At 70.0% G+C, this 56839-nt stretch carries 48 protein-coding genes and 1 pseudogene (2 of these 49 only partly in view); 27 read left to right on the forward strand and 22 right to left on the reverse strand.

Annotated features, from left to right (window positions below; translation table 11 throughout):
• Window positions 1-754: the 3' portion of a sensor histidine kinase gene (locus ACFV6H_RS07995; RefSeq protein ID WP_385539656.1), read on the forward strand. 722 nt of this gene lie to the left of the window's left edge; only the last 754 of its 1476 coding nucleotides appear in the window; the start codon falls outside the window, past its left edge; its stop codon occupies window positions 752-754.
• Between the two features lie 93 nt (window positions 755-847).
• On the opposite strand, the gene ACFV6H_RS08000 is transcribed toward ACFV6H_RS07995, so the two are convergent.
• Window positions 848-2368, reverse strand: coding sequence for an MFS transporter (locus ACFV6H_RS08000; protein ID WP_385539658.1), 1521 nt, complete (start codon window positions 2366-2368; stop codon window positions 848-850).
• Between the two features lie 228 nt (window positions 2369-2596).
• On the opposite strand from ACFV6H_RS08000, the gene ACFV6H_RS08005 reads away from it, so the two are divergent.
• Window positions 2597-3394, forward strand: a complete 798-nt coding sequence (locus tag ACFV6H_RS08005) for an SDR family NAD(P)-dependent oxidoreductase (RefSeq protein WP_384790728.1) — start codon at window positions 2597-2599, stop codon at window positions 3392-3394.
• 82 nt (window positions 3395-3476) lie between these two features.
• Here ACFV6H_RS08005 and ACFV6H_RS08010 read toward each other — a convergent pair whose 3' ends face one another.
• Complete coding sequence (locus ACFV6H_RS08010) at window positions 3477-3890, reverse strand: arsenate reductase ArsC (RefSeq protein WP_385539661.1); 414 nt, start codon at window positions 3888-3890, stop codon at window positions 3477-3479.
• A gap of 102 nt (window positions 3891-3992) precedes the next feature.
• Between ACFV6H_RS08010 and ACFV6H_RS08015 the strand changes: the two genes are divergently transcribed.
• Both ACFV6H_RS08015 and arsB read left to right on the forward strand, forming a co-directional pair.
• A complete protein-coding gene (locus tag ACFV6H_RS08015; protein ID WP_385539664.1) occupies window positions 3993-4307 on the forward strand; it encodes an ArsR/SmtB family transcription factor in 315 nt (104 codons plus the stop codon).
• Window positions 4304-5431: an ACR3 family arsenite efflux transporter gene (arsB, locus tag ACFV6H_RS08020; RefSeq protein WP_385539666.1), complete on the forward strand. Its 1128-nt coding sequence runs from the start codon at window positions 4304-4306 to the stop codon at window positions 5429-5431. Before ACFV6H_RS08015 ends, arsB begins: the two co-directional genes overlap by 4 nt.
• A 66-nt stretch (window positions 5432-5497) precedes the next feature.
• On the opposite strand, the gene ACFV6H_RS08025 is transcribed toward arsB, so the two are convergent.
• Window positions 5498-7228, reverse strand: coding sequence for an alpha-keto acid decarboxylase family protein (locus tag ACFV6H_RS08025; protein ID WP_385539668.1), 1731 nt, complete (start codon window positions 7226-7228; stop codon window positions 5498-5500).
• Between the two features lie 300 nt (window positions 7229-7528).
• Between ACFV6H_RS08025 and ACFV6H_RS08030 the strand changes: the two genes are divergently transcribed.
• Window positions 7529-8695 carry a PucR family transcriptional regulator gene (locus ACFV6H_RS08030; RefSeq protein WP_385539670.1) on the forward strand — a complete coding sequence of 389 codons (1167 nt, stop codon included), beginning with the start codon at window positions 7529-7531 and terminating at the stop codon, window positions 8693-8695.
• Between the two features lie 130 nt (window positions 8696-8825).
• Here ACFV6H_RS08030 and ACFV6H_RS08035 read toward each other — a convergent pair whose 3' ends face one another.
• The 3 genes from ACFV6H_RS08035 to ACFV6H_RS08045 form a co-directional block, all read right to left on the reverse strand.
• Window positions 8826-9341: an SRPBCC family protein gene (locus tag ACFV6H_RS08035; RefSeq protein WP_385539673.1), complete on the reverse strand. Its 516-nt coding sequence runs from the start codon at window positions 9339-9341 to the stop codon at window positions 8826-8828.
• 6 nt (window positions 9342-9347) lie between these two features.
• A complete protein-coding gene (locus ACFV6H_RS08040; RefSeq protein WP_093591262.1) occupies window positions 9348-9593 on the reverse strand; it encodes a hypothetical protein in 246 nt (81 codons plus the stop codon).
• A gap of 166 nt (window positions 9594-9759) precedes the next feature.
• Entirely contained in the window at window positions 9760-10485 is a 726-nt protein-coding gene (locus tag ACFV6H_RS08045; RefSeq protein WP_385539675.1) for an ABC transporter ATP-binding protein, read from the reverse strand.
• 171 nt (window positions 10486-10656) lie between these two features.
• Here ACFV6H_RS08045 and ACFV6H_RS08050 point away from each other — a divergent pair, with 171 nt between their 5' ends.
• Genes ACFV6H_RS08050 through ACFV6H_RS08060 form a run of 3 tightly spaced genes read left to right on the forward strand, consistent with a single transcriptional unit; the run spans window position 10657 to window position 18177 of the window.
• Window positions 10657-14196 (forward strand): FtsX-like permease family protein, encoded by a 3540-nt coding sequence (locus ACFV6H_RS08050; RefSeq protein WP_385539678.1) that lies wholly within the window; start codon window positions 10657-10659, stop codon window positions 14194-14196.
• 1 nt (window position 14197) lies between these two features.
• The gene (locus ACFV6H_RS08055; protein ID WP_385539680.1) at window positions 14198-17143 is read left to right on the forward strand and encodes an ABC transporter permease; all 2946 of its coding nucleotides are present in this window, start codon (window positions 14198-14200) and stop codon (window positions 17141-17143) included.
• The gene (locus ACFV6H_RS08060) at window positions 17140-18177 is read left to right on the forward strand and encodes an ATP-binding cassette domain-containing protein (protein WP_385539682.1); all 1038 of its coding nucleotides are present in this window, start codon (window positions 17140-17142) and stop codon (window positions 18175-18177) included. The genes ACFV6H_RS08055 and ACFV6H_RS08060 overlap by 4 nt, the downstream gene beginning before the upstream one ends.
• Before the next feature lie 134 nt (window positions 18178-18311).
• On the opposite strand, the gene ACFV6H_RS08065 is transcribed toward ACFV6H_RS08060, so the two are convergent.
• Entirely contained in the window at window positions 18312-19523 is a 1212-nt protein-coding gene (locus ACFV6H_RS08065) for a site-2 protease family protein (protein WP_385539684.1), read from the reverse strand.
• Window positions 19524-19889: 366 nt separating this feature from the next.
• Between ACFV6H_RS08065 and ACFV6H_RS08070 the strand changes: the two genes are divergently transcribed.
• Together ACFV6H_RS08070 and ACFV6H_RS08075 are read left to right on the forward strand one after the other, a co-directional pair.
• Complete coding sequence (locus ACFV6H_RS08070) at window positions 19890-21041, forward strand: magnesium and cobalt transport protein CorA (RefSeq protein WP_385539686.1); 1152 nt, start codon at window positions 19890-19892, stop codon at window positions 21039-21041.
• A gap of 249 nt (window positions 21042-21290) precedes the next feature.
• Window positions 21291-21842 (forward strand): hypothetical protein, encoded by a 552-nt coding sequence (locus ACFV6H_RS08075; RefSeq protein WP_385539688.1) that lies wholly within the window; start codon window positions 21291-21293, stop codon window positions 21840-21842.
• A gap of 172 nt (window positions 21843-22014) precedes the next feature.
• Here ACFV6H_RS08075 and ACFV6H_RS08080 read toward each other — a convergent pair whose 3' ends face one another.
• The 4 genes from ACFV6H_RS08080 to ACFV6H_RS08095 form a co-directional block, all read right to left on the reverse strand.
• Window positions 22015-22209, reverse strand: coding sequence for a ferredoxin (locus ACFV6H_RS08080; RefSeq protein ID WP_093590809.1), 195 nt, complete (start codon window positions 22207-22209; stop codon window positions 22015-22017).
• A gap of 28 nt (window positions 22210-22237) precedes the next feature.
• The gene (locus tag ACFV6H_RS08085) at window positions 22238-23476 is read right to left on the reverse strand and encodes a cytochrome P450 (protein WP_385539690.1); all 1239 of its coding nucleotides are present in this window, start codon (window positions 23474-23476) and stop codon (window positions 22238-22240) included.
• Window positions 23477-23548: 72 nt separating this feature from the next.
• A complete protein-coding gene (locus ACFV6H_RS08090) occupies window positions 23549-24742 on the reverse strand; it encodes an NAD(P)/FAD-dependent oxidoreductase (protein WP_385539692.1) in 1194 nt (397 codons plus the stop codon).
• A 155-nt stretch (window positions 24743-24897) separates the two neighbouring features.
• Window positions 24898-25554 (reverse strand): TetR/AcrR family transcriptional regulator, encoded by a 657-nt coding sequence (locus tag ACFV6H_RS08095; RefSeq protein WP_385539809.1) that lies wholly within the window; start codon window positions 25552-25554, stop codon window positions 24898-24900.
• Between the two features lie 203 nt (window positions 25555-25757).
• Here ACFV6H_RS08095 and ACFV6H_RS08100 point away from each other — a divergent pair, with 203 nt between their 5' ends.
• Both ACFV6H_RS08100 and ACFV6H_RS08105 read left to right on the forward strand, forming a co-directional pair.
• Window positions 25758-26375 (forward strand): TetR/AcrR family transcriptional regulator, encoded by a 618-nt coding sequence (locus ACFV6H_RS08100; RefSeq protein WP_385539694.1) that lies wholly within the window; start codon window positions 25758-25760, stop codon window positions 26373-26375.
• 140 nt (window positions 26376-26515) lie between these two features.
• Window positions 26516-27157, forward strand: a complete 642-nt coding sequence (locus tag ACFV6H_RS08105; protein ID WP_385539696.1) for an NADPH-dependent F420 reductase — start codon at window positions 26516-26518, stop codon at window positions 27155-27157.
• 92 nt (window positions 27158-27249) lie between these two features.
• Here ACFV6H_RS08105 and ACFV6H_RS08110 read toward each other — a convergent pair whose 3' ends face one another.
• From ACFV6H_RS08110 to ACFV6H_RS08125, 4 genes are all read right to left on the reverse strand, one after another.
• Window positions 27250-28146, reverse strand: a complete 897-nt coding sequence (locus tag ACFV6H_RS08110; RefSeq protein WP_385539698.1) for an ATP-grasp domain-containing protein — start codon at window positions 28144-28146, stop codon at window positions 27250-27252.
• Between the two features lie 91 nt (window positions 28147-28237).
• A complete protein-coding gene (locus tag ACFV6H_RS08115) occupies window positions 28238-28657 on the reverse strand; it encodes an SRPBCC family protein (RefSeq protein ID WP_384975296.1) in 420 nt (139 codons plus the stop codon).
• Between the two features lie 62 nt (window positions 28658-28719).
• A complete protein-coding gene (locus tag ACFV6H_RS08120) occupies window positions 28720-29730 on the reverse strand; it encodes an aldo/keto reductase (protein WP_385539701.1) in 1011 nt (336 codons plus the stop codon).
• Window positions 29731-29974: 244 nt separating this feature from the next.
• A complete protein-coding gene (locus ACFV6H_RS08125; protein WP_384975298.1) occupies window positions 29975-31228 on the reverse strand; it encodes an ROK family protein in 1254 nt (417 codons plus the stop codon).
• 203 nt (window positions 31229-31431) lie between these two features.
• On the opposite strand from ACFV6H_RS08125, the gene ACFV6H_RS08130 reads away from it, so the two are divergent.
• The 6 genes from ACFV6H_RS08130 to tkt all read left to right on the forward strand — a co-directional run bounded on the left by ACFV6H_RS08130 (window position 31432) and on the right by tkt (window position 38159).
• On the forward strand, window positions 31432-32484 hold the full coding sequence (locus ACFV6H_RS08130) for a substrate-binding domain-containing protein (RefSeq protein ID WP_385539703.1): 1053 nt from the start codon (window positions 31432-31434) through the stop codon (window positions 32482-32484).
• Entirely contained in the window at window positions 32481-33494 is a 1014-nt protein-coding gene (locus ACFV6H_RS08135; RefSeq protein WP_385539705.1) for an ABC transporter permease, read from the forward strand. The genes ACFV6H_RS08130 and ACFV6H_RS08135 overlap by 4 nt, the downstream gene beginning before the upstream one ends.
• Window positions 33491-34354 carry an ATP-binding cassette domain-containing protein gene (locus tag ACFV6H_RS08140; protein ID WP_385539708.1) on the forward strand — a complete coding sequence of 288 codons (864 nt, stop codon included), beginning with the start codon at window positions 33491-33493 and terminating at the stop codon, window positions 34352-34354. The genes ACFV6H_RS08135 and ACFV6H_RS08140 overlap by 4 nt, the downstream gene beginning before the upstream one ends.
• A gap of 107 nt (window positions 34355-34461) precedes the next feature.
• On the forward strand, window positions 34462-35136 hold the full coding sequence (locus tag ACFV6H_RS08145; RefSeq protein ID WP_385539811.1) for a nucleoside/nucleotide kinase family protein: 675 nt from the start codon (window positions 34462-34464) through the stop codon (window positions 35134-35136).
• Window positions 35133-35900 carry an SDR family NAD(P)-dependent oxidoreductase gene (locus ACFV6H_RS08150; RefSeq protein WP_385539711.1) on the forward strand — a complete coding sequence of 256 codons (768 nt, stop codon included), beginning with the start codon at window positions 35133-35135 and terminating at the stop codon, window positions 35898-35900. Before ACFV6H_RS08145 ends, ACFV6H_RS08150 begins: the two co-directional genes overlap by 4 nt.
• Window positions 35901-36017: 117 nt before the next feature.
• Window positions 36018-38159, forward strand: a complete 2142-nt coding sequence (gene tkt / locus ACFV6H_RS08155; protein WP_385539713.1) for a transketolase — start codon at window positions 36018-36020, stop codon at window positions 38157-38159.
• Between the two features lie 110 nt (window positions 38160-38269).
• Here the strand turns inward: tkt and ACFV6H_RS08160 are convergent.
• Together ACFV6H_RS08160 and ACFV6H_RS08165 are read right to left on the reverse strand one after the other, a co-directional pair.
• Window positions 38270-38392, reverse strand: a pseudogene (locus tag ACFV6H_RS08160) (4Fe-4S domain-containing protein); the annotation flags it as partial.
• A gap of 18 nt (window positions 38393-38410) precedes the next feature.
• A complete protein-coding gene (locus ACFV6H_RS08165) occupies window positions 38411-39640 on the reverse strand; it encodes an NAD(P)/FAD-dependent oxidoreductase (protein WP_385539715.1) in 1230 nt (409 codons plus the stop codon).
• Window positions 39641-40066: 426 nt separating this feature from the next.
• Here ACFV6H_RS08165 and ACFV6H_RS08170 point away from each other — a divergent pair, with 426 nt between their 5' ends.
• From ACFV6H_RS08170 to ACFV6H_RS08185, 4 genes are all read left to right on the forward strand, one after another.
• Window positions 40067-40456, forward strand: coding sequence for a hypothetical protein (locus tag ACFV6H_RS08170; protein ID WP_385539717.1), 390 nt, complete (start codon window positions 40067-40069; stop codon window positions 40454-40456).
• A gap of 159 nt (window positions 40457-40615) precedes the next feature.
• On the forward strand, window positions 40616-41716 hold the full coding sequence (locus tag ACFV6H_RS08175) for a PLP-dependent cysteine synthase family protein (RefSeq protein ID WP_385539719.1): 1101 nt from the start codon (window positions 40616-40618) through the stop codon (window positions 41714-41716).
• Window positions 41713-42987 carry an MFS transporter gene (locus ACFV6H_RS08180; protein ID WP_385539721.1) on the forward strand — a complete coding sequence of 425 codons (1275 nt, stop codon included), beginning with the start codon at window positions 41713-41715 and terminating at the stop codon, window positions 42985-42987. Before ACFV6H_RS08175 ends, ACFV6H_RS08180 begins: the two co-directional genes overlap by 4 nt.
• Before the next feature lie 76 nt (window positions 42988-43063).
• Window positions 43064-43780 (forward strand): sulfite exporter TauE/SafE family protein, encoded by a 717-nt coding sequence (locus ACFV6H_RS08185; RefSeq protein WP_385539723.1) that lies wholly within the window; start codon window positions 43064-43066, stop codon window positions 43778-43780.
• Between the two features lie 30 nt (window positions 43781-43810).
• Here ACFV6H_RS08185 and ACFV6H_RS08190 read toward each other — a convergent pair whose 3' ends face one another.
• Complete coding sequence (locus ACFV6H_RS08190) at window positions 43811-48421, reverse strand: HAD-IC family P-type ATPase (protein WP_385539725.1); 4611 nt, start codon at window positions 48419-48421, stop codon at window positions 43811-43813.
• A gap of 217 nt (window positions 48422-48638) precedes the next feature.
• On the opposite strand from ACFV6H_RS08190, the gene ACFV6H_RS08195 reads away from it, so the two are divergent.
• The 3 genes from ACFV6H_RS08195 to ACFV6H_RS08205 all read left to right on the forward strand — a co-directional run bounded on the left by ACFV6H_RS08195 (window position 48639) and on the right by ACFV6H_RS08205 (window position 51340).
• A complete protein-coding gene (locus ACFV6H_RS08195) occupies window positions 48639-49613 on the forward strand; it encodes a helix-turn-helix domain-containing protein (protein WP_385539727.1) in 975 nt (324 codons plus the stop codon).
• A 96-nt stretch (window positions 49614-49709) separates the two neighbouring features.
• Entirely contained in the window at window positions 49710-50906 is a 1197-nt protein-coding gene (locus tag ACFV6H_RS08200; RefSeq protein WP_385539729.1) for a molybdopterin-dependent oxidoreductase, read from the forward strand.
• Window positions 50903-51340, forward strand: a complete 438-nt coding sequence (locus tag ACFV6H_RS08205) for a hypothetical protein (protein ID WP_385539731.1) — start codon at window positions 50903-50905, stop codon at window positions 51338-51340. The genes ACFV6H_RS08200 and ACFV6H_RS08205 overlap by 4 nt, the downstream gene beginning before the upstream one ends.
• On the opposite strand, the gene ACFV6H_RS08210 is transcribed toward ACFV6H_RS08205, so the two are convergent.
• The 4 genes from ACFV6H_RS08210 to ACFV6H_RS08225 all read right to left on the reverse strand — a co-directional run bounded on the left by ACFV6H_RS08210 (window position 51332) and on the right by ACFV6H_RS08225 (window position 54990).
• Window positions 51332-52717, reverse strand: coding sequence for a glycosyltransferase 87 family protein (locus ACFV6H_RS08210; RefSeq protein WP_385539733.1), 1386 nt, complete (start codon window positions 52715-52717; stop codon window positions 51332-51334). The two genes, ACFV6H_RS08205 and ACFV6H_RS08210, sit on opposite strands and share 9 nt — an antisense overlap.
• 70 nt (window positions 52718-52787) lie before the next feature.
• The gene (locus ACFV6H_RS08215; RefSeq protein WP_385539735.1) at window positions 52788-53585 is read right to left on the reverse strand and encodes a class I SAM-dependent methyltransferase; all 798 of its coding nucleotides are present in this window, start codon (window positions 53583-53585) and stop codon (window positions 52788-52790) included.
• Window positions 53582-54262 (reverse strand): DUF2064 domain-containing protein, encoded by a 681-nt coding sequence (locus tag ACFV6H_RS08220; protein WP_385539737.1) that lies wholly within the window; start codon window positions 54260-54262, stop codon window positions 53582-53584. Before ACFV6H_RS08220 ends, ACFV6H_RS08215 begins: the two co-directional genes overlap by 4 nt.
• On the reverse strand, window positions 54259-54990 hold the full coding sequence (locus tag ACFV6H_RS08225; protein WP_385539739.1) for a glycosyltransferase family 2 protein: 732 nt from the start codon (window positions 54988-54990) through the stop codon (window positions 54259-54261). The genes ACFV6H_RS08220 and ACFV6H_RS08225 overlap by 4 nt, the downstream gene beginning before the upstream one ends.
• Before the next feature lie 115 nt (window positions 54991-55105).
• Here ACFV6H_RS08225 and ACFV6H_RS08230 point away from each other — a divergent pair, with 115 nt between their 5' ends.
• Complete coding sequence (locus tag ACFV6H_RS08230; RefSeq protein ID WP_385539741.1) at window positions 55106-55861, forward strand: response regulator transcription factor; 756 nt, start codon at window positions 55106-55108, stop codon at window positions 55859-55861.
• Window positions 55858-56839 carry the 5' portion of a sensor histidine kinase gene (locus tag ACFV6H_RS08235; RefSeq protein WP_385539743.1) on the forward strand. It continues 137 nt past the right edge of the window, so the window shows 982 of its 1119 coding nt (coding positions 1-982); it begins with the start codon at window positions 55858-55860; the stop codon falls past the right edge of the window. Before ACFV6H_RS08230 ends, ACFV6H_RS08235 begins: the two co-directional genes overlap by 4 nt.

Genomic DNA, 56839 nt, shown 5'->3' on the forward strand with positions numbered 1-56839 from the left:
TATGCTCGGGCATGTCGGCAATGCCCTGGAGCGACGGCAGGCCGGCGAGGAACGTCTGCGCCGCTTCGCCGCCGACGCCAGCCATGAACTGCGCACACCGGTGGCCAACGTACGCGGCCACGCGGAACTGGCGCTCCGCCACAGGAGCCCTGTACCGGCCGAGGTCCGGCGCGCGCTCGACCGCATCCAGTCCGAGTCCGAGCGGATGAGCCGTCTCGTGGACGATCTGCTGCTGCTCGCCCGTATCGACGCGGGCCGGGCCCTCGATCGCGGTCCGGTGGATCTGACACGGCTCGTCCTCGACGCCACGGACGACGCGCGGGCGGCGGGGCCCGGTCACCGGTGGCTGCTGGACCTGCCGGAGGAGGCGGTGACCATGACGGGTGACGAGCACCGGCTGCACCAGGTGATCGGCAACCTCCTCGCCAACGCCCGCTCGCACACTCCGGACGGCACCGAGGTCTCCGTACGCCTGTCGGCCGGTCCCGGCGCCATCCGGCTGACCGTGGCGGACAACGGCCCGGGCATCCCGGCACGGCTCCTGCCGGAGGTCTTCGACCGTTTCGTACGGGCCGACGGCAGCCGCTCGCGCAAGGGCGGCAGCACCGGACTCGGTCTGGCGATCGTCCACGCGGTGGTCACGGCACACGGCGGCACGGTCGACGCGATGAGCGGAGACGGGCCGACGGAATTCACCGTCACCTTCCCGGCGCCGCCACCGAACCCACCGGACGGCGAGGACGCCACGGCCTGAGGGCCGCGCGTACGGTCACGAATGTAGGCGGTTCACGTGCGTACGCGGGAGCGGTCAGGACCGTACACGGGAACGGTCATGTACGTACGTGAGTCACTTACGTACGCCGCCCGTACCTTGGCCGCCGCCCGTGCCCGGCACCGACGACAGCGGTGTCGCGATGTCCTCCAGCGCCCGGCCCTCGGCCGGTACGGCCAGGAAAGCCGCCACCAGACCGGCCGCGCACATGAGACTCGCGCCGATCTGGAAGGCGACCACCGTGTCACCGACCACTCCGGACGCCGTGAGCTCCGCGAAGACCAGCGGGCCGCTGATCCCGCCCGCCGCCGTACCGAGCGCGTAGAAGAACGCGATCGCCATGGCGCGCGTCTCCATCGGGAAGATCTCGGAGACCGTGAGATACGCGCTGCTGGCGCCCGCCGACGCGAAGAAGAGCACCACGCACCAGCACGCCGTGAGTGTCGTGGCGGTCAGCGAGCCGTTGCCGAAGAGCCAGGCGGTACCGAAGAGCAGCACACCCGCCAGCAGATAGGTGGAGGAGATCATGATCCGGCGGCCGACGGTGTCGAAGAGCCGGCCGAGCAGCAGCGGACCGACGAAGTTGCCCGCGGCGATCACCGCGAAGTAGTAGCCCGTATGCCCTGTGTGTACGCCGAAGAAGGTGGTCAGGATCGTGCCGAAACCGAAGGTGATCGCGTTGTAGAGAAACGCCTGCCCGATGAAGAGCGACAGCCCGAGCACCGCGCGCCTGGGATAACGGCGGAAGATCGTCCGGGCGATACGGCGGAAGCTGACGCTTTCGTGTTCACGGATGGTGATCTCACCGGCCGGCGGCGGAAGTTTCCGCTGTTTCTCCTCCTCGATACGCCGTTCGACGGAGCCGACCAGCTTCTCCGCCTCCGCGCTGTGGCCATGGATGAGCTGCCAGCGCGGACTCTCCGGTACCTGCCGTCGTACGAGAAGGATGACCAGCCCGAGGACGACGCCGAGCCCGAAGGCGAGGCGCCAGCCCAGGTTCTTGGGGAGGAGCGCGGTGTTCAGCATCAGGATGGAGAGCAGCGAACCGCCGACGGCGCCCAGCCAGAAGCTGCCGTTGATGATCAGATCGATCCGTCCCCGGTATGTGGAAGGGATCAGCTCGTCGATGGCGGAATTGATGGCCGCGTATTCGCCGCCGATACCGAATCCGGTGAAGAAGCGGAAGACGAAGAACCACCAGGCCTCGAAGGAGAGCGCGGTCATCGCGGTCGCTCCGAGGTAGACGGCGAGAGTGACCATGAAGAGCTTCTTGCGGCCGTAACGGTCGGTGAGCCTGCCGAAGAACAGCGCGCCCACACACGCGCCCGCCACATACAGCGCGGCGGCAACGCCGGTGACCTGCGCCGATGTGATCGACAGTCCACTGCCGTCCTCGGACAGACGGCCCGCGATATTGCCGACGATCGTCACTTCGAGACCGTCGAGGATCCATACCGTGCCGAGACCGACGACGATCATCCAGTGCCAGCGCGACCAGGGAAGCCGGTCGAGCCGGGCCGGTACGGCCGTGGTGACGGTCCCTGTCGTACCGGTCGGCGGTGTGGTTCCCGGCCCGGGCCGGGCAGGCGTCGCCATCGCTTCCCTCCTCGTCGCTCGTCACTCGTCACTCGTCGGTCATCACTCGTCAGCGTCCTGGCACCGCACCAATATCCGCCAGGAGCCCTCACCAGGCGGGAATAGACGCGGCTGGGCGGGCGGGGTGACCAATCCGCGCCCGCCAGTTCGCGAGTACGCGGGTACGTTGGAGGAGAAGGCCGAACGCAAGCGCGGAGGGGACGAGCAACGAGCAAGGGGAAGACAGCGATGTCGAAGACTGCTGAGGCCGGGCACGGCCACGAGGGCCACACGTACGGCGACAAGCACGGCACCGTCATCGTGACGGGCGCGAGCCGGGGCATCGGCGCCGCCATCGCCACAGAGCTGGGCGAGGCCGGATACGGCGTCGCCGTCAACTACTCCTCGCACGAGGAACCCGCCGAGGAAGTGGCCGCCGCCATCCGTGCGCACGGTGGCCGCGCGAGCGCCATCCACGCGGATGTGTCGGTGCCGGACGAGGTGGCGGAGCTGTTCGAACGTGCGGAGCGCGAGCTCGGCCCGGTGACCGCGCTGGTCAACAACGCGGGAACCACGGGCGCGCCCACTCCCTTCGACCTCCAGGAGCCGGCCAAGCTGTCCCAGTTGCTGGCGATCAATGTCCTCGGCCCGATGGTGTGCGCACGGCACGCCGTCGAGAAGATGGCCACCAGCCATGGCGGCCGAGGCGGATCCATCGTCAACATCGCCTCGGTGGCCGCCCGTACCGGCGGTCTGCCGGGCCTGGTGCCGTACGCGGCCACGAAGGGCGCCATGGTCTCCTTCAGCCGGGCCCTGTCCAACGAAGTCGCCTCGGAGGGCATCCGGGTCAACAGCGTGTCGCCCGGCATCATCGACACCGAGATGTCGGCGGATCTGGACAGCCCGGAGACCAAGGAGGCCGTGGCGCACAGCCCGATCGGCCGGCTCGGCCGTCCGGAGGAGATCGCGGACACCGTGACCTGGCTGATCTCGCCCGCCGCTTCGTTCGTCACCGGCAGCGACATCACCGTGTCCGGCGGTCGCTGACCACGAGGACCACGAGAGCCTCGTTCTCCGTCCTCGCTCTCGCCCTCGTCCGAAGAACTCGCCCTCGTCAGAGAGCAGGCACTCAGCGCGCGGGCTCCGGCGCGATCTCGGCGATCAGGTCCGTCACCCGCTTCCTGATCTCGTCACGGATCGGGCGTACGGCTTCGACGCCCTGCCCGGCCGGGTCGTCCAGTGTCCAGTCGAGGTAGCGCTTGCCCGGGAAGACCGGGCAGGTGTCTCCGCAGCCCATCGTGACGCAGACGTCCGACTCCTTGACCGCGTCCACGGTGAGGACCTTCGGGATCTCGGCGGAGATGTCGATGCCGACCTCCGCCATGGCCTCGACGGCGGCCGGGTTCACGGCGTCACCCGGGTCCGAGCCCGCCGAGCGGACCTCGACGCGGTCTCCGGCGAGATGGGCCAGCCAGGCGGCGGCCATCTGGGAGCGGCCGGCGTTGTGGACACAGACGAACAGCACAGAAGGCTTCTCGGACATCGGGAGGACTCTTTCGCTTCAGCGCACATCAGGCGGATATCAGGCGCACTTGATATCAGCACCCGATGGCGTCACCAGCCAGTGATGTGACAGTATCAGCCCATGATGACGTCAGTCGACACTGACCTGATCCGGGTGCTCGCCGACCCGCTCAGGCTCCACATCGTGACGCTGCTCGCCCATGAGACGCTCTGCACCACCCATCTGGTGGCGGAGACCGGCGCCAAGCAGACGAACCTCTCCAACCATCTGCGCGTGCTGCGCGAGGCGGGAGTGGTGGACACCGAGCCTTGCGGCCGGTTCACGTACTACAAGCTACGGCCCGAGGTACTGGAAACGTTGGCGGGCGCCTTCGGTGAACTCGCCGCCACCGCCCGTGCCACGCGAGCCGCCGACACGAAGAGAGCCTGTCCGTGACGGGCACCGAACCACCGTCCACCACCACCATCACGCCCACCGGGCCCGGCCCCAGCGAGGGCGCCCGGCCCGGCGAGGGCTCAATCGTCGCGAAGCTCTCGACACTTGACCGCTTCCTGGCCGTCTGGATCCTGATCGCCATGGCCCTCGGTCTGGGCCTCGGACGGCTGATCCCCGGGCTGAACGACGCGCTGGCCGAGGTCGAGATCGGCGGGATCTCCCTGCCCATCGCCGTCGGCCTGCTCGTCATGATGTATCCGGTGCTGGCCAAGGTGCGTTACGACAAGCTCGACGCGGTCACCGGCGACCGGAAGCTGATGGTGTCGTCACTGGCCGTCAACTGGATCGTCGGGCCGGCCGTGATGTTCGCGCTGGCCTGGATCTTTCTGCCGGACCTGCCCGAGTACCGCACCGGCCTGATCATCGTCGGTCTTGCCCGCTGTATCGCCATGGTCATCATCTGGAACGATCTGGCCTGTGGCGACCGCGAGGCCGCCGCCGTCCTCGTCGCGCTCAACTCCGTATTCCAGGTCGTCGCGTTCGGCCTGCTCGGCTGGCTCTACCTCGATCTCCTGCCGAACTGGCTGGACCTCGGCGACGGACAGAGCCTCGACATCTCCATGGGGAAGATCGCGCTGAACGTGGTCGTCTTCCTCGGCGTACCGCTGCTGGCCGGCTTCCTCACGCGGCGGATCGGCGAGAAGACCATGGACCGGCAGCGCTACGAGACGGCGTTCCTGCCGAGGATCGGTCCCTGGGCGCTGTACGGGCTCCTCTTCACCATCGTCATCCTGTTCGCCCTCCAGGGAAGGACCATCACCTCACAGCCGCTGGACGTCGCCCGGATCGCGCTGCCGCTGCTCGTGTACTTCGCGGTGATGTGGTTCGGCACGTTTCTGCTCGGCAAGGCGCTCGGTCTCGCGTACGACCGTACGGCGACACTCGCCTTCACCGCGGCGGGCAACAACTTCGAGCTGGCGATCGCGGTCGCCATCGCCACCTTCGGCGTCACCAGCGGCCAGGCACTCTCCGGCGTGGTCGGCCCGCTCATCGAAGTGCCGGTGCTGATCGCGCTGGTCCATGTATCACTGGCCTGGCGCAAGAGGTTCGCCGCCCTGGCCTGAAACCTGGCCCGAGAGGGAGACGGCGTTCACGCCCGGACGTACACGGTCAGCTCTGGTCAGCTCTGGTCAGCTCTCGCCGTTCCGGCTGCTCATTCCCGCAGCGACGTCACGGAGCAGGTCGGGCACATCGTGCGTACCGGTGTGGACTTCGAGCAGTACCAGCCGGTCCGTGGCCTCGTCGGCCGCCGCCAGGGCCCGGTCCAGTTCGGCCGGCGTGGCCGCGCTCAGACAGAGCGCGTCCCGGACGCCGAGGGCGGCGGGCAGCCGCTGCCAGTCCCAGCGGGCGATGTCGTTGTACGCCGCCTCGGGACCGTGGATGGCGCGTTCCACCGTATAACCGCCGTTGTTGACCAGGACGATGACCGGCGTGAGACCGTAACGGCCGATGGTCCCGAGTTCCTGCGCCGTCATCTGTGCCGAGCCGTCACCGATGACAAGCAGACAGCGCCGGCCGGGAGACGCGAGCTGCGCGCCGAGCAGCGCCGGCAGGCTGTATCCGATGGAGCCCCACAACGGCTGTCCGATGAACCGCGAGCCGGTCGGGAAGCGCTGGGTGCACAGACCGAAATAGGACGTGCCCTGCTCGGCGACCACCGTCTGTCCTTCCCGGACCGTCCTGGCCAGCCGTGGCCAGAGATACGACTGGGTCAGCGGCTCGTCGGGATGTGGGCTCCACTCGTCGGTCGAAGCTCGGCCGGCCGAAGATCCCTCGGTCGTAGATCCATCGGCTGAAGGTCCGTCGGCCGAAGATCCGCTGAACGCGTCGACAAGCGGTTTCCCCGCGACCACTCCCGTCAGCGCCGACAGCGCAACAGCCAGCGGCACGCCCGGGTACTCGATGCCGTCGACGAAGGCGGACTCCGGCTGGAGGTCGATCCCGCGCCCGGGATCGATACGGTGGCTGAAACCGCCGCTCGTCGTGTCCGCCAGCCGCACACCCGCACGGATGAGGACGTCCGCGTCCTCGACGGTCCTCCGGGTACGGGCGTCACCGAAGGCTCCCGAGTACACACCCAGAGAGGTGGCGCGGCTCTCGTCGGCGACCGTCTTGCCCATGCAGAGCGTGGCGAACGGCAGTCCGCCCGTATCCAGCAGCTCGGCCAGTTCCTCGCGCGCGCCGAAGCGGTCCACCAGGAAATCGGCCAGCACGGCGGCGCTCCGCGCACCGGCCACCGCACGGCCCGCGGCGGCGGCGAACCGCTCCAGGGAAGCGGCGTCGACCGGGAAGGAGCGTCCCTCGCTCGGCAGCGGACGCGTGGGCGCGGCCATCGGGGCGAGCGCGACATCGGAGGCCATCCGCAGATACACGGGCCGCTTCTCCCGGAGGACCGCCAGCAGGACACGGTCGATCTGCTCGGTGGCGTTGGCGCGGGTGACGGTGGCCATGGCGGCGTTGACGCTTCGCTGCGCACGCGCGAAACGTTCGAAGTCACCGTCCCCGGCGGTGTGATGGACCAGCGCGCCGGTGCGTTCCGCCGCCGTGGAGGGACCGATGACGAGATGGACGACGGGCACATATTCGGCGTAGCTGCCCGCCACTCCGTTGATCGCGCTCAGCTCGCCCACTCCGAAGGTCGTGAGCAGGGCGCCGATCCCCTGGACACGCGCATAACCGTCCGCCGCGTATGCCGCACCCAGTTCATTGGCGTTTCCCACCCACCGGATCCGAGGGTGCTCCATCACCTTGTCGAGAAAAGCGAGATTGTAATCGCCGGGAACTCCGAACATATGGTCCACACCGAGCGAGGCGAGACGGTCGAGAATATATTCGGCGATCGTGATGTCACATGAAGTCATAGGTTCCATAGGTTCCACTCCAAGATTTCACTCCAAGGTTTCACCCGGCCCGCGGTAGCGACCTCAGGATCAACCATCCAGGACCACACCCGTTCCCGGTAAGGGAGGAAGTGAGAATTCGCGCGCCGGTTTCCTGTAGAAACCTCAAGGTGAGGGCGGTGGAGTCGGCATGGAGTCAGCACAGACGCGGGCCCGTGGCGGGAGATGTACGGTGATTCCACAGGCGGATTCCACAGGCGCGCGGAGGGCCGGGCCGTGGCCGGTAACGCCGCTGATCACCACTCGAACACGAGGCGACTCATGATCGATTCATTGTGCCGGGAGATGATCGATGAATTGCCGTCCTTCGCGCCGAGAGTCACGGAAATGATCCGTACGGAGATGCCCCGGTACGCGGTCGTACCGGAGCAGGAGCACATTCACGATGTGACGGTCCAGCTCCACGGCCTGCTGGGCGGACTGGAACGCGGAATCCTGCCCTCTGCCGACAATCTCCGGGCATCGTCGCGGCTGGGCGCGGCGCGGGCGGCGCAGGGCCTGCCGGTCGAGACCGTTCTCGGCGCGTATCACATCGGCTACCGGGAGACCTGGAACGCGCTGATGCAGGGCGCCGTCCGCCGGGGACAGGAGGCGGTCGCCGAACTGGCCGGGCAGGTCACCACGTTCTGGACCTGGATCCAGGAGCTGACCAACGCGGTGGCCGTCGCGTACGAAGCGGTCCTCCGCGCGGAGCTGTCGGCGCAGGAGGACCGGTACCGGCGGCTGATCGAGGCCATGGCCACGGCCGATCCGGCCGACGAGACGACGGTGACACTGGCCCGTTCACTCGGTTACGACCCGGTCGGCGCGTTCCAGGCGTTCCGCGGGCGCTCCGCCGATCTGCCGAACGGCAGTCTGGAGCGGTTCCGTCGGCATATCGCCACCGGGCCGGGCGTGGTGGTGGCCACGATTCACGGCGACGCGCTGTCGGTTCTGAGCCAGGGAGTGCCGGACGAGGCCGTCCTGCGGTCGCTCGGGCGGGCGGTGGGCCAGGAGAGCGCTCCGGCTCCGCCGCCTCTCGGTGTGGGACTGCCGAGGACCGGGCTGTCGGGAGCCGCCGACAGTTTCCAGGACGCCGACGGCGCGCTGTCGCTGGCGCTGCGCCGGGACGGCGGCGGGACCGTCCGCTACTCGGTCGCCTGGCTCCAGTCGAGCCTCGCGGAGCAGTCCCGCCGGCTGAGCGATGTCCTCGGCGCCGGCGCCCGTACCGCTCACGCGCACCCGCATCTGGCCGCCGCCGTGATCGCGTACGCGGACCACGGCTTCATCCCGACCGCCGCCGCCCGCGCGCTGAATGTGCACCCCAATACGGTGGTGTACCGGCTGGACCGCTGGACGACGCTCACCGGCTGGGATCCCAGAACCCGGGACGGCCTCATGAGATCGCTCCTGGCCCTCGATCTCTACCCGCCCGCGCACACGCCGTGACCGGGTCCGGGTCCGGGTACGTGGCAGCCGAAGCTTGACCGGTGCGCGAGCGGGCGCCGTACCTCCGATGTGTGCCCTCCGTTGTGGGCCCGGTTACGGTCCTACGATCACCACGCGTCGGTGATGTCGGTCATGGCCAGGTGTCCCGCCCGTCCGACGCGCTCGGCCGGTGCCGCGTGGACCGGGCCGCCGTGGAGCGTCCGGCCGACGCCACGCTCTCCCGTTCCACCACATGCGCCAGCCGCGCGAGCATGTCGCGGTGGCGGATCTGGAGGAACGCGTCGATCACCAGGTTGTGGACCGCGCCGGCGAAGCCGCGCAGCGGATGCTCGTCGACGATCACCAGCGTCTCGTCGCCCCAGGACCGGATGTCGAAGGCGATACGCGCCGTACCGAACGGCCCGCTGTGCGCTTCCAACTCCAGCCACCGCGGCGGCTGGTAGCGCCGGACGACGGTGTGGCCCCGGAACTCCTTGGGCCCGACACGCACCGTGTAGGTGAGAGAGGAGCCGACCTCGGGCCACGAGCCCTCCCTGGGGGCGGAACAGTCCGTGCCGACCACCCAGTCGGCGTAACGCGACGGATCTTCGAGAACCGCCCAGACCGCGGACGGCTCGCTACGGATGAGCTGGTGCCGTACAGCCATGTGCCCTCATCTCCAGTGCCTGACCTTCCAGGTGAACTGATCGCCGCCCAGCCACTGGACCACCGCCGGATCGTCCATGTCCGCGCCCCTCAGGCCCGCCGCGAAGGCATACGCGTAAACATCCTGGAGGGAGAACGCCTTGCCGGCCAGTTCACCGTGGACCTCCACCAGCCGGAACGGCGGATCCGCCTCCTGAACCGGCAGCACCACAAGCGGAGCGACACGGACCTGCGGGCTCTCGCTCTCAGTCATCGGATCGACCTTCGGCTCAGGACTGACCGGCATACGCGGTCCACTAGGTCCACTACGAGGCTCCGCCACCACGGCACACGCGGCAACCGGGCGGCTTCCAAGCCAAGGACGGGAGACGGTCGGCCGTTCCTGTTTCTGCCTGTCACTGCCTGTCTCTGCTTGTCGCTCAGCCTTCGACGATCCGGCCGTCGCTCAGCTCCACCACCCGGTCCGCCAGTTCGAGCAGCTGCGGGTCGTGCGTGGCGACCAGGGCCGTCGCGCCCTCGCTCCGTACGACCGTACGCAGCAGCTCCATCACCGTGAGGCCGGTGTGGGCGTCCAGTTGGGCGGTCGGTTCGTCGGCGATCAGCAGGGCCGGGCGGTTGGCGAGGGCGCGGGCGAGGGCGACGCGCTGCTGCTGGCCGCCGGAGAGTTCGCCGGGGCGCTGCGCCGCGTGCTCGGTGAGGCCGACGAGGGCCAGCAGCAGTGCCACCCGCTCCTCGCGCTCGCGCGGCTCCGCCCTGCGCAGCCGCAGCGGCACTCCCACGTTCTCCGCAGCCGTGAGGATGGGGATCAGACCGAAGGACTGGAAGACGAATCCGACACGGTCGCGGCGGAGTTCCAGGAGCTCGTTCCCGCTGAGTCCCGAGAGGTCGGTGCCGTCGACGACGACCTGGCCCCGGTCCGGCGAGTCCAGGCCGCCGATCAGATTGAGCAGTGTGGTCTTCCCAGCCCCGGACCGTCCTTTGAGGGCGACCAGTTCACCTCGTGCGATGTCGAGAGAGGCGCCGCGCAGCGCGTGCACGGCCGTGGGGCCGGTGCCGTACGAGCGGTGCAGATCCTCGGCCCTGACCATCGGTTCAGCGGTGTCGGGGTGTGTGGTGGTCCCGTGTGTGCTGGTGTGTTCCGTCATGGGCGCATCCCCCGTGCGTCGTGGCCTGTGATTGTCGCCGGGCCACACTATGCGCGGGCCTCATGGGGTAGGCAATGGGATCATTTTCTGTTTGGCTGAGCATGGATCAACGGGGGGAGACCCGGAAAAGAGCCGTTCGGGCAGAACGGCGTGCGGGTTGTCGGGGGAAGTGTGACGAGGTTCGTCTTTCTGCGCGCGGCGGGACATCGGCTGCTGCTGGCCGCCGCGCTGCTCGCGGTGGTGCTGACCACCTGTGTGCTCGCCTCCCTCACCGCGTTCTCGGGCTCGGTCGGGGACACCGCGCTGCGCGAGACGCTGCGCGGCCGGGACGCCGCCTCCGCCGTACTCGTCATCAGCGCGGATGTGCCGGCGGAGCGGCAGGACGCGGCGGAGGAGGCCGTGGTCCGGGGCGCGCGGGAGACCTTCGACGGACTGCCCGTGACCGTACGGAAGCTGGAACGCTCGGGACCGTACGCGCTGCCCGGATCGCTCCGGGCGTCCGCCGCCCCCGTGGCCGGGGCCGTGGACAAGCCGGACCTGACCCACTTCGCCGCGCTGGACCGCTCCCGGATCGCCCTGGTGGCGGGCGAGTGGCCGGACACGGGTGCGGATGCTGATGCCAGCACTGGTACTGGTACTGGTACGGGCGCGGGCGCGGCCGGAAGCATCCCCGTGGCCCTGCCCGAAGAGGCCGCCCGGCGGCTGGAGCTGGCTCCGGGCGCGCGCATCGTGCTCACCGACCGGCTGGCCGACGACCGGCGGCCGACCGTCCGGATCACCGGCGTCTACAAGGCCACCGACCCCACCGACCCGTACTGGCGACTGGACGCGCTCGGCGGACGCGGCGTCCGCGAGGTCGACTTCACCACCTACGGCCCGCTCCTCACCGACGCGTCCGTCCTCGCCTCCGGGCGGGTCTCCCGCTCCGCCACCGGCTGGCTGGCCGCCGCCGACTACCGGGGCATCACCACCGACCGGATCGACGCCCTGCGCACCGCGTCCGCCCAGGTCCCCGAGCGGCTGCGCGAGGATCCGGCCCTCGGGCGCGGCGCGACGGTGAGCACCGCGCTGCCGTCCCTGCTCGACCGGACCGAGCGGGAGCTGCTGGTGGCCCGGTCCACGCTGGTGATCGTCGCGCTGCAACTGCTGCTGCTCGCCGGGTACACACTGCTGCTGGTGGCCCGGTCGCTCGGTACGGAACGGGCGGGCGAGACCGGCCTGTTGCGGGCGCGCGGCGCCTCACGCGCCCGGCTGGCCGCGCTCGCCGCCACGGAGGCGCTGCTGCTGGCGCTCCCGGCGGCCCTCTGCGCCCCGCTGCTAGCGGGCCCGCTGACCGGGCTGCTCGCCCGGCCGTCCGCGCTCGGCGACGACGGTTCCGGCGCGGGAACCCGCCTCGGTGACCTCCCGGCCTGGCCGGTGTGGCTGGTCTCGGCGGCGGTCGCGCTCTGCTGCGCCGCGGTGATCGTCCTGCCCGCCCTCGCCGGGACCGCCGGGGCGGGCGAGTCGTCCGGGGCGGGCGGCCGGGCCGCCGCCCTGCCCGCACCCGTACGCGCGGGCGCCGACGTCGGGCTGCTGCTCGTCGCGGCCCTGGCGTACTGGCAGTTGGACCGGCAGACAGGCGCGGGCACGGGAGCGGGGACAGGCGCGGGGACCGGAGCCCTCGGTATCGACCCGCTGCTCGTCGCGGCGCCCGCGCTGGCGCTGCTCGCCGGTACGGTGCTCACGCTGCGCCTGCTGCCTCCTCTGGGACGGCTCGCCGAGCGTCGTGCCGCGCGCAGCCGTGGACTGCCCGGCGCGCTGGCGGCCCACCGCCTCGGCCGCCGGTCGCTGCGCGGCGCCGGGCCCGCCCTGCTGCTGGTTCTCGCCGTGGCGACGGGCCTGCTCGCCCTCGGCCAGAGCGCGTCGTGGGACCGTTCGCAGCGCGACCAGGCGGACTTCGCCACCGGCGCGTCGGTACGCGTCCTGGACGGCAGGCCCGCCGACCCGGGTCAGGCCGGTCTCTACGCCTCGCTGCCCGGGGTACGGCAGGCCGCTCCCGCCCACCGTACGGACGCGAGCCTCTCCGGCGGCCTGTCGGCGACCGTACTCGCGCTGGACACGGCACACGCCGAGGAGCGGATGCTACTGCGCGCCGATCTCGCCGACGAGCCCGCGGAGAGCCTGCTGGACGGGCTGACGGACGCGCTGACGGACGGACCGTCGGACGGGCCGGTACGGGAGGACGCGTCACCCGAACCCCGGAACCGCACCGGGATCGCGCTGCCCGACGACACCCGCCGGCTCGGCCTCGACGTAAGGATCAGGGCCGAAACGGGCGCGTCGCCGTCCGGGCTCGCCGCCGCCCTCCTGGTGGTGGTCGAGGACCGCTACGGCATCCCGTACCGGCTCAGCGCCGGACAAGTGCCCGTCGACGGGCGGCTCCACCGGGCCACCGTCGATCTCGACCGGACCGCCTCCCGCACCCACAGCGCACCCGCAGGGCCGCTCCGCGTGACGGGACTGCGGCTCGGCGGGACGGCCCCGGTCCAGGCATCCGAGCAACACCGGCTGACCGTCGAGCGGTTGCTCGCCACAACAGCCGGGGCACCCGACACCGAGCCCGAACCCGAACCCATACCCGTCCCCGTACCGAATGACGTGCGCTGGCGCGGCAGCGCCACAGTGACGGAGGGCGCCGGGGAGAGCGCGCCGAACACCCTGGAACCGACCGCGTTCGCATCGCCTTCGGCCGCGGCGCCGCTGACCGTCACGTACCCGACAGGGCAGGCGTACCAAGGCTCCGGCGACTTCGCCGTACGGCTCGATGTCGTAGGCGCCGCCGCGCCGGAGCGGATCGCGGCCGTCGCCACCGACGCCTTCCTCCGCGCCACCGGAGCCGGCCGCGGAGACAGCGTCGATCTGACGCTGGCGGGCGAGCAGGTGCGGGTGACCATCGTGAAGACGGTACGAGAGCTGCCCACGACCGGGACAACGGCGGACGCCGAGACGGACCAGACCCCGGACGCGAACACCGAGGCGGACGCGGGCGTCGGCACGGGCACCGGCACGGGCGTGACCGGCCAGAACGGCGGTGCCCTGCTCATCGACCTGCGGACCGTCAACGCCGCCCTCGCCGCCCGGACCGACCGTTCCCTCGCGCCCACCGAGTGGTGGCTGAGCACCGCTCCCGGCGCCGCCGCGCAGGTCGTGTCCGCACTCCGCGACCGCTCCGACGGAGCCGAGCCCGCCCGGGTGCTCGTACGCGACGAGACGGCGGCGGCACTGCTCGGCGATCCGCTCGGCGAAGGGCCGCGCTCGGCGCTGATCGCCGTCGCGCCGGTCGCCGTCGCGCTCTCCGCCATGGGGTTCGCGGTCGGCGCCGCCGGTTCCCTGCGCGAGCGGACCGCCGAACTCGCCGTCCTGCGCGCCCTCGGAGCGCCCCGACGCGGCCTCGCCCGGCTGGTCGTGACGGAACAAGGCGTGCTGATCGGCATCGGTCTGGCCGTCGGAGCGGCGCTCGGGATCCTGCTGACGCGGGCGCTCGTACCGCTGACCGTGCTGACCTCGGGGGCGGCCCGGCCCGTGCCCCAGGTGCTCGTGGAACTCCCGCTGCTCCAGGTGGCCCTGTTCCTCGCGGGCGTCGCGGCCGTGCCGCTGCTGATCACCGCCGTCCTCGCCGCCCGGCGCGGCGCCGGCCTCCCGGCCGCGCTCCGCCAGCAGAGGGACCACTGACATGACTCGTACCCGTACTCGTATCGGTATCCACAGCTCGGTCCAAACCGACGCCCAGGCCCCGAAGGCGAGCAGCAGCCGCGCCGTCGCGCCATGGGTACGCACCCGGCTGCGCACCGCGCCCGGGGCCGCCGTCGCCTTCGGCGCGCTCGTCCTGCTCACGGCCTTCCTCGCCGCCGCGTTCCCCAGGGCCGTCGACGCGTACGAGACCGACGGGCTGCGCCGCGAGATCACCGGCACGCCCGTCACCGACACCGTGCTGCGCCTTACCGCTCCTCAGGCGGGCCTGGAGATCCCGGAGCCCCAACGGGTCGAAGCGATGCGGCCCGACGCGCTCGAAGCCGTGTACCGGCAGACGGTGGCGAGCCTGCCGGGTCCGCTGCGGGTGGACCTCGCCGATTCCGCGTACGGAGTACGCACCGGCGAGCCCTTGACCGGCACGGACGACTGGCTTCCGCGTCCCGACGGGATCCCGCCCAGGTTCACGCTGGCCACACAGTCGGAGCTGGCCGCCCATGCCACCGTACGGAGCGGACGCCTGCCGTCCGCCGGCCAGGGCGCGGACGCGCGCACGAAGGAGGTGGAAGCCGCCGTCACCACGGCGACCGCCCGTGAGCTGCGGCTGCGCGTCGGCTCCGTACTCCGTCTGAGCGACCGTTACGGGACCCAGGCCCTCTCCGTACGGATCACGGGCCTGGTCGAACCTCACCGCCCCAACGGAAGTTACTGGTCCGCGGAACCGCTCCTGCGCGTCCCGGGACTGGCCGCCCTACCGTCCCGGCCGCCGATGTTCCGCTGGGAGGCGGGACTGCTGCTGGCGCCCGAGGCCGCGCCCGCGCTCCTCGGCACCCGTACGGATTCGGAGAAGTACTGGCGCTTCGCTCCCGCCACCGGAGAGCTGACCGCCGCGGACGCTCCGGAGCTCGGGCGGCGGATCGCTTCCCTCGAAAGCGGCCCCGATCTGCTGCGGATGCGGGAGATCGCGGGCGGGAACGCGGTCGTGGAGACCGGCCTCGGCACGGTCGTCGGCTCCCACCTCGCCACGCGCGAGGCGATCTCACGGATCGTCGTCGTCGCGGCCTTCGGGATCGGCACCGTCGCCGCCGTCGCCCTCGCGATGGCCGGCGGTCTGATCGCCGCGGGCCGCACCGCCGAACTCGCCTTGCTGCGCTCGCGCGGCGGCTCCCTGCTCGGCATCGGCGGACGGCTGCTCGCCGAGACCGCCGTGATCGCGCTGCCCGCCGCCGGGGCCGGGCTGCTGCTGGCGGTACTCGTGGTGGACGGAGACGGAGGCGGCAACGGATCCGGAGGCGGGGTACGTCTGCTGCCCGCCGTGTACGGCGCGTCCGCCGTCGCGCTGCTCGCCTGCGCCGCGCTCCCGCTCCGGGCCGTCCCGCCGCTCCGCAGGGCGCGCGCGTACGGAGGCCGCGACGACCTGGCGGCAGCGCGGCCGAGCCGCCGCCGTACCGTGGCCGAACTGACCTTGCTGCTCCTGGCCGTTGCCTCGGTGGCGGCGCTGCGCCGCAGAGGCACATCGAATTCGTCCGCCGGGGCGGGCGACCTGCTGGTGAGCGCGGCTCCCGTGCTGGTGGCGCTGATCGCCGCGCTCGTCCTCGTACGGCTGTACCCGCTGCCCTTGCGCCACGCGGCCCGTCCGGCGGCGCGGCTGCGCGGTGCGGTCGGTTTTCTGGCGCTGGCGCGCGCGGGCCGGTCCTCGTCGGCGACGGCCGCGCTGCCGCTGCTGGCGCTGCTCATCGCGCTGACGACGGCGGCGTTCGGCGGTTCCGTACTGTCGGGCATCGCGGACGCGCGCGACCGGGCCGCGCTGCTGGCCGTCGGCGCGGACGCGCGGATCTCCACCCCGAACGACACCGTGCCGCTGCCGCCGGGCGCGGAACGGTCGGTGCGCCAGGTGGAGGGCGTACGGGACGTGACCTCGGTACGGATCGACTTGGTGGCGGACGCGGCCCCGGCGGCCGGGACTGAGGCCGCGACCGGGGCCGGAGCCGGGTTCACGACCGGAGCCGCGTCCGCGCTGGAGAAGCCGGTCACCCTGATCGGGGTCGAGCCCGACGCGTACACCCGGCTGGCCCGGCAGATGGGCCTCGGGCCGTTCCCGGCCGGTGTGCTGAAGGCGCGTGGCCCGGGCGGGGTGCTGAACGCGGTGGCGTCCCCTGCCACCGCCGAGCGGCTGGGCACCGCGCCGCGCCGGATCCTGTCGTCGGCGGGCGAGATCACCGTACGGATCACCACGGTCCGGTCCCACACCCCGGCCGCTCCGCGCTCCGACTTCCTGCTGGTGGACAGCGCGGCCCTGACGGCGGCGAATCCGACGACGCTGCTGGTCACGGGCGAGCGGCTGGACGATGAAGAGCTGCGCGCGGCGACCGAGGGCGCCCAGGCCCCGCGGACTCCTGGTCGGAGTGAGGGCGGGTCCCCGGATCCGGAGGTGAGCCTGCTGAGCGAGGAGCGGGCGGCGTTCACCGCATCGCCGCTCCAGTCGGGCGCCGAGCGGATCTACGCCGTCGCCGTCCTGGCCGGCGCGGCCTACGCGGTCATCGCCCTCCTCCTCTCCCTCCTGCACGCCGCGCCCGAACGCACCGCCCTGCTGACCCGGTTGCGCACCATGGGCCTCACCACCCGCCAGGGCCGACTGCTGCTGGGCCTGGAGGCGCTGCCACAGGCGCTGCTCGCCGCCGGGGGCGGCATCCTCGTCGGCTGGGCCACCATCCGGCTGCTGGCCCCGGGCATCGACCTGGCCCAGCTCGCCGTGGCCTCCGCGTCCGCGTCCGTGGTGGGCGATGTATCGCTGAGTACGGACGTGTGGTCGCTGGCGCTGCCGGCGGGCGGTGTGCTGGTACTGGCGGGAGCGGTGGCCGCCGGGCAGGCATGGTGGGCGGGCAGACGCGGATCGATCACCGAGCTGAGAGCGGGAGACACACGATGACGAGCCCGACACCGAACCACACTCCCACTCCGACTCCCACCCTCACCGACCTGGAACGGCAGGCGACGGCACACCGGAATCGCCCTTCCTACGGGCACGACGCGCTGATCACCTGCGACCGGCTGGTCCGGGTCTTCACCACGGACGGGGTGGAGGTGCAGGCCCTCCAAGGGCTCGATCTCACGGTCCAGGAGGGCGAGTTGATGGCCTTGGTCGGCGCGTCCGGCAGCGGGAAATCGACACTGATGAACATCCTCGCGGGCCTGGACGTGCCCACGGCCGGCGCGGCCAGGGTCGCGGGCCGCGATCTGCTCGCGATGGACGCGAAGGTCCGGCTGGACTACCGCCGTGAGGTGGTCGGTTTCGTCTGGCAGCAGACGGCCCGCAATCTCCTGCCTTATCTGACGGCCAGTCAGAACATAGCGCTCCCGATGCAGCTGAGAGGCCGAGGCGGTCCGCAAGGCGCGAAGCAGCCGAGCTCCCTTCGCCCTTCGCGATCCACTCGATCGTCGAGGGCGAAGGGCGAGCGGGCGAAGGAGCTGCTGGCGATGCTGGATGTCACCGACTGTGCCGACCGCCGCCCGCACCAGCTCTCCGGAGGCCAGCAGCAGCGCGTCGCGATCGCCGTGGCCCTGGCCAACTCTCCATCCGTACTGCTCGCCGACGAACCGACCGGCGAGCTGGACTCGGCGACGGGTGAGCAGGTCTTCGCGGCGTTCCGTCGGGCCAACGAGGAGCTGGGGACGACGATCGTGATCGTCACGCACGACCAGGCGGTCGAGAACGAGGTCCGCCGTACGGTCGCGATCCGCGACGGCCGTACCTCGTCCGAGGTCCTGCGGCGTACGGAGATCGACGCGGAGGGCCAGGAGTCGGTGGTGGCCCGGGAGTACGCGATGCTGGACCGGGCCGGGCGGCTCCAGCTGCCCTCGGAGTACACGGCGGCGCTCGGCATGGAGCAGCGGGTGATGCTGGAGCTGGAACAGGACCATATCGAGGTATGGCCGGACGGGGCGGACGGGGCGACGCGCTGATGGCGTATGGCCGCCATGTCGGTCACTCAAAGTGACAACGGCGGCGCACGTGGGAATGCCCAGCACATGACGCGAACCGCACTCACCTCACCACAAGGCACCCACCTCACCGCAAGGCCTGGAGGCAGCCATGCTCATCGACGGTCCCTCCAGTCGACCCGGTGTTGCTTCGCGGCGATCAGGCGGGAGACCGTGCGGCTGATGTCGGAGGAGGAGACGATGCCGAGGAGTCTGTGGTCGTCCAGTACCAGGACCCGGTTCTCGGCGCCGGGACGCATACGTGGGAGCAGGTCGGCCAGAGGATCGTCCGGCCCTGCGGTGGTGATGTCCGTCAGTGGCAGCATCACGTCCTTGACGGTCAGGGACTCCCGTTGGTCCTCCGGTGTGTGGCGCGCGCGTTCGAGGGTGATCAGTCCCGCCGCGTCACCCGCGCCACCCGCCTCGCCCGTCACGCCCGCCTTGGCCGTCACACCCACCTCGCCCGCCTCACCCGTCACCACCGGGAATGCCGAGTACCGGTAGCGGTAACGCGAGTCGGCGAGGAACTGCGCCACGGTCAGCCCGGTCGGCACGGTGACCGGATCCGGTGTCATGGCATGCCGTACGGGAACGCCGGAGAGGACGCTTCTCATCTGCGCCTCCCGGCCTTCCGCGGTGGCAGCCGTGATCAGGAACCAGCCGATCAGCGCGAGCCAGAGGCCGTCGAAGGCACGCGTCGCGATGAACAGGACGAAGCCCGCCGCCACCAGCAGCCAGCCGAAGACACGCCCGGCCGCGGTGGCTCCGGCCGTGGCCCGCAAGCGGTCGCCCGTACGCCACCACAACAAGGCGCGCAGCAGACGCCCGCCGTCCAGCGGCGCGGCGGGGATGGAGTTGAAGACGGCGAGGAGAACGTTGATGGCCGCCAGCCAGGCCGACGCCTCCACGATCAGCCGCGGAGCGTCCCCGATGAGGAGGAGCCATGTGCACAGCGTGAACAGACCGCCGAGTACGAGGCTCACCAGTGGGCCGACACCGGCGATACGGAGTTCGGCGCCCGGGTCGGACGCCTCCGACCTGAGCCGTGCCACACCGCCGAGCAGCCACAGGACGATGTCGTCGACCTGTACGCCGTTGTGCCGGGCGACGATGGCATGGGCGAGTTCGTGGGCGAGGAGCGAGGCGAAGAAGAGGAGGGAGGTGACCAGTGCGGCCACCCAGTACAGCCCCACCGCGTGACCTGGATAGACCTGCGGGAAACGGCCTTCCGCCAGGCCCAGTGTGATGAGTACGAAGATGACCAGGACGCTCCAGTGGACCCCGATCCGGACTCCGGCGATCCGTCCCAGCGAGAATGTCGCCCGCACTGCGTTCTCCCTCTGTCAGTTGTGATCACCGCTCTGTCCGTTGTGGTCATCGCTGTGCGGGCAAAGGCACCGTGAGCCACGCCGACGGGCACTTTCCCACCAGTCAACGACGCCGGACTTCAGGGCGCCACTCCGGGCACCAGCCCGCCCGTGACGACTCCGGCCGAGCCCTCCACCGCCGGCCCCCGGCAGCCGTCGGCAGCCGTCGCCCCGCTGCGGCCCGGCGGGTATAGCCTGCTCAGAGGCTCCGTCCCTCGCGTACCGAAAGGCAGGTGAGACCACGATGAGTGGTGAACCTCCCAGTCGCACCCCGTGGGACACCGCGCCGACCGGGCTGTAGAGGTTCCGCCTGTAGAGGATTCCGTCATGTCCGAGCGTCGTCTGCGTGCCCTGCGCCCGTTCAAGAAGCCGGCCAAGCGTCCCGCCGAGCCCGGCCCCACCGCCGCCGCCGGCGAGCCGGGCACACCCGCACCGGCCGAGGAGCCGTCGCCGCGTGGAAGCAGTGTGATCGCCGCCGCCATCTACCGGGACGGCTTCCGTACCCACACGTACGACTCGCTCGCCGAGACCTTCCAGAAGCTCCGCGAGACGGACGGCGGCATGGCGTGGATCGGCCTGCACCGGCCGAGCGAGGCCGAGCTGCTGTCCGTCGCCGAAGAGTTCGATCTGCACCCACTCGCGGTCGAGGACGCGTTGGAGGCACACCAGCGGCCCAAGCTGGAACGCTACGGAGACACCCTGTTCGTGGTGCTGCGTGCCGCCCGCTACCTGGACGATGCCGAAGAGGTCGACTTCGGCGAACTGCACATCTTCGTCGGACCCGATTTCGTGATCACCGTCCGCCATGGAGCCGCTCCGGACCTGGCCTCGGTCCGCCGCCGTATGGAGGACACCCCGGATCTGCTCAAGCGCGGCCCCGAAGCCGTGCTGTACGCGATCCTCGACGCGGCCGTCGACGGCTACGCGCCGGTGGTGGCCGGCGTGGAGAACGACGTCGACGAGATCGAGACCGAAGTCTTCAGCGGCGACCCGACAGTGTCCCGCCGTATCTACGAACTCTCGCGGGAAGTGGTGGAGTTCCAGCGCGCCACCCGCCCACTGACGAGAATCCTGGAAGGGCTGACCGCGGGATTCGAGAAGTACGGCATCGACGAGGAACTCCGCCGCTATCTCCGCGACGTCGCCGACCACGCCACCCATGTAACCGAACGCGTCGACGGCTTCCGGCTGGCGCTGCAAGACATCCTCGCCGTCAACGCCACCCTCGTCACCCAGCAGCAGAACGAGGAGATGAGGCTGCTGGCACGCGCCAGCCACGCACAGAACGAGGAGCTCAAGAAGATCTCCGCCTGGGCGGCGATCCTCTTCGCCCCGACCTTGGTGGGCACGGTCTACGGCATGAACTTCAAGCACATGCCCGAACTCGGCTGGCTCCTCGGGTATCCCTTCGCCCTGGCGCTGATGGGCATCGTCTGCGTCGGGCTGTATGTGGTCTTCAAGCGCCGGAACTGGCTCTGAACACGCTGCGGGACAGCACGTATAAGAAACAGCGGGGACGGCACGACGCGGAGTGGCTCCGCTTGTCGGCCCGCATACAGACGTGCCCGGTTGGGAAAGGGAAGTTTTCCGGCAGTGGAAAGTTTATGGAACGGCTGACTTTTTCACGGTTGATGTCGGATTACGTACCGAAATTGAAACGTCGATCCGGACAGCTCTCGTTGTGCCGCATACCGCTGCTACGGTGATACGACCTGAGGGGGGTTGAGAATGACTACCTACATGTCACAGCCACGCCGGAAAAAGAGTCTCCGGCGGAGAACCATCGAGGGCGTCGCCGTATTGGCCGCTCTGTTCGGTCTGCTCATCCTGGCTCGTATGCTGCTTACTCCATGGGACTTTCCCCTGCCTGGCAAGCCTCAGCTGACCGGTTACTGGCAAGGAGAGGTGTCCTATACGGCGGATGACAAAAGGCGATTGATGCTCCATCTGGTCAGGGACGAAAACTGCTCCATGGCCTGCGATGTCACAGGCGAGGTCAAAATCTGCGGAGCCGAAAAGGACACGAGCGGCGACTTCGCAGGAGATGTGCACAACTGGCGCGGCAGTCGCTTCTCACTGAATCTCTACCTTCCGACACGCAAGGCAGATATCAATATGCGGAAACTCGACGGCGAATGGGAGGGCGATGTGGTCAGGATGCGTCCCAAGGTCGACGTCATTGACGCCGATGGCACATGGAGCTCGAATCGCCAAATACCGGATCCACCGATGTTCGAGATGCGACGCGCCACCGAGGCGGTTTTCGAAGCCGCGTGCTGATCGGCGTGGGCACCTCGGCCGGCTGTCCCTCGGCCATGCTGCTGATCCGCCGTCGGGCCGTCTCGGCCGGGATGAGTGCGCCGCCCGGCGGAGTGCTGGGCGGCCTGTCCACCGTCGGTATGGCCGCCATCGCCCTCGGGCCCGCCGCTCGACGGGCCCGAGGGCCCGGTCGTCATTCCTGGATGTGGATGGCGAGTGCGGGGCAGACGGCTGCGGCGTGGCGGGTGTCGTCGGCTTGCTGGGCTGTGGGGTTGGGGTTGAGGAGGACGGCGATGCCGTCTTCGTCGCGTTGGTCGAATACGTCGGCTGCGGCGACGACGCACTGTCCGGAGGCTACGCATTTGTCCTGGTCGAGGGTGACTTTCACGGTGTCTCCTTCGGTGGGGGGTGGTGGGTTACCAGGTGACGGGGAGTTCGTAGACGCCGTAGACGGATCCGTCGTGTTTGAAGGGGATCCGGTCGAGGTCGGTGGCGAGCTGGAGGGTGGGGATGCGGCGGTAGAGGGTGCTGTAGACGATCTGGAGTTCGAGGCGGGCCAGGGGCTGGCCGAGGCATTGGTGGATGCCGAAGCCGAAGGCGATGTGGTGGCGGGCGTCGCGGGTGAGGTCGAGGCGGTCGGGTTCGGGGAAGGCGTCGGGGTCGCGGTTGGCGATGTCGTTGGCCATGATCAGGCCTTCGCCGGCCCGGATGGTCCGGCCGGCGATGTCGATGTCTTCGAGGGCGACGCGGCGGCGGCCGTTGTGGACGATGTTGAGGTAGCGGAGGAGTTCCTCCACGGCGGAGGTGACGAGTTGGGGGTCGTCGTTGTCGCGCAGGAGGGCGAGCTGGTCGGGGTGTTCGAGGAGGGCGAGTGTGCCGAGGGCGATCATGTTGGCGGTGGTCTCGTGTCCGGCGATCAGCAGCAGCACGCCCATCTGGGCCGCTTCCTGCCGCGTCAGCTCCCCGCCCTTGACGCGCTCGGCGAGGCCGGAGAGCAGGTCTTCGGTGGGCGCGGCGAGCTTCTTGCCCATCAGTTCATTCAGATAGACGCCCAGCGTGCGCATGGCGGCGACGCGCTCTTCCGGTTCGGCGTCGCGCTTGATGACGATCTTGCTGTTGTCCTGGAAGAAGTCGTGGTCGCTGTAAGGGACTCCGAGCAGTTCGCAGATGACCAGGGAGGGCACGGGCAGGGCGAACGCGTCGACCAGGTCGACCGGCTTCGGGCCCGCCAGCATGGTGTCGATCAGCTCGTCAACGATCTTCTGGATGGCCGGCCGCAGCGCCTGTACACGCTTGATGGCGAAGGGCGCCGTCACCAAGCGCCGCAGCCGCGCATGCTCAGGGTCGTCCATCACAACGAAGCTGCCGGACCCGGACGCACCGCCGGAAGGCACCGGTCCCTGGCTCGGGTAGCCAGGGCGGGTGATGTCGGCGCTGACTCGCGGGTCGGCGAGCAGGGCCCGCTGTTCGGCATACCGCGTCACCAGCCACGGCGTACTGCCGTCCCACAGCCGGACCCTGGCGAGCGGCGCCTCCTTCTGCTTCTCCGTCGCGGCCGGAGGCGGATCCAACGGACAGCCCGCCGCCCTCTCCATCGGGAACTCCGGTACTCCGGACGGGCTTTCACCAACGGGATGATTGATCGTGCTGGTCATCGAGTGCTCCATGGGGGGTGTCCGCGGCTCTCCCGCGGTTGGGTTGTCAGCGCAGTACGCGGTACGTGTCTGTCAACGCAGCGCGGGCGTGGGGCCGGTGAGCGCGTCGGCGACGTGTTGGCGGTGTTGACGGGTCTGTTTGGGCATGTTCCAGCCGAGTACGGCGGTGGTGGTGCCGTGGCGGTGGTAGCGCGCGACGAAGCGCCGGGTGGCCGGGTCGCCGTCCACGACGGTCATTCCGGCATCGGCCGGGAGCGTGCCGTGGACCTGGATCTTCGCGTCGAACTGGTCGGTCCAGAAGTACGGCACCGGCGTATAGGCCCGGCCGGCGCCGAGGATGTTCGCCGCGACGGCCATGGCCTGCTCGGTCGCGTTGGTCCGGTTCTCCAGCCGCACCAGCCCGCCCAGCCCCACGTGATACCACCGCGCCACATCACCAACCGCGTAGATTCCGCTGCCCGCACGGCAGCGCGCATCACACACCAGACCGTTCTCCACCCGCAGACCACTGCCCTCCAGCCACTCGGTCACCGGGTCCGCCCCGACCGCCACCACGACCAGATCCGCCGGCACCACCTCACCGGACTCCAGGCACACACCGGTCACCCGGTCACCGCTGCCGGCCAGCCCGCGTACACCACTGCCCAGCCGCAGCCGCACCCCACGCTCCGCATGCAGCCCGCCCAGCAGACCCGCCACGGACTCACCGAGCTGGCTCGCCATCAGAGCCGGCTGCGGGCCCACGACCGTGACGCCCAGGCCCATCGTCCGGGCCGTTGCGGCAATCTCCGCGCCCAGTACGCCATCGCCCACGACCACCGGACGCGCCGACTCCAGCAGACCGGCACGCAGTGCCAGCGCGTCATCGAGCGTGCGCAGTACATGGACGCCGGCCAGACCGTCCTGCCCGGGAAGGACCCGAGGACGCGTCCCCGTCGCCACCACCACAGCACCGGCCCGCAGCGTCCGCCCCGACGCGGTGTGTACGGCGAGCGCCTCCGCATCCAGAGCGACCGCCGGCTCACCGAGTACGAACTCGGCGCCCAGCGTCTCCAGCACCTCCCGCGACCGCAGCCGCGCCCGCTCCGGTTCCCAGGCGCCGGAGAGCACCTGCTTCGACAACGGCGGCCGGTCGTACGGCAGATGAGACTCCGCACCCACCACCGTCACCGTTCCCGTACAGCCGAGCCGGCGCAGCGCCTCCACCGTCGCCAGACCGGCGGCCGACGCACCGACCACCAGCACGCCGTCAGGCGCGGCGCTCACGCGTCCTCGCCCAGCGCGATCGCGGCAGCCGGACACACACTCGCCGCCTCACAAACCGAGGGACACATCGGCTCCACCGTTACTTTCATCGTCGGCACTCCTCTGCCTGCGGTTCGACAAGGAATTCGCGAAGAACATGGGCGTTGCCACCCGCATCAAGGGCGTGAGACGGGAGCAAGCCACAGCCCCACGAGCGCGTCAATCAGACCCGTCGCGGCATCGCGCCAGCTCGACCGTGGAGTAGGCGTGCCCTGGGCGAGCGCGCGCTCCCGCTCGGCGCACATATGCACCATCAACTGGCGGGCCATGTCGGTGCGTTCAGCGTGCACTTCGGGCGGCAACTCCGGGAGGCACCGGTCGAGCCCATGACGTATCTGCTGGAGCGAGGACGCGCTCAGCGATTCCTGGACCATGATTTCGCGCAGGGCCGGATCGGTCATCACCTGCGCGCCGAACCGCGCGTACCACGTAGGACTGCCCAGCGCGGCCAGATGCTCGGTCACCGGACGCACCAGACACGCCATCCAGTCCCGTACATCCGTGGAACCACCGATCTCGTTCACCATCCGCAGACGCAGCCGCTCTATCGGCTCGGCGTGTCTTCGTGCGATCGCCCGCACGAGATCCGCTTTCGTACCGAAGTGATAGCCGACAGCGGCGTTGTTGCCCTGCCCTGCGGCTTCACTGACTTGGCGGTTGGAAACAGCGAACACACCGTGCTCCGCGAACAGCCGCTCCGCCGTCCCAAGGATCAGCTCCCGCGTCGCGTCGCCGCGCTCCGCCCGTACCACCCTGCCCGACACCGTCACCACCACCGCGCATCCTTCTCGAAGACGACCTTGAGCACACAATCAGTTAACTGCCCTTGCTGAAGTAAAGCAAGCGACTGACTTAACCGACCCTCGCGTGACCACTCTAATCGAAAATTCTATTTTCGAAAACTTGCTTTTCCATCCAGGAGTGCCTACGGTGAGCGTGTCCACCGACCTGCTGAGGTCCCTCTCCGGAAGCACGCATGCCCACTCCACCCGCGCAGCCGCCCTCCCGCCGCAGCCGCCTCTCGCCCGAGCGCGAACGCGAGCTGCTGGAGGTGACGCTGGAACTCCTGGCGGAGCTGGGCTACGACCGCATGACGATGGCCGACGTGGCGAAGCGGACAAAGTGCAGCACGGCCACGCTCTACCGGCAGTGGGAGAACAAACAGCGCCTGGTCATCACCGCGCTCAAGACGGCTCCGCGCCGCACCTTCGTGGAGATCGACACCGGCAGTCTGCGCGGTGACCTGCGCGAGCTGTCCCGTGGTGTGTTCCGGCACGATCCGGTGATGCGTTCCTTCATCGGCATCTGGCACGCGGTCATGCTGGACGACTTACTGATGCAGGCGCTGCGCGAGATCATCATCGAACCGGAACTGAGCGCGCTGCGCCAGGTGTTGCAGCGTTCCGTGGAGAGAGGCGAGATCAGCCCGGACAATCCGGCCCTCGATCTCGTCGGCCAGACGCTGTTCGGCCCTCTGATCATCCAGAACCTGTTCACCGGCGAACGTCCCAACCCTCAGCTCAGCGAGGACATCATCAACGCCGTCCTGCTGCCCGCCCTCACCGCCGGACGTCCCACCGGCGACACGGCCTGACCAAGCGCCGCGCTCACGCCCTTGCCCAACGTCTGGTGCGGTGTGAGGGCGGCTATTGCGGTGTGAGCGCGGCGAAGGCTTCGTCCAGCAGGTCATCGAGGTCGAGACGGCCGTCGGAGGGGGTCCAGTGGTCGACGGCGATGTTCAGGCAGCGCCCGTCCGAGACTCTCTCCGGGCTCGTGGACGAGCTCGGAAAGCAGGCGACGGCCGCCACGCCCGCGGAGGCCGCCGAGGCCGGGGATCTGGTCGTGGCCGCCATCCCGCTGGGCGCGTACGACCAGCTTCCCGCCGCAGCCCTGGCAGGCAGAACCGTCATCGACGCGATGAACTATTACCCGGACCGCGACGGCCGCATCGCGGAGCTGGACGCGGGGACGCTGACCTCCAGCGCGCTGGTGCAGCGGCACCTGGCCGACTCCCTTGTCGTCAAGGCGTTCAACAACATCGCCTACCCACACCTGCTCTCCCTCGCCAGGCCCGTCGGCGCTCCTGACCGCAGCGCCCTGCCGATCGCCGGCGACGACGAGTCCGCCAAGGCGCGGACAGCGCGGCTGCTGGACACCCTCGGCTATGACGTGGTGGACCTCGGCGCTCTCGCCGACAGTTGGCGCAGCGAACTCAACACCCCGGTCTACGTTCAGCCGTACTTCCCGGTGCGGCCCACGGGGATGTCTCAGGAAGAGTCGTACAGCTGGTTCCTGAACACTCCCGGAATCCCGGTGGCCGCGGACCGGGTGAAAGAGCTGGCCGATGCGGCCGTCCGAAACTCCACAGCTGAATAGACAGCCGAACAGACAGACAAACGGGCAGTCGCGACGAACCGGCCCGACATACCTCGCCGCTTCGGAACCACGGTCGGGCCTTCGCGCCGACGCTATGAGCCGACCAGCAACGCGGCGAACTCGCCCCGGTCGCTTACTTGATGCAGATCGCTGACCTGGCCGTCCCCGACCTCGATGACACGCCACACCCCGTCCGCGCGCAGCGCCGCATCCGTTGTGACGAAACGGCACCCAAGACGCCGTACCGCCGAGCCGATGCGATCGAGCTCGGGTACCAACTCGCTCTCGAACGCGCTGTCCGGATGGGGCGTCAGCAGCCGTGGTTCGCCGTCCAGCCACCAGATCCGCGTCTCGGCCCTGACCGACCTGACCGACCTGACCGACCCGGATTCCGCGAACGTCTCGTAGGCCCGGAGGACGACGCCTCCGGCCAGAGACTCCTCCTGCAACTCCACGAAACGCCGCACCACCCGTGCGAGCCCCGCCTCATCGGCGAGATCCGGGATGAAACACGCCTCGTCCCACTCGTGCTTGCGCGACTTGACGTAGTCCTTGACGATCCCCGGGCCGGGCGGCAAGCGCTTGGCGAGCACGGCGAGATCCTCCATGGCCAAGACCTCTCGCGGGCCGGCGGGACGCCATACGCTCGCGGGCGTGACCTCGGCGAATGCCGGATACCAGCCCGGCAATTCATGCGCCGTCCGATACTGCTCCGGCGTGACGAGCAATTCACACCCTCGTCGGCCCAGGGCCTCGGCCAACGCGGCATAACCGTCGCTCGGCACCATCCAGCCCCGATACCAGACGCCGCCCAGCCCGCCGGAAACCCGGGCGACCGCCCGCTCCGCGTCGCCACGCAGCAGTGCGTCATGGTCGATCAGCGCGACCGTCCCACCGCGTGCACGGACCTCCCGCGCTTCCAGCCCGAAGTGCTCGTCCACCCGTCGCGGGTTCAACGGATCACAGCAGTACAGAACGGCAGCCGACATGGCCGACACGCTACGGAACCACTCCGCCGTCGAGCCAGCGGTTTCTCCCCGTCGAACGAAAGATCGGGGGCTGACTGGTCCCCTTGACCGTTCAGCCTGCCACTGCCTTGTCCAAGGCGTTCAGGCCGTCACGGAAGATGCCGGTGAACAGGTCGACCACCTCGGCGTCGCTCACCTTGACGGGAGCGAACCGTCCGCTCCACTCCACCTCGGCCGCGTGCTCGTCGCCGGGCACCGCGTACACCCGCAGGGTCGCGAGATAACCCGTGACGGGGAAGGGCGCTTCGACGATGGAGTAGCTGTAGTGGCGCTCCTGTTCGCTGAAATCCTCCATACGCTCGATGATGACCTGCCCGTCACTGGTGTGCAGTCGGCGGACCCGTCCGCCCTCCAGCGGGGTGCTGTCGGGTATGAAGGGAAGCCAGTCGGGCAGGGCGTGGAAGCCGCCGATGAGCTGCCACACACGCTCGGGGGAGGCCGGGACGACGCGGCTTACCGATGTCGATGCCATGATTGTTTCTCCAGGGCTGGTGACTCTCCGGGGCTTGTGACTCTCCGGGGCTCATGCGCGGCTCAGGCGCCGCCGGGGAGCGGCGCGTGGGGGCTGATCAGTCCCGACTCGCGCAGATCCGCCCAGAAGCCCGCCGGGACCTTCTCCTCCAGCGCGGCGCTGTCCTCGATTATCCGGCTCGGCTTGCTCGCACCGGGAATGGCGGCGGCTGCGACCGGGTGGGCGAGGGAGAACTGCAGAGCGGCGGCCTTGATGCTCATGCCGTACCGGTCGGTCAGCTCCTTGATACGCCGGACCCGGTCGATGATCCCGGGAGGCGCCTGCTGGTATTCAAAGTGGGTCCCGCCCGCGAGAACGCCCGAGCTGTAGGGGCCTCCGACGACCATCTCCACGCCCTGTTCCTGGGCGGCAGGCAGCAGCCGCTGAAGGGCATGCGCGTGGTCCAGCAGTGTGTAGCGGCCGGCCAGCAGGAATCCGTCGGGCCGCGGTTCGTCCAGGGCCAGGGTGAGTTCGATGGGTTCGACCCGGTTGGTTCCGAGGCCCCACGCCTTGATGACGCCCTCGTCACGCAGCCGTGTCAGAGCGCGGAAGGCCCCGGTGCGGGCGGTGTCGAACTGCTGGAGCCAGGCGTCGCCGTGGAAGTCCTGGGCGATGTCGTGCACCGTGACGAAATCCAGCCGGTCGACGCCCAGCCGCTTCAGACTGTCCTCGATCGACTTCATCGTGCCGTCGGCCGTGTAGTCGTAGACGATCTTGTTGGGACGGCCGTGCTCGAACAGCCCGCCCTTCTCGCCGAACTCCCGTGAGCCGGGCTCGACTTCATCGAGGATGAGGCGTCCCACCTTCGAGGAGAGCGCGTACGAATCCCGGGGCTGCCGGGAGAGGAAGGCGCCGAGCCGCATCTCGGCGAGGCCCGCTCCGTAGAACGGGGCCGTGTCGTAGTAGCGGATACCTTGATCCCAAGCGGCCTGAAGCGTCGCGTGGACCTCTTCGTCCGGGATCTTGCGGAACATGTTGCCCAGCGGAGCGCTGCCGAAGCCGAGCCGGCCAGGAAGAAATGTCGAGAGCCGCATGGTGTGTTGACCCTTCAATCAATTTCGCAGGGTAACTATCCCTTTGCCCCTATCTGTCCATCTAAGAAGGCATGCGCCACGCACGCAAACGGGCGTACCGCCTGATCGTGGTGACCAGGCGGTGCGGACGCGGAGTGTGCTCGAAGGCCGGTGTTCACCCTCGTCCGAACTGATCACCGCCACCGCCGATCCGAGACGGATACGCGTAGAACGACGGCATAACAACAGGCCGATGGGCCAAGCGTTACGCGACGGGAGCCGCGAACGGAGAGCCGCCCGCGGCGAGTGTGGCGTCGAGTGTGGCGGGATGCAGGACATGGTCGCGGACGAGATACGCGGCGCCCGCGATACCGGCGCGGTTCTTGTACTTGGTGGGTACGATCCGCAACTGACGCGTGGCAAGCGGCAGCGAGCGCTGGTAGATGACCTCGCGCACGCCCGCCAGCAGATGATCGCCGGTGGTTCCGAGCATGCCGCCGAGAACGATGACATTGGGATTGAGCAGGCTGGTCGCATAGGCCACCGCCTCGCCGAGCACCCGCCCGGCGGCCCTCAGCCTGGCGACCGCCTCGCCGTCCCCGCGCCGGATCTGCGCCACGACATCGCGCGCGTCATGGCTGCCCTGCTGGCGGCTGCGCAGATCGCGGGCGAGGGCCCAGCCTCCGATGAGTGATTCGAGACAGCCCAGGTTCCCGCATCGGCACTGCGGATCGCCGAAGCCGTTGATACGGACATGCCCAATGTCACCGGCCGCACCCTGGGCACCGCGGTTGATGCTGCCGTCGATGACCATTCCGCTGCCGACACCGGTACCGGCCTTGATGTAGAGCAGATGCCGCTGGTCGTGCCAGAACCGTCGGTGTTCGGCGAGAGTGAGCAGATTGACGTCGTTGTCGATCAGGATCGGAACCTGCCAGGTCCGGCTCAGATGCCCGCGGATGTCATAGCCCTCCCAGCCCGACATGATCGACCAGCCGAGCACCCGGCCGGCCTCGTAGTCGACGGGCGCGGGCAGGCCCAGTCCGATGCCCGCCACCGGCTTATGGCTCAGTTCGGCCTCGGCGATCATCTCGCGCACCGTCGCGGTGATCTTGTCGAGCAGGCTGTCCGGGCCCTCTCCGACGGCGAGTGACTCCACGCGGTCGGCGAGGACATGGGTGTTGAGGTCGGTGATCGCGATCCGCGTTCGCTCCTCGCCCACATCGACACTGATCAACAGGCCTGCGGAGTCGTTGAGTTGCAGCGCCCGGGACGGACGGCCGCGCGACGGCACGTGCGTATCGCCCTCCCGGATCAGGTTCGCGGCGAAGAGCGCGTCGAGCCGCTGCCCAACTGTCGACCGGGACAAGCCCGTTACCTGGGCTATCACGGTCCGGGTTCGGGCTTCGCCCGTGGTGATGAGTTCCAGGATCCGCCCGGGTCCCTCGTCGGCCCGCCACAGCGACGGCCCTGCCGCCGTGTTCGTCGTCTCGGTCATCTCGCTCCGCTCTCGGACCATCGGGCAGAGCTTACTGAAGCACGCACTTACGTCGACCAGCAAGCATAAGAGAGATGTTTTTGCTTGACAGCGGTCGAAACAATCCGCAACATCTGCGTTACCCACTCGCCATACCGCTCTTCGAAGTGCATACCACCCTTCTACGTACAAACTCACCCACGCGGCCGGCCTCAGGCGACGGCCTCGCAGCCAGGAGGAACCTCATGAGAAGCATGAGAAGCACCGGTTGGGCTCAGAGTCCGGCACGCACACGCATCACGGCCGCCGCTGTCACCGCCGCCGCCGTCACCTGCGCTCTCACTCTCGCGGGATGCGGCTCGAACAGCGGCGGTGGCGCCGGCGGTTCCGACGGAGCCGTCACGCTCGGGATCGTCGAACTCAACCTGAGCAACCCGTTCTTCGGCACCTTGGAGAAGGCGACCGAGTCCGCCGCCAAGGCGAAGGGCTGGAAGGTCATGAAGGCCGAGGCCAAGACTCCTGGTGACTCGGCGACACAGGTGACCGCAGTCGAGAACATGATCAACAACAAGGTCAAGGCGATCGTCCTCAACCCGGCCAACCCGACCGCGCTCGTGAATGTGGTGAAGAAGGCCAGGGACAAGGGCATTCTCGTGGTGACGGTCAATACGAACCTCACACCGATCGACGCCGCGGACGGCACCTTCGCCACGGACAACGTCGCCGCCGGAAAGCTCATCGGCCAGTGGGCCGCGGCCTCGGCTCCGAGCAGTCCTCGTATAGGAATGCTGGACTTCGACCTGTCCGACGGTGCGGCCGGCGGCCGGCACAACGGCTTTCTCGAAGGCTACGGAATCGACGTCAAGTCCCCGCTCGTGGCAGGCACCGCGCTGACCAAGGGCACCGTCGACACGGGCCAGTCCGCGATGGAGAACCTGCTGTCGGCCCATCCTGACATCAACACCGTCTACACCATCAACGAGCCCACGGCGCACGGCGCGTACACGGCGATCAAGAACAAGGGCCTGGCCGGCAAGGTCAGTCTGGTCTCGGTCGACGGAGCGTGCACCGGTGTCGAGGACGTGAAGGCCGGCATCATCGGTGCCACCGCCATGCAGTTCCCGAGCAGGATGGGCCAGCAGGCCGTCGAAGCCGTCGCCGCCTACCTCAAGGACGGCACCAAGCCCAAGTCCGGGCTGACCGACACGGGCACCGTCCTCATCACCGACAAGCCGGTGGCCGGTGTCGAGTCCCAGACCTCGGCATGGGGCTTGGAGAACTGCTGGGGTACGAAGTGACACAAACCGTACCGCGCGAGGCGGATGCGGCGGCCCTCGAACCGGGAATTGAGCGCACCGGCACCCTCCGTGCCCTCGCGACGCATCAGATCGCCGGGCCGCTCGCGGCCCTGGTCGTCGCGATCATTGTCTTCACCGCCTCGACCAGCACATTCTTCACCACCGACAATCTGTCCCTGATCGCCCAGCAGTCCGTGGTGGTCGGCACGCTGGCGCTCGGACAGACCCTGATCATCCTCACATCGGGCATCGATCTGGCCAACGGCGCGATCATGGTGCTCGGATCCGTGGTCATCGGGCACATGGCCGCCGACGGCAATCCACTGGTCGCTCTGCTGGTGGGGCTGCTGGTCTGCGTGGTGGTCGGCGCGGTCAACGGCGTACTGGTCTCGCTCCTCGATCTGCCGCCGTTCATCGTCACACTCGGCGTTCTGTCGGTCATGACCGCCGCCGCCCGGCTCTACACGGCGTCGGAGAGCTATCCGATCGACTCCGGTCTTCTCACCTCGCTGAACCTCGGCCCGACGGTCGGCGGTGTGACGATCACCTATGGAGTCATGCTGTGGATCGGGCTGACCGCCGTACTGGGCTACGCCCTCACCCAGACCTCGTGGGGTGTACGGGTCTACGCCGTGGGCGACAACCAGAAGGCCGCCGAGCTGTCCGGCATCAAGGTCAAGCGCCTGCTGTTCGGTGTCTATGTGATCGCGGCGGTCATCTACGTATTCGCCGCCTGGCAGGCCCTCGGACGCACACCGACGGCCGACCCGAGCGGCTACTCGACCGCGAACCTCGACAGCATCACGGCCGTCGTCATCGGCGGCACCAGTCTGTTCGGCGGCCGTGGCGGAGTCATCGGTACGTTCATCGGCGCGCTCATCGTGACGGTGCTCCAGAACGGGCTCACCCAGGCCGGTATCGACTCCCTCTACCAGCAGGTCGCCACCGGTGTTCTGGTGGTCATCGCCGTGGGTGTCGACCGTCTCGTACGAAGGAGGCAGTCACGATGACCCCGTCTGAGTCCCAGTCCGGCTCCCTTCCTCCTGTGCTGGAGGCCCGCGGCCTCACCAAGCACTACGCACACGTCGTGGCCATGGACGACTGCGACTTCGATCTGCGGCCCGGCGAGATCCTCGCCGTCATCGGTGACAACGGCGCGGGTAAGTCGACATTGATCAAGTCGCTGACCGGAGCCGTCATCCCGGACGCCGGTACGTTGCGGCTCAACGGAGAGGCCGTTCAGTTCCGCAGCCCGCTCGACGCCCGCAACGCGGGCATCGAGACCGTGTACCAGGAGCTGGGCGTGGCGCCCGCGCTGGACATCTCGCAGAATCTCTACCTCGGCCGGGAGCAGCGCCGGGCCGGGATACTCGGCACCGTGTTCCGGCAGTTGGACAAGGGCGCCATGCGACGTGGCTCGGCCCGGCAAATGGCCGATCTCGGCATCCGTATCCAATCCATCCGGCAGAAGGTCGAGACTCTTTCGGGCGGGCAGCGGCAGGCCGTCGCCGTCGCGCGCGTCGCCGCCTGGGCGACCCGGGTGGTGATCATGGACGAGCCGACGGCCGCGCTGGGCGTCCGCGAAACAAACCAGGTCCTCGATCTCATCCTCCGTGTGCGCGACAACGGCTTGCCCGTTGTCCTCATCAGCCACAACATGCCCAATGTGTTCCAGGTCGCGGACCGGATCCATATCCATCGGCTGGGACGCCGTGTCGCTCTCGTCGAGACGAAATCGACCTCCATGGAAGAAGCCGTCGCCGTGATGACCGGCGCCAAGTCGCCCGACACGCTGGAGCGACTCGATGCCGCCACGCACCAGCCGAACGACGAGACAGAGTCGGCGTCGCTCGCGAAAGAGGAACAGTGAACAACCCCGAAGCCGTCAGCAGTTCCGAGCAGACGCGCGGGACCACAGGTCCTGAACGGACGCACGGGACCATCGGCTCCGAGCAAGCGCCGTCCGGGATCGACGTTGTGGACTTCGACGCGCTGGTCGCGTCGGCCCGAGCGCTGATCACTCCCGGCCGGCGACGCATTCTCGGGATCACGGGCGCGCCCGGTTCCGGCAAGTCCACGCTCGCCGAAACGATCGTGACCGCGCTGGGAGAACAGGCCGTACTCGTCGGGCTCGACGGCTTCCATCTGTCCAACTCCGAGCTGCACCGCCTGGGACGGCACGCCCGCAAGGGCGCCGCCGACACATTCGACGCAGCCGGCTATGTCAATCTCCTGCGCAGACTCCGCGCCCGCGAGGACGAGACCGTCTACACCTCGTTCTTCGACCGGAGCCTGGAGGAGTCCATCTCCTGCGCCGTGCCGGTCCCGCGCGAGGTGCCTCTGATCATCACCGAAGGCAACTACCTGCTGGTCGAGGGATCCGACTGGGGACCGGTACGGACGTTCCTCGACGCATGCTGGTACGTCGACCCGGGCGACGGCGTACGCCTGGAGCGGCTGATCGCCCGGCACATGGCCTTCGGGCGCTCCGCCGAAGAGGCCCGCGAACGCTCGTACGGCTCCGACCAGCGCAACGCACAACTCATCGAAGGAACACGTGCCCGGGCCGACCGGATCGTCCGCGTTCCCACGGTGGAATCCCTGAAATCACTGAAATCACTGCCCGTACCGGCCGAGGAGGAAGTCGCATGAGCGTCCTGGATCTGTTCCGTCTCGACGGCAAGGTCGCCCTCGTCACCGGAGGAAACCGCGGAATCGGCAAGGCCATCGCCACCGCGCTGGCCGAGGCGGGTGCGTCCGTGGCGATCGCCGGCCGGGACGAGGTACGCAACAGGGAAGCCGTGACCGAACTGACCGGTCTCGGTGGCGCCGTGATCTCGACACGGACCGATGTCACCCGGCGCCCGGATCTCATCGCCATGCGCGACCAGGTCACCGAGCGGCTCGGCCCGATCGACATTCTGATCAACAACGCCGGCATCGGTATCCATGGTGAGTCGCTGACCATTGACGACGACGGCTGGGACCGTGTCATGGCCACCAATCTCGACGCGGTCTGGAAGGCCAGTCAGGTGATCGGCGAGTCCATGGTCGAGCGCGGCACGGGTTCGATCGTCAACGTCGGCTCCATGTCCGGAATGATCATCAACCGTCCGCAGTGGCACGCGCCGTACGCCGTCTCCAAGGCGGGAGTTCACCATCTCACCCGGTCGCTCGCCGCCGAGTGGGCGCCCAGGTCGGTACGCGTCAACGCGATCGCGCCCGGTTACACCAAGACCGAGATCTCCGACATCGACCTGCCCGAGTACCGGCACTACTGGATCGACGAAGTGCCCATGCAGCGTTACGCGCAGGCCTCGGAGATCGCACCGGCCGCTCTCTATCTGGCCAGCCAGGCGTCATCGTTCGTCACCGGCGAGGTCCTCGTCATCGACGGCGGCTACACCTTGTGGTGACGCGGACGGGCCGGAGTCCCTGCCCGGCCCCGCATCCATTCCGACCGATCCAACCGGTCCGACCGGTCCAACCGATCCGCCTGATCTGACGGATTCGACTGATCACAAGGAGCGCTCGTGACGAGCACCGATGTTCAGCCTGCCCATTTCATCTGGACCGACGACGACGAGTGGGCCGTCACCACCGCTCGTGTCCTGGCCATGGACGCCGTGGAGGAGGCGGGCCACGGACACCCGGGCACGGCCGTCAGCCTCGCTCCGGCAGCCCATCTCCTCTTCCGGCGCTTCCTACGCCACGATCCCGCCGATCCGTCCTGGGCCGGTCGTGACCGTTTCGTCCTGTCCTGCGGACACTCCAGCCTGACGCTCTACATCCAGCTGTATCTGAACGGCTATCCACTCACGCTGGACGACCTGCGCGCGTACCGGAAGATGGGCAGCCGCACTCCCGCCCATCCCGAGTGGGGCCATACGCCGGGAGTGGAGACCACGACCGGGCCTCTCGGCCAGGGCATCGCGACCGCGGTCGGCATGGCGATGGGAGCCCGTCGCGAACGCGGTCTCCTCGATCCCGACGCACCGGCCGGAGCCAGTCCGTTCGACCACCGGGTCTTCGTCCTCTGCTCCGACGGTGACATGCAGGAGGGCGTCAGCGCCGAAGCCGGTTCCTTCGCGGGCCATCAGCGGCTGGGCAATCTCGTCGTGGTCTACGACGACAACCGCATCTCCATCGAGGGCAGCACCGAACTGGCCACGAGCGAGGATGTGGCGGCCCGTTACGCCGCCTACGGATGGCATGTCCAGCGTGTCGGCCTGTCGGCGAGCGGTGACATCGACATCCCGGCGCTCTCAAGGGCGTTGGAGGAGGCGACCGCCGAGACGGCCCGCCCGTCGATCATCCTGATGCGGAGCATCATCTCCTGGCCCGTCCCCGGTGCACAGAACACTCCGAAGTCCCATGGCTCCGCGCTGGGCGCCGAAGCGGTGCGCGCCGGGAAGGCCGTCCTCGGCGTGGATCCGGATGCCACGTTCGAGGTGTCGGCGGAGGCGTACGGGCGGGCCACCGCGGCGGCGCGCGAAGCCGGATCCTCCGCTCACCGCGCCTGGACCACGGCTTTCCGTACCTGGGAGAGCGCGCACCCGGACGGACGCGAGCTGCTGCGCCGGCTCATGGACAGGCGGGTCCCGGCCGGTTTCGACAGCGCCCGTCCGACGTTCGACGCCGACGCCGGTGTGCCGATGGCCACTCGTAAAGCCTTCGGCGCGGCGCTGAAGGCCGCGGCGAAGGAACTGCCCGAACTGTGGGGCGGATCCGCCGACCTCGGCGACTCCAACAACACCACCGTCGACGCCACTTCGTCGTTCCTGCCGGCCTCCAGCGCGCAGCCCGGCGCCGATCCGGCCGGCCGGACGGTCCACTGGGGCATCCGCGAGCACTTCATGGCCGCGGCCATGAACGGCATCGCGCTCTCCGGTCTCAGCCGTCCCTACGGCGGCACCTTTCTGGTGTTCAGCGATTACATGCGTCCGGCCGTGCGGCTCGCGGCGCTGATGAAGCTGCCGACGCTCTACGTGTGGACGCACGACTCCATCGGTCTCGGCGAGGACGGTCCGACCCACCAGCCGGTCGAACACCTCGCCTCCTTGCGGGCGATCCCGGGCCTCGACGTGGTGCGGCCCGCCGACGCCAACGAAACGGCCGTCACGCTCTGGAAGGTCCTCCGCGAACCGGGCAGGCCCACCGGATTCAGCCTCAGCAGACAGGATCTGACGGTCTTCCCGGACGGCACCGACGGGCACGGCTCGGCCGCCGACGCCGTGTACGGCGGGTACGTACGCTACGAAACGCCGACCCAGGTCTCGTCCACCGGTCCGGCGGATCCCGACGTCGTCATCATCGCCACCGGTTCCGAGGTCCAGATCGCGGTCGCCGCGGCGCGCGATCTCGCCGACGACGGCATCCGGGCACGCGTCGTCTCGATGCCCTGCCGTGAATGGTTCGACGCGCAGGACGCCGCGTACCGCGACCGGATCATCCCGCCGACCGTGCGCCGCCGTATCTCGGTGGAAGCGGGAATCAGCCAGAGCTGGCACGACCTGATCGGCCTCGACGGCCGGTCGATCGGCGTCCAGGACTTCGGAGCCTCGGCCTCGGCCGCCGAACTGTACGACCACTTCGGCATCACGCCCGACGCCGTCGCGTCAACAGCCCGTGAACTGATGGGAGTCCGGCCCGGCCGCCGCCCGGTCTCACCGTAGATACGGCTGCCTGATGAACGCGAACGCAACGCGTACTTCCTAGGACGTAGAAGGCCCGGCGCTCGGGCCGAACCGGTGCTTCATGAACGAGCCGGACCAGGCCATCAGGTCGGCGGGTTCCCGTCCAGCAGGACGACGATGCCGTCCTCGTCGCGCTGGTCGAAGACATCGGCCGCGGCGGCCACGCACTGCCCTGCCGCGACACACTTGTCCTCGTCGACGACAACCTTCATGGGATCTCTCCTGATCGTTCAGTGGGTGGAAGCCTGGGTGGAGGCGGACGCGGAGGTGTGAGTGTGAGTGGAGGTCACGACCAGGCCGTCGACAACCTCCTGCCGACGCAGCCGGGTCTGCTTGGGCATGTTCCAGCCGAGGACACCCGTCACCACGCCGTCGGTGTGAAAACGGGCGACAAAGCGCCGGGCCGACAGATCGCCCTCAACCACCTCGGCCTCGGCGCCGGCCGGCAGGAAACCGTGTACCTGGAGCTTCGCGTCGAACTGGTCGGTCCAGAAGTACGGCACCGGAGCGTACGGCCTGTCCTCGCCGCAGATGGTTCCGGCGACCGCCAAGGCCTGCTCGGTGGCGTTCGTCCGGTTCTCCAGGCGGATCAGACGGTCGAGTCCCTCATGATGCCAGCGGGCCACGTCACCGACCGCGTAGATCCCTTCCGCCGCCCGGCACCGGGCATCGCACACCACGCCGTTGTCGAGCCGGAGGCCGCTGTCCGCCAGCCACTCCGTCGCCGGGGACGCGCCGATCGCGACCACCACCGCGTCGGCCGGCAGTGTCTCGCCCGTGCCCAGCCGTACACCGGCCACCCGGCCGCCGCCGTCGCCCTCCAGCCCCACAACGCCCTCGCCCAGCCGGAGCCGTACGCCGCGCTCGCGGTGCAGGTCCGCGAGCAGTCCCGAGACGAGTGGTCCGACCTGGAGCGCCATCGGCGCCGCCAGCGGTCCGGCCAAGGTCACGTCCAGGCCCAGCGTCCGCGCGGTGGCCGCGATCTCGGAGCCGAGGACGCCCTCGCCCACGACCACCAGCCGGGAACTCGCCAGCAGGTCCGCGCGCAGGGCCAGTGCGTGGTCGAGCGTACGCAGCACATGCACACCGGTCAGATCTTCCTGTCCGGGCAGCGCCCGTGCCCGTACGCCCGTGGCGATCACGACCGCGTCCGCCCGCAGGACACGTCCGGACTCCGTACGTACGGTCCGGGCGGCCGTGTCGAGCTCGACCGCCGGGTCGCCGAGCACGAACTCGGCGTCCAGGCCGGACAGAACGTCCTGCGTCCGCAGCGCGGCCCGGGCCGGCTCCCAGGCGCCGGAAAGGACCTGCTTGGACAGCGGAGGCCGGTCGTACGGAGCGTGCGGTTCGTCGCCGAGCACCGTGATCGCGCCCTCGTATCCCTTGCGCCGCAGTGCTTCCACGGTGGCCAGCCCGGACGCGGAAGCGCCCACGACCAGCACACTCGCCGGGGCCGTCATGAGGACACCTCGTGGGGCCCGGTCGTACTGGTGGTGTCGTCCTCGGTCCTCATGCGCGACTCCATATGCGCGACTCCATTGTGTTCGCTCCTTGTCTGCCCAGTCCGGGCGCCGCCGACGCTCCGCGCCTGAACGCGAAGACCACCGGGACGGCAGGGCCGGATCCACTACTCGCCCGGTGCGCCCGCTCCACTCCCGGCCGACGGGCGGCAATGTCTTCGGTCTCACCCGAGGCCTCGCGCAGGCCTTCCCCGGCCGGGTGCGCGACACACCGATCAGCGAGAGCGCCGGTGTCGGGTGCGTACGGGATCCGGGCGTTATGGCGGGGCATCAGTCCCTCCCTCACCCGTTCGGCGGTCTCTCATACCCGTATCGCCTTCGACGCACGGTAGCGTTCGCGTCACTGTGCGAAGTCATGCGGGATGTTTGCGTGAGCACGGCAGATGGGTGGTCGCCCTGCTGCTGGCGGCTCTGGCTGCCCTGTTGATCAGTGTCTGCGACAGCGGTGGTCATCACCGGCTGCTCGATTCCCGTCCCGACCGCCCGGTCCTCTCGGACATCTCGGCCGTCTCGGATGTCTTGGCCTCGGAGCCTTCGTCGGGGTACGCCGATCCGGATCCTTCCTGCGCTCCAGAGGTCGAACACCATCTCGCCGCCCAGGTGGATCAACGCCGGCCGCTCCAGGAACTTCCCGCAGCGGTCGGTGACCGTCCGGCAGTGACCGAATCGTCCCTGCGCACCGGTACGCCGAGGCGCGGGCCTCCCGCCATGGGAGGGCGTGAGGTGCTGAGTCAGGGATGTGTGTCCAGGACGTGATCGCGCCTGGCTGCTCCGGTGTACGGCGATGTGCTGTGTGACCGACGAGCAGCCTGACGGCCTCGATCGCTCCTCTCCCGGGGGCCACGGTGCGTTCCTCCGTCAGCAGGTGCGTTGCCGCGGTGTGCCCTGGGCCGTACGAAGGACACCAACCGCACGATGACTGAACTACCTCTGCCCGTACGGCCGTTCTCCTCACCTCGCAGTGTGCTGGGCGCTGTCGGCAATACGCCCGTGCTGTGGGTGGACGAACCGTTCGCCACCGCGCCCGACGGATTCTGGGCGAAACTCGAAGGCTTCAATCCCGGCGGTATCAAGGACCGCGCTGCCCTGTACATGGTCGCCCGGGCCCGCGAGCGCGGAGATCTGCGTCCCGCTGCCCCGATCGTGGAGTCGACCTCCGGCACTCTCGGCCTCGGCCTTGCCCTGGCCGGTGTGCTGTACGGGCATCCCGTACATCTGGTCACCGATCCGGGCATGGAACCGATCGTGGAACGGATGCTCACCGCCCACGGAGCCACGCTGTACACCGTCGACCGGCCGCATCCCGAAGGCGGCTGGCAGGAGGCGCGCCGTCAAAAGGTCGCCGAACTGATGGCCGCGTACCCGGGCGCGTGGTGCCCGGATCAGTACCACAATCCCGACAACGTGGCCGCGTACGCCGGACTCGCCGGCGAACTCGCCGACCAGTTGCAACGTATCGACGTACTGGTGTGTGCGGTCGGCACCGGCGGCCACTCCGCCGGTATCGCCCGCGCCCTGCGCACACGCATGCCCGCGATGCGGCTCATCGGAGTCGACACCGTCGGATCCACTATCTTCGGCCAGCCCGCCCGGGCCCGGCTGATGCGCGGGCTGGGCTCCTCCATCTATCCACGCAACGTCGACTACCGCGCCTTCAGCGAAGTCCACTGGGTCGCGCCCGCCGAGGCCGTCTGGTCCGCACGACGCCTGGCCGCCCGGCAGTTCGCCACCGGCGGCTGGAGCGTGGGCGCGGTCGCGCTGGTCGCCGGCTGGCTGGCCCGTACAGAACCCGAAGGGACCCGGATCGCCGCCGTCTTCCCCGACGGACCGCACCGCTACTTCGACACCGTCTTCAACGACGACTACTGCCGGGCCAACGGCCTTCTGCTCGTGGAAGAACCCACCGGCCCGGAGACAATCTCCCGGCCCGACGAGGCCGAGGTGTCCAGTTGGACGCGCTGCACCACGGTCACCGATCCACTGTCCGCCACGGCAGTGGAAGAGGTTCAGCTGTGAACTCCCTCTGGAGGCAGGCCCGCTCTTTCGACGGAACGGTTCAGCTGCTGCTGGTGAACCAGCTCACCATCAACCTCGGCTTCTACATGCTGATGCCCTATCTGGCCGCCCACCTGTCGGGCACGCTGGCTCTGAGCACCTGGGCCGTCGGCCTGATCCTGGGCATGCGCAACCTCTCCCAGCAGGGCATGTTCCTCATCGGCGGAATGCTCGCCGACCGGCTCGGCTACCGGCCGCTGATCATCGCGGGATGCGCGCTGCGTACGGCCGGTTTCGCCGCGCTCGCCGTCGCCGACACTCTGCCGGGCCTGCTGGCGGCCTCGGCCGCCACCGGTCTGGCCGGCGCCCTGTTCAATCCCGCCGTCCGCGCCTACCTCGCCGCAGAGGCGGGTGAACGTCGTGTCGAGGCGTTCGCGCTCTTCAATGTCTTCTACCAGGCCGGAGTTCTGCTCGGTCCGCTGATCGGACTGGCGCTGACCGCCGTGGCCTTCCCGGTCACCTGCGTGGTGGCAGCGGTGCTCTTCGCGGCGCTGACTCTGCTGCAACTACGGCGACTGCCCGCACGGGAAAGGACCGCGGACAGAGAAGAGACGACATGGCGGGAGCAGGCGGGCACAGTGCTGCGCAACCGGCCCTTCTGGCTGTTCGCCGCCGCCATGACCGGCTCGTACGTCCTGTCCTTCCAGATCTACCTCGCACTGCCACTGGAGACGAAACGCCTGGTCGGCGACGGTACGTACGGCACGGCGGCGACCAGCGTGCTGTTCGTCGTCTCCGGTCTGGTCGCGCTCGCCGGGCAGATGCGCATCACCGCCTGGTGCAAACGCACCTGGACACCGCATCGCTGTCTCGTCGCCGGACTCACACTCATGGCGGTGGCTTTTCTGCCTCCGGCTCTCACCGCAAGTGCCCTTCCGCCACACGGTAGTTGGGGAGCCGTGCTGGCCATGGCACCGCTGGTGGTGTGCGCCGGTCTGCTCGCGGCGGCAACCGCCGTGCTCTATCCGTTCGAGATGGACACCATCGTCGCCCTCTCCGGCGGCCGGTGGGTCGCCACCCACTACGGCCTCTACAACACCGTCTGCGGAATCGGTATCACCGTCGGGAATCTGGCCACCGGCGCGCTCCTCGATCTCGGCCGCCACACCGATTTCGCCGCGCTGCCGTGGGTGGTCCTCGCTCTGGTCGGGGCGGGATGCGCGACCGCGGTCGCCGCCCTGGCCCGCAGCGGCAATCTCACCGTGACCACTCCCGCCACGGTAGGAGCGTAAATGAGAGGGTGCTGGTGCGCGACAGCCCGTCGCGCACCAGCACCACCTGGGCATCGTGAAAGGAGAAAAACCGGCCATGCTGACGATGTTCTTGGTGGTCATAGCCGCCTACGCCACCGCCGTGCTCTCCGCGGTGGCCGGGTTCGGCGGCGGTGTGCTGCTGCTGCCGGTATTCGTGAAGGTCTTCGGAGCCCGGGACGCGATCGCCGTGCTCACCGTCGCCCAACTCGCCAGCAACGGCAGCCGCGTGTGGTTCAACCGACGCGAGATCGACCGCCACCTCGTCGGCATCTTCGCGTACGGAGCCGTACCCGCCGCCGCAGCCGGAGCATGGCTGTTCGCCACCGCGCCGCTGCCCGCACTCACCCGCCTGATCGGTGTCTTCCTCCTCGTCATGGTGGCCTGGCGCCGGTGGCGGCCACGGGCGGCGAGCCTGAACGACGCGGCGTTCGCCGCCGTCGGAGCGGCCTCCGGCTTCGGCTCGGCACTGGTCGGCTCCGTCGGCCCCATGGTCGCGCCGTTCTTTCTTGCCCGCGGCCTGGTCCGCGGCGCCTACATCGGCACCGAAGCCGCCTCCGCCGTCGTGATGCACCTCGTCAAACTCGCCGTCTTCGGCGCCGCCGCCGTCCTGACCACCGGCAACACCCTGACCGGACTGGCCCTCGCACCCGCCTCCACCGCCGGAGCCTGGACCGGCAAGAAGATCGTCGACCGACTCCCCGTACCCGTCTTCATCACCCTCGTCGAAGCCGGCCTGGTCATCTCCGGCCTCCTCCTGATCGTCGGCGGATAGCCTCGGCACCGACCACGGCGTACCTCGAACTCATTCCGCCGGTTGCGGGATCTCCATGAGGTGGACGGCGCGGAGGAACTGTTCCAACGGAGCCAGCGCGGCTTCGAACGGTCTGGGCGATGCCGGGGCCGCCGCGCCCTGTGGTTCCTTCCCGGCCGTTGAGGACAACCAGCCGGTGTTCGCCAGGAGTTGGGCCAGCGGAGGCAGAGTCGTATGCAGAAGTGTGGCCGTGGTGATCGACGCGAGGGTGATGCTCCAGGCGATCGGGCCGAGCGGTGTGCAGCCGAAGAAGTGGCTGATGCCCGGAGTCTGGATGATGCCCACCAGTACGGCCGCCGAGCCGAGCGCCGCGGTGAGTACGTTACGGTCCACACCGCTGGTGAGGGTCTGCGCGAGCTGGGTGCCCACGACGGAGGCGAGCCCGATCGTACCGGCCCGGCGTCTGGTGCCGGTGAGACGGGCGACGCCCCAGGCGAGGCCCGCGCCCAGGGTGGTGGTGATTCCGCGCAGCATCATCTCCTGGGTGAGCGCGGTGCCCAGGGACCGCTGAGGGCCCTCCTGGAGCAACTGCTCCCCGGTGTCCTCGCCGGGCCGGCGTACGGCGATGGCGAGCGCGGGAGCGAGATCGGTCAGCAGGTTGACGAGCATGATCTGGCGGGCGCTCAGCGGCGCGGCGCCGGTGAGCGCCGAGGCCAGCACGCTGAAGGCGACTTCGCCGAGGTTGCCGCCGATGAGGATGGCGAGCGCGGTTCTGACCGAGGTCCACATGGCACGCCCCTCGGTCAGAGCGGTGACGATGGTCTCCAGCCGGTCGTCGCCGATGACCAGGTCGGCCGCGGCGGTGGCAGCGGGAGTGCCGCGCTGGCCGAGTGCGATGCCGACATCGGCGAGCCGGATGGCGGGCGCGTCGTTGGCACCGTCACCGGTCATCGCCACGACCTTGCCGAGGCGTTGGTAGGCATGGACGATACGGACCTTGTGGTGCGGGCCGCACCGGGCGATGACGTCCACCGTCGGCAGCAGGGCGTCGAGTTGACCGTCATCGAGCTCGTCCAGCTCGGGCCCGGTGCAGACGGTCCGGTGCTCCGTACCGAGGACATGGGCCGCGATGGCGTCGGCGGTGGCGGGATGGTCGCCGGTGAGCATCACCGTCTGCACCCCGGCCTGGCGCAGCCGGGCGGTGGCCGGGGCCGCTCCGGTACGTACCTGGTCGGCCAGGATGACGAAGCCGAGGAAGACCAGCCCGTCCACGGCCTCGTCGGAGAGGTCCTCGTCCGGCGGCAGTGTTCGCTCGGCCACGGCGAGCACGCGACGGCCCGCGCTCGCCAACTCCTCGATGGTGGCTTCGAGTTCTTTGCGCACCGCGCCGTCGAGCGGGATCGGCCGACCGTCGGCGCGCAGGAAGTGGCAGCGCTCCAGAATGTTCTCCGGTGCGCCCTTGACGCTCAGCAGCAGGCCGTGCGGCGTACGCCCTGCTGTGGACGTACGCCCTGCCGTGGCGTGGTAGGCGCGGCACGGATCGAAGGGCAAGGTGTCGGTACGCCGCCAGCGTGGCGCGCCACGGTTGACGGACACCCGGGCCCTGCGGGCGCCCGCCGCCACCGCGCGGTCGGTCTGATGGGCCATGGGCTCGGCCTGCCGGGCGGCCGGAGTGGCGCGCAGCGCGGCGGCCAGGATCTCTTTGTGCGGTACGGGCAGCCGCTCGACGGGAAGCGACCGCCGGCCGTCGCTGACGGCGGAGAGCTGAAGATTGCCGTCGGTGAGGGTGCCGGTCTTGTCGAAGCACAGCACGTCGGCGCGGCCGAGGGCTTCGATCGTACGTGGGTTGCGCACCAGCGCGCCATGGTCGGCCAGGCGTCTGGCGGCGGCCAGTTGGGCCGCGTTGACCAGGAACGGCAGCCCTTCCGGGACGGAGGCGACAGCCAGGTTCACGGCCGAGGCCAGGCCGTCGGTCAGGCGCCGGCCGTGCAGCAGTCCGGCTCCGGCCACCGCGGCGGCGGAGGCGAACGCGACCGGCAGGCCGGCCTTGGTCAGCGAGGTCAGCCGTGCTTCGACGCCGGTCACCGGAGCGGCCTGGCGGGCGGTGGCGATGCTGCGCCCGACCTCGGTGGCCGCGCCGGTCGCCACGACGACCGCGGCGGCCCGGCCCGCGGAGACGGTGGTGCCCTCGTAGAGCATCGAGGTCCGCTCGGTGATCTGTGAGGCGAACGCGGGCGCCGGGTCCTTGGCGACGGGGAGGGACTCGCCGGTCAGCGAGGACTCGTCCACTTCGAGGCCCTCGGCCGTGAGCAGCCGGCAGTCGGCGGGAACCACGTCCTCCGGCCGCAGCACGATGACATCGCCGGGCACCAGGTCCTCGGCCGTGACCAGCCGCTCGGCGCCCGCCCGCCGCACCCGTGTGCCGATCGCGGAACGTGCGGTCAGCTCGGCCAGGGCGCGCTCGGTCCGTACCCGCTGGACGCCGCCGACCAGGGCCGAGGTCGCGGTGATCGCGGCCACGAGCGCCGCGTCCGTACGCGATCCCACCGCGGCGGCCAGCGCCGCACCGGCCGCGAGCACGGGCGTCAGCGGATTGGCCAGCTCATCGATGAACGCGGACGGAAGGCTGCTGTGCAGCGGCTCGTTCGCTCCCGACGAGCCCTTGGCCCGGGCCGCGGCCTCCGCCGAGGACAGTCCTTCGACGGTCGCGCCGAGCCTGTCCAGTACCAGCGCCGTGGGCATCAGATGCCAGGGGACGGTGGACACGGCCGGGGTGACCGGCCGGGACAGCAGTTGCCGGGCGCGCCAGACGCCCAGACCGAAGGCGATCGCACCGGCGGAGTTGCTCGCGGCCTGGCCACGGGCGCACGCCTGCGCGGGAGGCGCCTGCAAGGCCGCGACCGCGCCGACTCCGCTGCCGCCCGCAGCCAGCACGCCGCTGTCCCGGTCGACCTGACGGGCCGTGCCCACACCGGCCAGGATCAGCGCGGCCGACTCCAGGTCCGTACCGATCAGCAGGTCGGCGCCCCAGGCCGGCGGATCCTCCTCGCGGTACACGCCCAGCCCGCAGTCCGAGGCGCCCAGGGCCGGACGGTTGTCCGATACGAGGAGCACCACCGCGCCATCGGCCTGGAGTCCTCGTACGGACGCCACGAGACGGCCGCCCGCGGGCACGACCGCGTCGACAAAGCCCAGCGCCGGATCGGCCCGGTCACTGGCCAGTACCACACGGATTCCGGCACGGCGGGCGGCCGACGCCAGAGCCTGCGCGCCCGGCAGCGTCCGCGCGGCCACGCCCGCCACGGCCCGCAGCCGGTCTCCCTCGGCCAGGCCGAGTACGTACTCGCTGCCCTGCCGCTTCAGCCGCTCCGCGGCCTCCCGCCCGGTGCGCCCTGCCGGCTCCACCGCGTCCAGCTCGCCCAGCTCGTCCAGCGGGCCCAGCACCCAGCCGTCGTCGCGGTGCACCTGTCGCGGCGTCGTCGGATCGAACAGCGTGAAGAGGCGCTCGGAGATCTGCTCGGGCTCCGCATCGCCGAACAGCGCCAGATCGGTGAGTTCGTGCCCGCCGCTGTGCAGCGCCTCCTCGTCCAGCACCACGGTGTCGACCTGGCCGAGCCGGCGCAGCGCGCTCCGGTCCATGGCCACGACACCGCGCCGGGCCAGGAATCTGCCGAGGCTCGTCGCGAAGCCCTCCCGCCCGGCGCCCGGCGCCTTCGGTACGGAGGACAGCGCGACTGCCAGGGCACGTCGGGGACCGGCGTACGGCAGGGCCGCGGCGCCGGCCAGCACACTGAACGCCATGGTCCGCTCCGCGTAGCGGGCGGTGACGTCCTGACGCGTGGGGCCCGGCCGTTCGACCACGATCGGGTCGGCCGCCGCGTGACCGGGACCGCGCACCAGGCGCTCCTCCGCCCCAATCCACGCCTTGCGGTGCGCGTCGGCCTCCTGCCACTGCGCCACGCGCTGGACCACGTCCAGTACGAGCCCTTCACCGCGGGTGGCCACGCCCTGCGCGAGAGCGCTGAGCACGGGCAGCAGCGACTCGGCCTGTTCCTGACCGGTCAGCCCTTTCGTGGTCCACTTCCGCAGCCGCGGATGATGCTGTACGGCCGTGGCCAGCGCACCGACCTCGGCCGGCAACTGCGTCCACGGCGACAGGCTCGTCACGGCGGTGAGCAGCAGTCCCACGGCGTCGGCGGCCAGGGCCGGGAGCGACTGGCGCCGGTGCGGCGCCTCGGACGGGTGGTGCGGCTCGGGGCTCCATTCGTCGAACTCGTCCGGCTCGGCCGTCGGCGCGGCGGCGTGCTCCTCGGCGTGGGCGACGATCCGGATCAGCTCGTGCTCGGGCGGCGGCGGTGAGACCAGCGAAACGACCACCCGCTCGGACGGCGCGTTCACCCGCGCCCACAGCACGCCCGGATGCTCCTCAAGGGCGCGCTCGACAGACCGGGCGACCCAGGTCCCTCGTGGCCCGTGCACGCCTCGGACCTCGATATGGGAACGGTCCTCCCGTGACCACACGTCCCGCCGCTCCACACCCATCAGCGCACCGGCCGCGACCGCCGTACCGCGTACACAGGCGGCCACCGCGCCCGCCACACCACCGGCCACCACCGCCGGTGAGGGAAGCTCCGGCAGGCGCACCTCTGACAGCAACGACATCGGCACCAACCTCCCGGTTTGGAATCCGCTTCGATCCGAACCCGCCTTATCGTGACCCGGCCATCGCCCGCCCGCTCGCTGGGCGGGCCATACGGCTCAGGCGCGGGTCCGGCTCAGCTCAGGGCTCGGCCTCGGCTCCGGCTCGTATGCCCTTGGCCTCTGCGCATGGCGGAATCCTCCGTTGTTCTTGTGCCATGGCCGCAGCAGGATGACCTTCATGGGGAACCTGGGGGAGCTGTCGCCGTACGAAGCCCGGGACGCGGCTGGCTTTGTCGAGTCGATGCGGCAGCTCAAGGAGCGTTCGGGGCTGACGTATCGCCAATTGGAGGAGCGGGCCGCCCGAAGCGGTGATGTGCTGGCGCGCAGCACACTGGCCGACATCCTGCGACGTACGAGCCTGCCGCGACCCGATGTGCTGGCCGCGTTCGTCCGCGCCTGCGGAGACGGGCAGCGGGTCGGCGCCTGGCTGGACGCGAGGGACCGGATCGCTGCGGGGATCGCCTTGCCTGCCACCGCGCCGGACCCCGAGGCCGACGCTTCGGCCGAGGCAGGATCCCAACCTGAGGCTCAACCGCGGACCGAAGCGTCCACGGTCTCGCGGCCACGCCGGACCAAGGGCCGCACGGTCGCGCTCGCGGCCTCGCTCATGGTCCTGCCGCTCGCCCTGGTCGCCTGGGCGTTGCTCCCCGACGACTCCGCTGATCCGGACGCGCCGACTGCTCCTGCCACCGGTTCCCGGACTCCCGCCGACGGCTGGGTCACCATCCGTCCCGCCCGTACGCCCGACCTCTGCCTGACCGACGGACGCGACCGCGACGGCGCGTACGCCAGCGCCGTCGCCGTCCAACTCCCGTGCGCCCGGGCCACCGTGCCGCGCACCTATCTGGAACCGGTCGGCGAAGGCATGTACCGCATCCAGTGGCACCATCCTCAGGAGGGAAGAGGATGTCTGACGGTCATGAGCACCGGTCCGGTCAAGGGCATGCTGGAGCCCCGGAACGACTGCGCCCGGGCCACCCTGTTCCTTCTGCAACCCACCGCCGCCGACAGCACCGGGAGTTTCCTCCTCCGTCCCGCCAACAGCAGCCGCTGCACCGGCATCGCCGACGACGACACCGCCGAGGGAGCCGAGGCGACCGAAGAACGCTGCACCGGCGCGGCCGACCAGCGGTTCCTCATCCGGGCGGGCTGACCGCCCTCACCAGGGCCGGACCGGACGCCCGGACGTCAGGCTTCCGTAAGGCGGTCCGGCCTTCTCGGAGCGGTGGGAGTGCACTGGGATTGGCGCATGACCATTCCAGCCCGGCTCCCCCGCTTCCGGGGAACACTGCACGATCCGCGAACAGCCACGGTGGCGGGACGGCTTCTGGGCATCGCCGTTCTTCTCTGCTTCCTCACCGGGTTGATCTCCCACTACCTCCAGGAACCGCCGGCACTGTTCTCCGGGCATCTGCCGACACGCCCGGTCTCCGGGTACCGCGTCACCCAGGGCCTCCACATCGTCAGCGGTATCGCGGCCGTTCCGCTGCTGCTGGTCAAGCTCTGGACGGTCTACCCACAACTCTTCCAGTGGCCGCCGGTGCGCTCCGTGGCACACGCCCTGGAGCGGCTCTCCATCGCCGTTCTGGTGGCGGGCACACTGCTGGAGTTGTTCATCGGGCTGCTCAACACCGTGCAGTGGTATCCGTGGCCGTTCGGTTTCCGCCAGGTCCACTGGGCCCTGGCATGGGTGATCACCGGCTCGCTGCTGATCCATCTCGGTGTCAAAGCGCCCACGATCGCCCAGTACTGGCGGCGCCGCGCCCGGCCGCTGCCCGTTCCCGGCGGTGCGGCCGGTGCGGCCGGTGCGGACGATACGAACCGTACGGCTCCCGACGGTTCCGACGTCGACGCCGACGCGGACCGGCGGGCGTTGGTGTGGGGACTGGCCGCGGCGGTGGGCGCCGTAACACTCGTCACCGCCGGTCAGAGTGTGACACCGCTGAAGGATCTGGCGCTGCTCTCGCCTCGCGATCCCGATGCGGGGCCTCAGGGCCTGCCGGTCAACCGCACCGCTCACGCTGCCGGGATCAGCCGTGCCGCAGTGCGGAACTGGAGGCTGTACGTGGGCGGTCCCCGGCCTTATGAGCTGACACTCCGTCAATTGTGCGCGATGCCACAGCACTCCGTGGAACTGCCCATCGCGTGTGTGGAGGGCTGGTCGAAATCGGCGCACTGGGAGGGCGTGCGCATCAGGGATCTGCTGGCCCGTGCCGGTGTCGAGGACGGAGCGCGGCTGCGCATCGTGTCTCTGGAGACCCGGGGAGGATATGGCGTCACAGAGATGGACAGCGCCTACACCCGCGACGGTCTGACACTCCTCGCCCTGCGCCTCAACGGCCAGGTCCTCTCCCCCGACCACGGATATCCGGCACGTGTCATCGCGCCCGACCGGCCGGGTGTGCTGCAGACCAAGTGGGTCACGCGGCTGGAGGTACTGGCATGAAGTTGCTCCTGGTCCGTATCGTGCTCTGCTCCGTCGGCCTCGCGGTGATCACCTTCGGCGTCCACGAGTTCTACGACCGGGCCCGGCCGGACCTCGGTGACATTCTCGGCGTGGTCCTGTGGCTCGCGGGCGGTGTGGTCCTCCACGACGGCCTCCTCGTCCCCGCCGTGCTGGCGGTGGGACTGGTCATCCACCGCTCGCCACTGCGTCCGGTGCTGCGGGGCGGTCTGCTGACCGTCGGCTCTCTGACTCTGATCGCCCTGCCTGCGCTGCTGAGGCCCGGACCGCGTGCCAATCCCACGGTCCTTCCCTCCAACTACCCGCTCAACTGGGCCATAGCGGTCTGCGTCGCCCTCCTGGGCACGGCATGCGTCGCGTACGCCACCCGGCGCGGGCGCCGGCACCGGCGCGAGCGCGGGCAACGGTCAGGCTGACACCGTCTTGCGCACCGGCTCGCTTTCGGGGCTCCGGCCCGCCGCCGCCCGCCGCCGTCGTACGGCCCATCCGGCCAGGACCGCGACGGCGGCGAGTGCGTAGGCGACCGTGCCCGTACCGCCGCCGAGCGCCCGGCCGGTGACATAGGTGGCCGCGCCCGCGAGGGCGATGCCGAGCCATTCCCAGCGGCCGTCGAGGGCGACGAGCGCGATCAGCAGCAGTGCGTACCAGGAGTAGCCGGGAGTCATGACCAGGAACGCGGTCCCGGTCACCAACAGGGCCCCGCTCCAAGGGCGTTCGGGCTCGCCCAGGCGCAGTACATACCCGGCCACCGCGAGCACGACCGCCACGGCGAGCGGCAGCGCCCAGGCGTCGGGCACCAGCAGACGCAGCAGGGCATAGCGGTTCCGGGCCGAGGCGTCCTCGTACCCTTCCTCCTCGGCGTAGCCGCCGAGATAGCCGAGGACGGACGCGTGGGAGCCGATGAGGTACGGCAGATAGACCAGTCCCACGGCCGCGCCGGCGGACAGCACCACGGCGATCGCGTCACGGACCCGCCGTACGCCGGACAGGGCGCCCGGCAGAAGGACAACGGGCAGCATCTTGGCGGCGATCGCGAGGCCGAGCAGCGCGCCGCCCGTCGTCCGGCGCCGGACGACCACTCCGAGTGCGACGACGGACAACAGGACGGCGAGCACATCGACATGCGCGTTGTTCACCACCTCGACGGGCACCGCCGGGCACCAGGCCCAGTACGCCGCGTTCCGCGGATCGCCGCGCCGCCGCAGGATCATCAGGAGGGCGCCGGCCGTCATCACGGACAGCAGCGCCGCGCCGGTCTGGAGGCCCTTGTGGCGGACGTCCCGCGGCGAGAGCTCATGGACCAGCAGGAAGTATCCCTCCGCCACGGGCGGGTAAATGGTGGGCACCTGGGGACGGTTGATCCTGGTGCAGGTCCCCGCAGCGACCGGCGCCCTGCCCGGACCGGTACAGGCGGCGCCGTGCGGGAAGAGCCAGTCGTCGCGCAGGCGTGTGAGTGCGGGATCCGCCGGAGTGTGGTCGTACGGAGAGATCCCGGCGGCCTGCACCCGGCCGTCCCAGGCGTAGCGGAAGGAGTCGGTACTCGTACGGGGAGCCGCGACCAGTCCGGTGGCGGCGACCACGACCGCGCCCGCCAGCACGAGCGGAACCACCTGCCGGGCGGGCACCTTGCGCAGGGCCCAGGCCGCCGCGGCGAACAGTGTCCACGAGGCCGCGTACCACCAGGACAGCCCGGCCGGATCCGCGTAATAGCCGTCCTTCCGTATGGTCAGCGCGAGTGTGATGGCCAGGGCCGTCAGCAGCAGAGCCGTGACGGCGGTACGGAGGCTGTTCATGGCGACAGCGTGGCAGCGGGAGTGGACGAAACCGGCCTCACACGGGCCGGCGTCCGTATTTCGTAAGGTGTCAGGTCCGCTGTCTGTCAGGTCCGCCTCGTGGCGTCCGGACTCGGGCCCGGTCCTGATCCCGGTCCTGAGCCCGGGCCAGGCCCGCGATGCCGTGGCGAGTGAACTCCGGGCGCCTCGCGAGTTCCACGAAGACGCGTCCCGCCACCGGCCATTGATGCCGTCGGACCCAGCCGGCCGCCGCCGCGTATCCGCTCAGGGCACGGGCGCCGACCCGCGCCCAGGCGAAGGGCGTGCCCAGCCCGCCACGGCCGTTGTCGAGCCGCACCTCGCACCGCTCGTCCACGTCCAGCGCGAGGCATTCGACAATGACGGTCCCGTCCCGGCGGACGATCTTCCCCAGGCGCCCGAGCAAGGCCTCGGGATCTCCGCCGATGCCGATGTTGCCGTCGATGAGCAGTGTGGTGTCCCAGCGCCCTTCTCCGGGCAGTGGCTCGAACACCGACCGGCACAGCGCGAGCCCGCCCAGTTGTTCGGTACGAGCCACCGCCGCGGGACTGACATCGATACCGAGCGCCCGGTGTCCGCGCGCCGCGAGGGCGGTGACCAGCCGGCCGGGACCGCATCCGACGTCCAGGACCGAGCCCTCGCACCGAGCGAGCACACTCAGGTCCGCGGTGTCCGGGGCGGTGCACCAGCGCTCCACCTCAAGAGGCAGCAGCCAGCCGTCGTTCCTGCGCAGAAAGAGCGGGCCCTGTCCGCTGCGCAGGGCGTCGGAGTAAGGATCCTCGTGCCAGGCGGCAGGGTACGGAAGGGTGCTGCCGGGTGCCTCCGCCGTCCCTGGTCCTCGTGCCGTCATGCGCGGACCGGCCGGCCGCCGGGAGCGTCCTCGGCCGGAGCCCGCCGCGCGTGCAGTGTGGCCGCTGTCGCCGCGTACAGGGTGGCGAAACTGCCGGTGCCGGCTTCGGCGGCCACCAGCCGTGCGTCCTCGGCGGTGTCCACGTCCCGCAGCTTCGGCAGTTGTCCGACCCGCAGCCCGGCGGCGACGAGCCGCGCGTGCTGCACGGCTCCGGTCTCCGGCACCGACATCGGTATCCCGCGCAGCAGCGCCGGGTCCGGTTCCGCCAGTCCCAGCGCCCAGAAGCCTCCGTCGACGGCGGGCCCGAACCAGGCGTCGTGCTCCTGCCAGGCGTCCGGCGCGAGCGCCGGGGCCAGCAGACCGGCGGTGACCTGCGGAGTGTCCATGCCGATGAGCAGGGCCGGGCCGGTGCACGCGGCGAAGGCGGCGGCGAGCCGCTCGTCCAGGCCTCCGGCGCACTGCGGGACCACGTCGAAGCCCGGCACCAGCCATGGCCCGGGCCGCCCTTCCAGCACCAGCACCCGCCGCCCGGCCGGGATCCGCGCCACCGTGGTCAGTGTGTCGGCGAGCGCGGCCTCGGCCAGCGCGGCGGCTTCCTTCGGGCTGAAGGGCGGTGTGAGGCGGGTCTTGACACGGCCCGGCACCGGCTCCTTGGCGATGACGAGAACAGTGGTCACCGGCCGGCTCCTGTCATGGTCGCGTCCACACTGCCGGTTTCCGGTTCGGCGTCCACACTGCCGATGTCGGGCTCGGTGAGTACCCGGCGCATGTCGTGCACGGCCTGCCACGTTCCTCGCCAGGTGCCGGTGACCTTGGATTTTCCGGTGCGCGGCAGATACGGGACGTCGACCTCCCGTACCCGCCACCCTGCGTCAGCCGCGCGGACCACCATCTGGAGCGGATAGCCGCTGCGCCGGTCGGTCAGATCCAGACCGAGCAGTGCGTCGCGGTGTGCGGCCCGCATCGGTCCCAGGTCGTGCAGCCGCAGACCGGTGCGCCGGCGCAGCATCCGGGCCAGCGCGAGATTCCCGGCGCGGGCGTGCACCGGCCAGGCGCCTCGCCCTTGAGGTCTGCGCCGTCCGAGTACGAGGTCGGCTCCGCCGTCCGCGACCGTTCGTACGAAGCCGACCAGCAGCCCGGGATCGAGTGAGGCGTCGCAGTCGCAGAAACACACGATGTCGGCCTCGGCGGCCAGCAGCCCGGCGTGGCAGGCGGCGCCGAAGCCGCGGCGGGACTCGTGCACCACGGTGGCGCCGAGCTCGGCCGCGAGTTCGGCGGATCCGTCGGTGGATCCGTTGTCGACCACAACGGCCCGCCAGCCGACGGGAACACGGGCGAGCACCCAGGGCAGGGCCTCGGCCTCGTTCAGACAGGGAAGTACGACATCTACGGTCACGGTCCTCACCGTAGGAATTCCGCACGGACATAGCGGACATCGACTCCTTACGAAACGCGGACGTCGTCCTCCGCTCCCTCGCCGGCCGGGCACGGGAAGGCCGGCTGATGCGACGCTTGCCCTCATGAGCACGCAGATCCCGCCCGGCCCGAGCACCCGGATCCCGCCCGGCCGCATCCTGATCGTCGACGACGATCCGACGGTCGCCGAAGTCGTCACCGGATATCTGGAACGCGCCGGCTACACGGTGGAACACGCCGCCGACGGTCCGGCCGCACTCGACAGCGCCGCACGGCACAGACAGGACCTGATCGTCCTGGATCTGATGCTGCCGGGGCTGGACGGACTGGAGGTGTGCCGCAGGCTCCGCGCCATGGGCCCGGTGCCGGTGGTCATGCTCACCGCGCGCGGCGACGAGGAGGACCGGATCGCCGGACTGGAGCTCGGCGCGGACGACTACGTCACCAAGCCCTTCAGCCCGCGAGAGCTCGTCCTGCGCATCGAGTCCGTACTGCGCCGCAGCCGCGGCCGAGGTGTCCAGGCGGTCACCGGACCGGACGGCCCGTTGCACGGTGCCGGTCTCGCCCTGGACCCGCCCACCCACCGCGCGTCCAAGCACGGCCGCGAACTCGCCCTCACGCTAAGGGAGTTCGATCTCCTCGCGCACTTCCTGCGCCATCCCGGACGAGCGCACAGCCGGGAGGATCTGATGCGGGAGGTATGGGGCTGGGACTTCGGCGACCTGTCCACCGTCACCGTCCATGTCCGGCGGCTGCGCGCCAAGATCGAGGACGATCCCGCCCGGCCACGGCTCATCCAGACCGTATGGGGCGTCGGCTACCGCTTCGACATCCGGCCCGGGACGGCGGAGGCGCTGTGAAGGATCTGCTGCTGATCGCCGCCTTCGCGCTGGCCGGAGCGGCCTGCGCCGGAGTCCTCGGCGCCGTCGCCCTGCGTCTGGTGCGCCACCGCTCGGTCGCCGTCTCCCTCACCGTGGTGGCCGCCGTCACGGTCACCGCCATGCTGACCGGAACGCTCGCCGTCGCCCAGGCGATGTTCCTCTCCAGGCACGATCTCACCGTCGTCACACTCGTGGTGGCCATGGCCGCCACCGTCTCCCTGGCCACCGCCCTGCTGCTGGGCCGCTGGGTCGTGGCCCGCAGCCGCGATCTCGCGCTCGCCGCCCGCGACTTCGGCGACGACGGCAGCTTCGCCGCTCCGGCCGGCCCGGCCACCGCCGAACTCGCCGCGCTCTCCCGGCAGCTCGCCGCCACCAGCGCCAGACTGGCCGCCTCCCGCGAGAGGGAGCGGGCGCTGGAGACCTCGCGCCGCGAGCTGGTCGCCTGGATCTCCCACGATCTGCGCACACCGCTGGCCGGGCTACGTGCCATGTCGGAGGCGCTGGAGGACGGTGTGGCCGACGATCCGGCCCGCTACCACCGGCAGATCGGCACCGAGGTCGACCGGCTCAACTCCATGGTCGGCGATCTCTTCGAACTGTCCCGGATCCACGCCGGAGCCCTGACACTCAGCCCGAGCCGGCTCTCGGTCTACGACCTGGTGGGCGACGCACTCGCCGGAGTCCATCCGCTCGCCCGCGAACGCGGGGTACGGCTGATCGGCGACGGGGTCGAACCCGTACCGGTGGAGGTGGACGGCAAGGAAATGACACGGGTCCTCGCCAACCTCCTCGTCAACGCCATCCATCACACTCCTGCCGACGGCACGGTCGCCGTCGCCACCGAGCGCCACGCCGAGGCCGTGGTCCTGTCGGTGACGGACAGCTGCGGCGGCATACCGGACGAGGATCTGGCGCGGGTCTTCGACACCGGCTGGCGGGGCAGCGCCGCCCGGACTC

Source organism: Streptomyces sp. NPDC059743 (assembly GCF_042732975.1).
Lineage (GTDB): Bacteria > Actinomycetota > Actinomycetes > Streptomycetales > Streptomycetaceae > Streptomyces.

What these genes read in the sequence shown, in the direction of transcription:
- ACFV6H_RS08230 (WP_385539741.1), top strand. Translation starts at nt 55,106, where the DNA reads ATGAGCACGCAGATCCCGCCCGGCCCGAGCACCCGGATCCCGCCCGGC.
- ACFV6H_RS08010 (WP_385539661.1), bottom strand. Translation starts at nt 3,890, where the DNA reads ATGTCCGAGAAGCCTTCTGTGCTGTTCGTCTGTGTCCACAACGCCGGC.
- ACFV6H_RS08035 (WP_385539673.1), bottom strand. Translation starts at nt 9,341, where the DNA reads ATGGCTGTACGGCACCAGCTCATCCGTAGCGAGCCGTCCGCGGTCTGG.
- ACFV6H_RS08015 (WP_385539664.1), top strand. Translation starts at nt 3,993, where the DNA reads ATGATGACGTCAGTCGACACTGACCTGATCCGGGTGCTCGCCGACCCG.
- ACFV6H_RS08085 (WP_385539690.1), bottom strand. Translation starts at nt 23,476, where the DNA reads ATGACCAGCACGATCAATCATCCCGTTGGTGAAAGCCCGTCCGGAGTA.
- ACFV6H_RS08190 (WP_385539725.1), bottom strand. Translation starts at nt 48,421, where the DNA reads ATGTCGTTGCTGTCAGAGGTGCGCCTGCCGGAGCTTCCCTCACCGGCG.
- ACFV6H_RS08115 (WP_384975296.1), bottom strand. Translation starts at nt 28,657, where the DNA reads ATGGCATCGACATCGGTAAGCCGCGTCGTCCCGGCCTCCCCCGAGCGT.
- ACFV6H_RS08140 (WP_385539708.1), top strand. Translation starts at nt 33,491, where the DNA reads ATGACCCCGTCTGAGTCCCAGTCCGGCTCCCTTCCTCCTGTGCTGGAG.
- ACFV6H_RS08195 (WP_385539727.1), top strand. Translation starts at nt 48,639, where the DNA reads ATGGGGAACCTGGGGGAGCTGTCGCCGTACGAAGCCCGGGACGCGGCT.
- ACFV6H_RS08200 (WP_385539729.1), top strand. Translation starts at nt 49,710, where the DNA reads ATGACCATTCCAGCCCGGCTCCCCCGCTTCCGGGGAACACTGCACGAT.
- ACFV6H_RS08105 (WP_385539696.1), top strand. Translation starts at nt 26,516, where the DNA reads ATGTTCAGGCAGCGCCCGTCCGAGACTCTCTCCGGGCTCGTGGACGAG.
- ACFV6H_RS08005 (WP_384790728.1), top strand. Translation starts at nt 2,597, where the DNA reads ATGTCGAAGACTGCTGAGGCCGGGCACGGCCACGAGGGCCACACGTAC.
- ACFV6H_RS08000 (WP_385539658.1), bottom strand. Translation starts at nt 2,368, where the DNA reads ATGGCGACGCCTGCCCGGCCCGGGCCGGGAACCACACCGCCGACCGGT.
- ACFV6H_RS08110 (WP_385539698.1), bottom strand. Translation starts at nt 28,146, where the DNA reads ATGTCGGCTGCCGTTCTGTACTGCTGTGATCCGTTGAACCCGCGACGG.
- ACFV6H_RS08100 (WP_385539694.1), top strand. Translation starts at nt 25,758, where the DNA reads ATGCCCACTCCACCCGCGCAGCCGCCCTCCCGCCGCAGCCGCCTCTCG.
- ACFV6H_RS08175 (WP_385539719.1), top strand. Translation starts at nt 40,616, where the DNA reads ATGACTGAACTACCTCTGCCCGTACGGCCGTTCTCCTCACCTCGCAGT.
- ACFV6H_RS08125 (WP_384975298.1), bottom strand. Translation starts at nt 31,228, where the DNA reads ATGGTCCGAGAGCGGAGCGAGATGACCGAGACGACGAACACGGCGGCA.
- ACFV6H_RS08165 (WP_385539715.1), bottom strand. Translation starts at nt 39,640, where the DNA reads ATGACGGCCCCGGCGAGTGTGCTGGTCGTGGGCGCTTCCGCGTCCGGG.
- ACFV6H_RS08070 (WP_385539686.1), top strand. Translation starts at nt 19,890, where the DNA reads ATGTCCGAGCGTCGTCTGCGTGCCCTGCGCCCGTTCAAGAAGCCGGCC.
- ACFV6H_RS08055 (WP_385539680.1), top strand. Translation starts at nt 14,198, where the DNA reads ATGACTCGTACCCGTACTCGTATCGGTATCCACAGCTCGGTCCAAACC.
- ACFV6H_RS08185 (WP_385539723.1), top strand. Translation starts at nt 43,064, where the DNA reads ATGCTGACGATGTTCTTGGTGGTCATAGCCGCCTACGCCACCGCCGTG.
- ACFV6H_RS08215 (WP_385539735.1), bottom strand. Translation starts at nt 53,585, where the DNA reads ATGACGGCACGAGGACCAGGGACGGCGGAGGCACCCGGCAGCACCCTT.
- ACFV6H_RS08205 (WP_385539731.1), top strand. Translation starts at nt 50,903, where the DNA reads ATGAAGTTGCTCCTGGTCCGTATCGTGCTCTGCTCCGTCGGCCTCGCG.
- ACFV6H_RS08150 (WP_385539711.1), top strand. Translation starts at nt 35,133, where the DNA reads ATGAGCGTCCTGGATCTGTTCCGTCTCGACGGCAAGGTCGCCCTCGTC.
- ACFV6H_RS08045 (WP_385539675.1), bottom strand. Translation starts at nt 10,485, where the DNA reads ATGACGGAACACACCAGCACACACGGGACCACCACACACCCCGACACC.
- ACFV6H_RS08060 (WP_385539682.1), top strand. Translation starts at nt 17,140, where the DNA reads ATGACGAGCCCGACACCGAACCACACTCCCACTCCGACTCCCACCCTC.
- ACFV6H_RS08130 (WP_385539703.1), top strand. Translation starts at nt 31,432, where the DNA reads ATGAGAAGCATGAGAAGCACCGGTTGGGCTCAGAGTCCGGCACGCACA.
- ACFV6H_RS08025 (WP_385539668.1), bottom strand. Translation starts at nt 7,228, where the DNA reads ATGACTTCATGTGACATCACGATCGCCGAATATATTCTCGACCGTCTC.
- ACFV6H_RS08075 (WP_385539688.1), top strand. Translation starts at nt 21,291, where the DNA reads ATGACTACCTACATGTCACAGCCACGCCGGAAAAAGAGTCTCCGGCGG.
- ACFV6H_RS08030 (WP_385539670.1), top strand. Translation starts at nt 7,529, where the DNA reads ATGATCGATTCATTGTGCCGGGAGATGATCGATGAATTGCCGTCCTTC.
- ACFV6H_RS08040 (WP_093591262.1), bottom strand. Translation starts at nt 9,593, where the DNA reads ATGACTGAGAGCGAGAGCCCGCAGGTCCGTGTCGCTCCGCTTGTGGTG.
- ACFV6H_RS08120 (WP_385539701.1), bottom strand. Translation starts at nt 29,730, where the DNA reads ATGCGGCTCTCGACATTTCTTCCTGGCCGGCTCGGCTTCGGCAGCGCT.
- ACFV6H_RS08210 (WP_385539733.1), bottom strand. Translation starts at nt 52,717, where the DNA reads ATGAACAGCCTCCGTACCGCCGTCACGGCTCTGCTGCTGACGGCCCTG.